This window comes from Paenibacillus sp. Marseille-Q7038 (assembly GCF_965111595.1).
Map to the genome: position 1 here is coordinate 1,037,601 of NZ_CBCOOM010000001.1, position 57,671 is coordinate 1,095,271.

Consider the following 57,671-nt stretch of genomic DNA (forward strand, 5'->3'; position numbering starts at 1 on the left):
GATGGAGTATCCATGAGTTATCATGGGGATTTTGCTGCAAGGTATCTTGGAGAAGCGTTATGCGCATGGATGAACGAAACCAAAGACTGGTCTTCTTCATTGTTATATCAATTTCTGATGAGCCTTACCATTCCCGCTTCGCGTGAGCTTAGCAACTATGCAGGTAGTCAGAATGCGAATATTCCAATGATGCTCCAGGAAGTGCTTGAAACGAAGAAAAAACTAGGAAGTCAGTCCATGTATATCTGCGGGAAAATAAAGCTGGGCTCTGGTAAAAAAGGAAGTCGTCTGCAGCTTGCTTGGCAGGGTGACTCTAGAATTCGGCTTTTTCGCAGCGGAAAAGAAACGGATCACCTCTTTGACAAAACAAGAAGGACATCAGAGCGGTGGTCAACAGCAGAAGGTCCCATTGGAGGAAGTCCTCATGTGTATGAACAAACGTTTCCGGTTGGAGAAGATGTTGTACTTCGTTTATACACAGATGGAATGGGAGAACTTGACCCGATCGGAATCCATTTACCCGATGAAGAAATCCAAGTGTTAATGGATGCGCCGCATACAGGTGGACTCGAAGATGATGCTGCTTTTATTGAATTGAATTGGAAATCATAAATATTTGTTAAAAATTCACTCCTTTGGGTAGGCTGTCTAAGAGAATTTCTATATATCTCTAGATAAGAGACCTCAAAGGAGTGATTTTATATGTCATCATCTTCGGGAAATGGATTGCGTTTTTCAGGGAAAACAGCGATTGTTACGGGGGCAGGCTCTGGGATCGGCAAAGCAGCAGCGTTAAAGCTGGCAAAGGAAGGGGCTAATATTGCTTTATTTGATCTAATCGATGAACGTACGGAAGAAACGAAAAAGTCGATTGAAAAGTTGAATTTAGGTCAAGTGGTCTCTTATGATGTAGATATATCCGATCCGAATCGTGTGGAGAGATCCGTGAATGAGACGATCGATACGTTTGGTGGAATTGATATTGTGTTTGCGAATGCCGGGATTAATGGTGTGGTCGCTCCCATTGAAGACATTGATATCGAGGATTGGCATAACACCATTAATACAAACTTAGGAGGCACATTTTTTACGGTAAAGTTCGTATTGCCTCATATGAAAAAAAGGAATGGCGGAAGTATTATCATTACTAGCTCCATTAATGGGAATTCCACGTTTTCGAATATAGGAATGTCAGCGTATAGTACCTCAAAGGCAGGTCAAGTCGCTTTTGCCAAAATGGCAGCCCTTGAACTCGCCAAATTCAAAATTCGGGTGAATGTGATTTGCCCAGGTGCCATTTCGACGCATATTGATCAGAGTACGGATACATCAGATGAGCTAAGTGAAATTTCCATCAAGATGGAATTTCCCGACGGAAGACAGCCTTTGTCTCATGGACCGGGAACACCCGATCAAGTTGCGGAACTGGTAGCTTTCTTAGCTTCCGATGCTGCTGAGCATATAACAGGGTCACAAATTGTGATTGATGGAGCGGAGTCTCTTCTAAGCTGATGCAAATGTATAGCATAGAACTTCGATATGCTTATTTTCATAGATCGTAACCGTTTCCCTTGCGGGAGGCGGTTTTTTTCGCTATTTTATATACATTACACCAGCATGAATCTCAAATTCGTGCAAAACGGGAAGATTGAATATTTATACCCAATCATGGAGACATGGAGAAAAGAGAATTGAAATGCTAAAAACAACATGGAATCAAGATTACGACCTTCCAATTTATCAAGTCATCCCTGAAATAAAAAGTAAACTTAAGCAAAAAACCTCGGCTGTTCTTGTTGCGGAACCCGGGGCAGGGAAAACAACCGTCGTTCCTCTAGCTTTATTAGAAGAAGAATGGATGAATAACAAAAAGATGATCATGCTTGAACCTCGAAGACTGGCTGCTAGGAATGCTGCAATGAGAATGGCAAAAAGTATAGGTGAACCTGTGGGGAAAACAGTAGGCTATCGAGTTCGAATGGACAGCAAGGTAAGCAGTGAAACTCGAATAGAAGTGGTTACCGAAGGAATCTTAACGCGAATGCTGCAGCATGATCAGGCGCTGGAGGACGTAGGGCTCCTCATTTTCGATGAATTTCATGAGCGGAATCTTCATGGTGACTTGGCTCTGGCCCTCGCATTAGAGTGTCAATCTGTACTCAGGGAAGACTTACGAATCTTGGTCATGTCCGCGACGCTTGAAGCTGAACCTGTCACTTCTCTGCTCGGTGATGCTGCGCTAATTACTTGTATGGGAAGAACTTATCCAGTAGAAACGAAGTATGTGCCAAAACTTCATAATATAGATATGGAGGCGCATATGGCACAGGTTATTCCCCTGGCATTACGTCAGCAAGAAGGGCATGTGCTGGCTTTTTTACCTGGTGCTAAAGAAATCCATCGCGTAATGAGAAAACTAGAAGAACAGAATTTAGGTCCGAACATTAAAGTATATCCGCTTTATGGTGCTTTATCGCAGCAAGAACAGGACCGTGCAATCTTAACTCCAGGCACAGTAGAGCGTAAAGTAATTCTTGCTACAACCATCGCGGAATCAAGTTTAACTATTGAAGGAATTGGAGCGGTAGTAGATAGTGGCTTAAGAAGAGATTCTGTCTTTTCTTCTCGTTCCGGAATGAGCCGATTAGTGACGATTCCAATCTCCAAAGCTTCCGCGGATCAGCGAAAGGGCCGGGCAGGAAGAACAGCGGAGGGGATATGTTACCGCTTATGGAGTGCATCAGAACAGGATGCAAAACCAGAGAAGAACCGACCCGAGATACTCACTGCGGATCTTGCTCCTGTAGCGCTTGAACTTGCGATGTGGGGCGTGCAGGACCCTGGCGATTTACGCTGGCTTGATCTGCCGCCTGCGGGTGCTTATGAGGCAGCAACTGCGCTACTGCAGCAGCTGGGCTGCCTCGATGACCGCGGCCAAGCAACGAGCCGCGGCAAACAAATAGCGGGGATGGGGACACATCCCCGCCTTGGACACATGCTGCTGCAAGCTGCGAAGCTCGGACTGGCTAGAGATGCCAGTCTGCTGGGCGCGCTATTGCAGCAAGGATCATCCCGCCTGCCGGGGGCGGGATGGGATCTTCGTCCGCAGCTTGAACATCTGCGGACACTCTCTGCTGCCGGCTTTGCTTCGGCAGCCTCCCAAGATGAGGCTTCGCTGCGCAGCCTCATACAAGAGAGCCGCCAGCTGTACAGAGAGGTAGAGTCACGCCAAATAGAAGGCGAGTCTCTACCCCCTGATGATAGCTGCGGCTTACTGCTTGCTTTTGCCTATCCGGATCGGATTGGGCAAAGAAGAGAAGATGGCCGCTATTTCCTTGCAAGCGGCCGGGGTGTGCGGACCTCTTCTGCGATGAGCGGCCTCACTTCTCCTTATATCGTGGTTGCAGAAGCGGATGACCAAGGGGTGGATGGACTTATTCGAACATGCGCTCCGCTCGGGCTTGCGGATATCTACTCTTATTTAAAAGAACTCATTACGACCCAAGAAAAAGTGTACTGGGATAAAAGCACACGTAGTGTGCGATCCTTGAAATGGCAGAAACGTGGAGAGATTATCCTGAAAGAAATGGCTTATCCGAGTCCGCCTGAAGAAGATATTTTGCTAGCATTACTTGCAGGAATAAGAGAAGAAGGGTTGTCCGTCTTTTCTATGAATAAAAGTACTCGTCAGTTAGTGGAGCGGATGCAATTTCTTCATAGAGTAAATCCTGCTTGGCCAGATCTTTCGGATTCCGCTCTTCTTGAATACCTGCTTAAGCATATCCCACCTTACTTGACAGGGGTGCGTTCAGCAGCTGGATTACAGCAGATATCCATTACATCGGTACTCTTAGACAGCTTATCCTGGGAAGAACGACAGACACTTGAGAAGGAAGCTCCTACCCATTACACCGTACCCAGCGGCTCTAAGATTCCTATAAGATATGATGGACAAGGGGCTCCATATATCGCTGTCAGGCTGCAGGAAATGTTTGGACTTACAGAAAGTCCGCGACTGGGAGAAGGGCGTGTCCCCTTAACGCTTCATTTACTATCTCCTGCGCAAAGACCTGTACAAGTTACATCGGATCTGAACAGTTTTTGGCGAGAAGGTTATTTCGAGGTGAAGAAGGATCTGAAAGGGCGGTATCCCAAACATTACTGGCCGGAAGATCCGCTACAGGCGGTAGCGACAAACCGTGTTAAACCGAAAGGGAAATAGCTTGGATCACCCCACAAGAAAGATTTTATATTTGGCGTTCATGGTTTCGACCTTGTAAAGAAGGGTAATTAACAAGCACAGATTACTTTTCGAAGAGGAGGAAATAATAATGAATAACAAAACTAAAAAAGTCGTAGGGGTATTTCAAACCGAACAAGAAGCTTCACGGGCAATTGAACAGTTACAAGACCGAGGATATCGCAATAGTGAAATTTCGGTGATTACACGTAGTAAAGACGATATGAGAGCAATTGAATCGGAGACGGGTACGAAAGCTCCGGAAGGTGTGGCAGCGGGTGCAGCTACGGGCGGTGTGCTTGGTGGTCTAGCTGGGTTATTCGCAGGAATTGGCGCTCTAGCGATTCCAGGAATCGGGCCGATTTTGGCAGCAGGGCCGATAGCAGCTACTTTAACAGGTGCAGCTGTGGGAGCTGGTGCAGGTGGTTTAGTCGGCGGATTAGTGGGTCTTGGTATTCCGGAAGATGAAGCTGAGGAATATGAAAGAAATGTAGATGAAGGTAACATCCTCGTACTCGTAGATCAAAAAAGTACAGATCGTGAAATCCACGGAATTTTTCGAGATAATCGGTCGCTGAATGCAGATCGTTACCGTGACTATGAACAGGAAGATCATCTTCCAGGTCCTAATCGCGTTGCACGAAGCCAGGCGGAAGAGGAAGCAATCAAAACCAATTTGGATCGTAACATGCGATAACAATGAATGAATTTCATAAAAAGCAGTAGATAGTAACCTCCCAAGCCTTCTGGCTTAGGAGGTTTTTATCTGTTATACCGTGAATGCTAGATTTCGTGTATTATTAATTCGTGACAAAGAAATCAAATAATAAATGTATTGAATTTATGGAGGTTATGTGTCAAGTAAACCAAGAATAACAGCGATCGAAACGTTACGAGGAATATCTTTCCTCGCCGTAGTTCTCCAGCACTCTATTGCTCATTATGCATATGTACCTGATGTTACCTATACAGATGGGGTTATGATGTCTATACTTCTTATGTTATCAAAATTTGCAGTACCTGCTTTTCTTTTTATTACTGGCATGGTGCTCTTCTATAACTATGAAGACCAATTTACAAGTGGTGCTTTTATAAAACGAAGAATTACCGATATCTTTCTTCCCTACATGATATGGTCCCTGATTTATATTTTTTTCTATGCGTGGAAGACAGCAGGACTGGCTGGATTTAGTTCACTGGAACTGGGGGAAATTCTAATGCAGCTGCTAACTGGAAAAAGCAGTTCTCACCTGTGGTATATCATTATGATTATGCGGCTATATTTACTGTTCCCTATCATCCGTTCAGGTGTATTGCTACTAAAAAATAAATATAGAGAAACGGTCTTACTTACCTTTTTGCTGATGATGGGTGTTATTTATTTGATTCTCATGTTCTATCGTGGAAAGATTGGAGTCTTGGCAGAAATCGCTGATATTCCATTCATCACTCCGTGGCTCACGGTATATGCGGATCGAAATGTCTTTTATTTTTTCTTATACTTTTTGCTCGGCGCTGCTGCGGGATTATATCCGAATTGGTGGCAGTCCATGGTAATGAGATCGAGAGTGCTAATAGTTCCTCTCTTTATGTTGTTTACGGGCTACTATGTATACGAACTTTCTCGTCAATTTCTTACCCCAGATGGACTGCATATACAATTTAACCGAGTCGCTTTACTGAAACCTGATATGGCGTTATATCTTGTTATATCCATATTTTTAGTTTATTTAATAGCAATGAGACTGCCTGAAGGGAAAGTATCCCGCATATTTGCTTCTATAGGAAATTTGTCATTTGGTGCTTACCTTATGCATGCGCTGATGCTAATAGGTACATATAAGATAGAAGCCGTCTTATACCCAAACTGGAACGTATCATGGAAAATGTTATTTACCTGGTTGATCGCTTCTTTATTATCCCTTGGTGCAACACGGCTAATAGCTTATCTGAAGATAGGAAAGTGGGCTGTGGGCATTCATATTCCAATAAGTAAAAATAACAGATGATGAAAAATTCATAATAGTAAAGAAAAGATCCTGAGTGCTCACATATATACGAGTACCCAGGATTTTTTAGTATATTGACGCAACGATATCTAGGTGATGAGAAGCAAATTCTCGAAAGGTCGATGGATTTTTGTTATCAATCTGTCCAGTAGCATGAATTTCTCCCCATCTGAGAATCAGGCTGTATAAGAAATGGATAGAGAGACGGGATGAGATGTCGTAAGGAGTGCTAGGAAGATCTGCGTTCTGAAGATAAGAAGACAGAAAGAAACGAGCTTTTTTTTGTTGTCCCTTCCATAGCAGCTGATTGGTGAATTTAACGACGTCTGCGAGTGGATCACCAAAATAAGCGGTCGTAAAATCAATAATACCACTTACTTCCCATTCACCTTCATTTTGCTGAATCAAGATATTTTCTGATTTGTAATCTCCCATAACAAACGAATACGTGTCTATATCATAAAAGGAGGACGCTGCTACACTTATTTTTTCACGAACCCAATTAATATCTGCGTCTTCAATAGGAGAATATTTTCGGGCGTCTTCGAGCCAATATAAGATCTGTTGTTCAAAAAAGGGGTAGAAACCCTGCTCGAAGGAGCGGATATCTTCCGTTTCAGGATCATATTCACCAGCGATCATTGTCTTCCATGTGTGAAGTTCATGAAGCGCAGCAGCAAGCTTAGACAGGATCAATTTATGTTTTGCTTCAGATAGAGTAAGTTTATCCAGATCATGATAATGAACTCCGGGCAGAAGAGGCATGATTACATACGAATAGCCAAAAAGGTCCTCCGCTGAGTCTATAACATAAGGCGTAGGAACGGGTGCTTTTGTGTGTTGTTTAAGCTGCTGAATCATAAACTGTTCTTCTTCCCATTGTCCTGGGTAAAGAGGATTCCCTTTAAATACATAATCTCCTGTTGATGTATGAATAAATAGAGTTTGCTTCATGACTCCGTGTTCTGTCGGCTTATAGGAGTGTAAAGTACCGAGGTCCCAGCGAGATAACATTTTTTGTATAGTGTTTTGCTGCATGTTCGTAATTCGCGGAGCAGAAAAATAAATGCGGGTCGTCAGAATAACCACTCCTTTTCCTTGATTTCCTTATTTTACAATAAACGATACAGAAAAAGAGGAATTAGAGAATAATTTATATGGATCTGTTGAACGTGAACTTACACTATTAAGTGTTTTCAATATATGAAAAATTCATAATAGAAATTCAAAAGATTTATCTAGCTACTTTTCATATAAAACTTCATATGATTCCGGCGTATTCACTATGTTATATTTCCTGTCACAAAATGGTTATATGGAAAAATAGAAGGATGTCAAGACATAAAAAGAGGTTTATAATGGAACAAAGATGGTTATTTGATTGTTATGAGAGGAGGACATCAGTTGGCTTTTATGATATCCCAGCGTGCATTTATTAAACTCTATTTAATTACCATGGTCGAGCAGCACAGAGGTTACGGCTATGAAATGCTGGAAGCCATGAAGGATGAATTCAAAGGGTTTGGTTATGTTCCCCCTCAGAGTGAAGTTTATCGAGCCTTACATGAATTGGTTCAGGAAGGCGTGTTCTATCGAACCAAGCGATTAAAGGGAAGCGACCCTCGCGTTGATTTCCAAGAGATCGTATTGTATCACTTTACGGATGGTGGAGAAGAAAAAGCATCTTTATATAAAAAGCAGGTAAAGGTCGATTTGGACAGGTGCCTTGGTATGCTGAATAAAGCAGAGCGAGATAACTTTTAGTATCTGCGTAAAGCGGTTCATCTGTAACAGAAAGGGAGAATAGCGATGAGTGAGCAGATCAGATGGGGAATTTTAAGTACTGCGAAGATTGGTATAAATGCAGTGATACCTGCTTTACAGCAATCGGAACGTGGTCAGGTCGTAGCTATTGCCAGCCGGGACGAGAGCCGGGCAGCAGCAATTGCGGCAGAATTAAATATTCCAAAAGCATATGGAAGCTATGATGCACTGCTTGCAGATGGAGAGATTGATGCTGTGTATATTCCTATGCCGAATCATCTGCATATGGAGTGGACGATTCGGGCAGCGGAAGCGGGTAAACACGTATTATGTGAGAAGCCAGCAGCACTGAACGAAGAACAGGTTACTCAAATGATCGATGCGTGTAAGGCAGCAAATGTTGTTTTTGCAGAAGCTTTCATGTATCGATATCATCCTAAACACCAACGCGTGAAAGAGATCATCGAGAGCGGGGAAATTGGCGAGGTTCGCGCCATTCATGCCAATTTCACCTACAATAATTGTGATGATAAAGAAAATGTCCGTTTTAAAAACGACATGGGCGGAGGTTCTCTTTACGATGTCGGCGTCTATCCTATTTCAGCAGCGCGTATGTTTCTTGAGGGTGAACCAGAGGCAGTTACTGTACACGCTTTATTCTCACCAGAACATGATGATGTTGATATGATGGCATCGGGACTTGTTGAATTCCCTAACAAAGTAGCACTGACGTTTGATTGCGGAATGTGGGCTTGTGCGAGAGCGGAATTCGAAATACTCGGGACGAAAGGAAGAATTGAACTTCCCAAAGTATTCGGTTGGGAGAACAGCGATATTCCTCCGCAGATTATTATTCATACCGATCATGTCACTCGGGAAGAACGAGTTTCTGTGTCTAATTCCTTTGTACTTCAAGCAGAGGCATTTGCAGATGCGGTTCTTGACGGCAAACCGCTCCCTTTCGGACCGGAAGATGCGGTTTACAATATAAGGGTCATTGAAGCCTGCCTAGAGTCTGCTCGTAAAAGGGAACGAGTAACCTTGCCAGCAATGGTTCCTGTATTTTAACATTCTTCTTTTTTACTATTGTTCCATAATATGATAGATATATTATAGAAAACGCCTCCGATAGGATGTATATCCATAAGAGGCGTTTTTGGTAGTTTTGACCCGTGCATCCGTACACTCTATAATAGTCATCAATCCTTATTAAAGGTGGGATCTTTCATGGATGTAAAAGTATTGTCTACTACGGAAGAGATTAAGATATATTCCGATCCTTATCGTTTGAGGATTCTACATGTATTTCGTCGGTTTGGTAAGCCGGCTACGGTGAAGGAAATTGCCGATGAACTCGGAGAACTTCCTGCCAAAGTACATTATCATGTTAAAAAATTAGAGAAGATTGGTCTTTTAACCTTGGTAAATACAAAAGAAATTAACGGGATTATTGCAAAGTATTACGCCGTTTTTTCGGGAGAAATAGAGATCGGACAGAAACATATAGAGAATGCGGAGATACAAGAAGTAGTTAAGGGAGAAAATGTTCAGCACCTAAATGACTTATTTGACCGTCATAAAATCAAATATGTAGAGCGGACATCCGAGGACGCTTCCTCCGTACAATTGTTTAATCGTACGCTCTATATGACAGAGTCAGAAGCAAAAGTCTTACAGCAAGAAATATTGCAATTATGCGAACCTTATTTCAGTAAGAGGAAAGAAAAAGAGAAAGAGAAAGCGGGCTATGATCTATTTGCTAGTTTTGTCCGTAAACATGATTAAAAACATAGAGAAGAACCTTTCCAAAGATGGAAAGGTTCTTCTCACATGGTGATCAAGGATTACATATCATCATAATTTGTAACATCTCTTTTTGTTGAAGTAGCCGGTGAGTCGGAGTTACCGAAGTCTTCTACCGTTTCCCAGGCACTCGCATTATCGAATTTGCCGGCATTTCGCTGACTAATTTCTCCTGCACCGCGTGGAGGTGGAGTCATAACTTGTTCCTCTACAGGCCGCTTCTCGTTAAGATCTCCTTCCTGTACTTTGGCGGCATCCTCTACACAGAGTGTTGTGTAGGGTAGCGCTTCAAGTCTTTCAAAGGGGATAGGATTACCACATATTTCACATTTGCCGTAAGTGCCAGCTTCTATTTGATCAAGTGCATGATTAATTTGGTCCAGTTCATTGTTTTGGTGCTCATCTACAGCCAGATCACGTGCGCGTTCAAAAGTTTCTGTACCTATGTCCGCAGGATGATTATCAACGGAAGATAATTCTCCTGTGGATTCCCTAAGGGAGGTAGGCTCATCGTCGGTGCTCTCTCGGTTGATATCAAAATGATGTTGAATGGATTCCTTCTCTGCAAGAAGTCGTTCTTGTAATGTTTTTAATTCTGTTTTTGTTAATGTTGCTGTCATAATTAACGTCTCCCTTCGAGATTTCGATTGTGTCATCTAATTACCCTGTTTTGCTGGATTACAACCAGGTCTATGAATGTTACTCTGTTGTTCTATGATATTTGGATAAGAAGTAAATTTATGGTGCATAAAACCAGGTTTTATACGGAATCGTTTTCTTAATCGCGCAAATTATGATATAAAATAGAAGGAACCCTTGTCTGAAGTCGGAAGGGTTTCCTTAGGAAAGATGTAATGGGGGTCGTTATGATGGATGAACATATGAAGCGTCGTTTAGATAAGCAAAAACAATTATTTAAACAGCTCGGCATTCAACTGGATGCTCTATCAATCCATGAAAAGCAATTTAATTATAAACTCAGAGGTTATGATCCAGATGAGGTTGATGAATTTTTGGACCTTGTTATTAAGGATTATGAGCGTTTCTATGCCCATATTTCGGATTTGATGGATAAATGGCAAGAGCAGCAGTATACGATTCGAAGTATGAAGAGTGCTCCAAAACCGGAAGCAGATCCTAATCTCATTGATCGCAGACAGCTTGAAGAAGTGGTGAAACAGCTCGAATACAGCATTCGTCAATTAAAAGGAAAATTGCCTCGACCGGAAACAAAAGATCCATATCTCGACTAAGTAAGTCGACTACTTAAGTCATAGTAACCATTCATTTTTAATGAAGGAGACACAAATATGATCAAAATAACTGTTCTATCCGATACACATATGCCTAGAATGTCCAAAGCACTGCCAGCTCCGCTGCTTCATGATATTCAAGATTCTGACCTTATCTTTCACGCTGGTGACTGGAGTGACATGTCCGTATATGAAGAACTCACATCTCTGGGCAAGGTACATGGGGTAACAGGGAATACGGACCTTATTATGTTAAGGGGTATTCTACCTGAGCAAACGATCGTAGAAGCAGGAGGAAAGCGTTTTGGGCTCGTACATGGACATCTTGGAAAAGGGAGTACCGAAGCGAATGCGCTAGCCGCATTTAGTGGTGAACAGTTGGATTGTATTATCTTTGGACATTCTCATATCCCTTTACTAAAACAGAATGGTAACTGTCTATTGTTTAATCCAGGTTCACCGACAGACAAACGAAGACAACAGCAATATTCACATGGCGTGATCACAATCGATAGCGACATTCATGCAGAACATGTATTTTATGATCATAAGTCTTAAAACGTATTTTTTTATAAATTCATTCAATAACGCAAATCCCTTTTCGTAGGACTAGGGGTTTGCGTTATTTTATTTGCATGAGAGTGTTCACCTTCCTTTATTCGTTATCTGAGGTTTTTCTGTTCCAAAAGTAGCGTATCTGTCTATTTAAAGTGATGCTACGATAGTACATGAATACGCTTTTATTTGAGAGGAGTGCTCAACATGAAGTTATCCGTATTTACCGTAGCAACTCCGGATATGACGCCAAAGGAATTGGTAAAGGCTGCATCTGTTGCCGGAATCGAAGGCGTTGAATGGAGATACAAAGGAATTCCTGAGCATGCAAAGGCGGAAACCCCTTCGTTTTGGGGAAGAAATCTCGCGTCGATTGATCCAGCGGGAACGAATGATGATATTTTGGATGTTCGAAACCTAACCACAGAGGCAGGACTTACCTCTATTGCGCTTGTACCTTATTTATCGGTAACAGATCTTGCTTCTACTGAGCAAGCATTTGAAGCGGCACGTGTTCTGGGAGCTTCTATGATGAGAGTAGGTGTTCCTTCTTATAACAGGACGGAAAACTATCATGAACTGTATAAACGGGCGGATGCTTACTTGTCCGAAGTTCAGGAAATGTCTCGAACCTATGGTGTAAAGGCCCTTGTCGAAACACATCATGGAACCATTGCCCCTAGTGCTTCGCTCGCTTATCGTCTAGTGTCCCGTTTTGATCCCGATCATGTGGGTGTTTTATATGATCCTGGCAACATGGTTCATGAAGGATTTGAGAATTACAGACTGGGTCTCGAAATGCTTGGTCCTTATCTAGCACATGTCCATGTCAAAAATGCGGTTTGGAAAGAGAAAGAAGGAACAAGTAGTGCTACTGGTTCTGTGGAGTCGGAGTATGAGTGTAACTGGTCACCATTGCTTGGTGGAATAGTAACCTGGAGTCAGGTGCTCCAAGACTTGGTATCTGTAGATTACAAAGGGTACTTAGGGATCGAAGATTTTAGTCAAAGTCTTTCTTCAGAGGAAATGCTGAAAAATTTCAGTCATCATATGAGAGCGCTTCTTGACGAGATACGGGCGGAGGTATAGCTATGGAATTCGTAAAGGTTGGCGTTATTGGGATTGGTAATATGGGCTCTTCACATGCGATGACGCTGGTGAAAGGGCAGATAGAAGGAGCAGTACTAAGCGCTGTATGTGATGCCAGAGATTCAGCTAGGGTATGGGCGGAACAAACACTGCCAGACGGTATCAAATTCTACAATGAACCTTCCGAGATGTTGCAATCGGGTATGATCGATGCTGTCATCGTAGCAACACCACATTATCATCATGCCGAGCAGGCGATCGCAGCATTTGAAAGCAAGCTTCATGTACTTATTGAGAAACCAGCCGGTGTTTATACCAAGCAAGTGCGTGAGATGAATGAAGCAGCAGCAAAAAGCGGAAACGTATTTTCCATCATGTATAATCAGCGTACGAATCCGCTCTATATCAAACTGAAAGAATTGATCTCATCTGGTGAACTGGGAGAGATTAGACGAACAAACTGGATTATTACGAACTGGTACCGCTCGCAGTGTTATTACAATTCAGGAGGCTGGCGTGCTACCTGGGCTGGTGAAGGCGGCGGGGTGCTGATTAACCAAGATCCTCATCAATTGGATCTATGGCAGTGGGCGACCGGTATGATGCCGAAGCGAGTTCGTGCATTTTGTTCCTTTGGTAAATACCGTGATATTGAAGTGGAAGATGACGTTACGGCTTATGTAGAGTACGAAAACGGGGCTACCGGTGTATTTGTTACGACCACTGGAGAAGCTCCGGGTACGAATCGTTTTGAGATTACAGGCGATCGCGGGAAGGTAGTAATCGAAGATGGAGAAATGACATTCTGGCAGCTGAGTGAACCGGAGAGTGAATTTAACAATCGAAACACGGATGCTTTTGGCAAACCTGAATATATACAAAAGAAAATTCCTACTCCGGGGATCGAGATAGGACATCCTGGAATTATTCAAAATTTTATCGATGCTATTTTAAAACAGAAACCGCTGATCGCTCCAGGAGAAGAAGGGATTAACGGACTTACCTTATCGAATGCAATGTATTTGTCGACTTGGACTGATGATTGGGTGGAACTTCCTATCGATGAAGAGTTATTTTATGAGCAGCTACAGGATCGAATCCGTAATTCAGAGGTTAGCAAGTCAGAAGGATATGAACAAACACAACCGGTTGATCTGAAAGGTACCTTCTAACTTGATGAAGCTGTTTTATAAAAACAATTTTAATTTGCTAATTCATTCACGAGTAATATCTAAAGTAGAATAGGAGGATTCTCATGAGTGCAAGGGACGGAATGTTATACTCCCCACAGAGTGCAGCGCAGAAAGCGGTATGTGGTCCTGGAGAATTTATATTTGCCGCAGCAGCTTTGGATCATGGACATATTTACGGGATGTGCTCCAGTTTAATTACAGCGGGGGCAGAACTTAAATGGGTGTACGACAAAGACCCTGAGAAAATAAAATCATTTATTGAGCGGTATCCTGGAGTCAAAGTTGCTAGATCGCTGGAGGAAATATGGCAAGATTCCGAAGTGAAGATGGTGGCAGCAGCGGCCATTCCTTCAGAACGGAGCGATCTCGGGCTTGCTGTAATGGATGCAGGAAAAGATTATTTCACCGACAAAACACCGTTTACCACACTGGATCAGCTGTCAGCAGCTCGTAGAAAGACAAAAGAAACAGGCAGAAAATATATGGTCTATTATAGTGAACGTCTTCATGTAGAGAGTGCCGTATATGCAGGGCAGCTTATTGACCAGGGAGCAATTGGACGCGTTATTCAGGTCATGGGAACAGGACCTCACAGGCTCAATGCAGCTAGTCGTCCAGATTGGTTTTTTCGTAAATCGCAATATGGAGGCATTCTTTGTGATATCGGCAGCCATCAGGTGGAGCAGTTCCTTAGTTTTACTTCCAATCAGGATGCAAAAGTGATGTACAGCAGGGCTGTTAATTTACATCATCCTGCCTATCCGGAGCTGGAGGACTTTGGAGAAACTTCTCTCGTTGGGAATAACGGAGCTTCCGGTTATTTTCGAGTGGACTGGTTCACGCCAGATGGTTTGTCTACTTGGGGAGATGGAAGAACTACCATTCTCGGTACAGATGGATATATTGAACTTAGAAAGTATACGGATATTGCGAGGGAACAAGAAGGCGATCAAGTATATCTTGTGAATCACGAGGGGGAATACCGTTTCGGAGTAAAAGGCAGGGTTGGATATCCTTTCTTTGGTCAACTGATACTTGATTGCTTAGAGCGGACGGAGAACGCGATGACACAAGATCATGCTTTTAAAGCAGCTGAATTATGTTTAATTGCTCAGCAGCAAGCAGAGCAGCTTACCATGGCTAAATAATGGTGAGGATTGCATGATAATGACTATAACAGCGGCAGACCGCATCATGTTACAATGGAGCCTAAGAACAGGGTAACGATTAAAGGAGTGACCTTACGATTGGCTAACACATTGCAGATGAAGGAGCCGCTTAATTTTAATCACCTAAATTGTGAACCTTTACATATCGAGGCGGGAGATGGATTTCATTCGCACCCTTACTATGAAATTTATTATTTTCACACGGGTAAATGCAACTATATTATTGGGGATCGAATTCATGTACTTGAACCAGGTGATTTGATCCTCATGCATGGAATGACCTTACATCAGCCACACCCCGAACCTGTTATACCGTATATCCGGACTACCCTTCATTTTTATCCTTCCGTAATTGAAGAATACGCACATCCCGAGAAAGCAAAATGGCTTCTTGAACCTTTTGAAAGATTAAACAATGAAGTGATTCATCTCTCTAAAGCACAGCAGACGGAAGTGGAAGACATTTTCACGCAGATGAATGAATTATTTCAGGGGCAGGAGGAACAAGATTGGACCTATGATCGTTTTGTATTTAAGTTATGCGATTTTCTCGTGATGACTGCATATTTCTCGGAAACGGCGATGAAGCATCGAAGGGTTTTATCAGATAAAGAAGAACATCTGCAGCGCATCATTACCTATCTTGAAGTACATTATATGGAAGAAATTAACCTCTCCGATATTGCGAGTGCACTTCATTTATCTAAACCATATATGGCTGCTCTATTTAAAGAACTAACCGGTACAACGATCATTAAGTATTTATATCAAAGACGGATTAATCAAGCCAAACTGTTATTTCGCCTTCAGCCTGATCTCAGCGTGACTGAAGTCAGCCGCAAAGCAGGTTTCAAACAGATCTCTCACTTTAGCCGTACTTTCAAGCAAGCGGCGGGCTGTACACCTGAAGCTTATCGAATAGAACAAGTATCTCGATTACGCTAGCTAAGTCCCTCATTCTAGCTCACGATTTTTTATACGATGATGACAGTCACGATTTGCCTTTCTTTCACGATAAGGAGTAAAGTGTTACTTGAAAGTGAATAAAGGATGTGAATGAAATCGTGAATGAAATGAACAATGAAATCATGAAAGAAATGATGAATGAAAAAGGAACCGAAACATTCATTGTAAGTTCTAGTCAAGCTGATATGGATTCAAAAATAAAATTATCCGCCTTGCTGGAACGATTGCAGGATGGTGCTGACCGGCATTTACAGCAGCTTGGAATCACCATTTCTGAAATGCTGCGAGATGGTTTCGGATGGATGCTAATGACCATGGATCTTACAATTACACAGCACCCTGTACTCGAGGAAAAGATGGAACTTGCCACTTGGTCTAAGGGGTACCGGGGAGTTGTCTGGTTAAGAGATTACGAATTAACAGGAGACTTAGGAGCGGCAGGATATGCTCGTTCGGCCTGGACGCTTGTTGATATTAACAAACGAAAAATTTTGCGTCCAACTGCGTTTCCATATGAGATCCCGATCGTAGAAGGTGAGGTTTCGGAGGGACCTCCCGATAAGGTAGCTGTCCCGCAAGAGTTGGAAATGAGAAAAGCTTATGAATTCATTGCTACATATAGTCTTATGGATAGTAATGGACATGTAAATAATGCCAAGTATGCAGATCTCTGTTACGATGCTTTAGGAGCAGGTGAAGTTCGGAATCTGCGTATGAATCGTTTTCGGATTACCTATCACCGAGAAGTGAAACTTGGGGAACTTGGAAGGATTGAACGAACCGATCTCATAGATCAATCCATCTGGTTCAAAGGTATAAATCAAGAAGGAAAAATCATTTTTGAAGCAGAAATTCAGTTTGAAGATTAATTATAAAAACACTGCAGAGTAGAATTCTGTAGTGTTTTTTATATCCTGAAATAAATCTTATGTTTGAAATTTACTAGCTTATGGTAATAAATAACAAGCATGACATATAACGGAAAGGGAGGGATTTGTCATGAGTCAAGTTCCGAAACGTAATCAACGAGAAGATCACGCAGATCAAGAACATGAAAAAAAGAATAACCACACCATGGACCACCCAGAGCAGTATAAGACGGAGGAAGAAAGTTTATTTGATCGTTTTGAGGATGAACTTCACGTCGACCCTATTCCAATGGAAGATCTTAAACTTGAACAGCAGGAAGAAAAAGATAAAGAAGCAACGAAAAGCAATTCTTCCACAGAAGAAAAGTATCGTGCTGATTATCGAAAGTAAAGTTCATTTTATATTGTTTTAAAAGTAGGTTATGTAGAGATCATGTAGGACATGGTCTCTTTTTTTTGTTGTTCGTTCTCCTACGTTTAAAATAAACCAAAATGTTTAAGGATAATGGAGATGATCATTTGGATAAATAGATATAAGCAGAAAGAAAGTAGGGATAGGATGGTACAAGATTGTATTATTGTAGGTGGAGGAATTGCTGGACTTCAAGCGGCTATACAGCTGGGACGTTACGCTGAGCATAAGGTGCTCGTTATTGATTACGGAGAGGGTAGATCAAGTTTATGCCGAAGCTATCATAATATATTAGGTTTTCCAGACGGAATATCAGGAGAAGAACTTCGGAAAAGAGGAAGACAGCAAGCAGAATCATATGGAATAGAGTTCATTCATGATCGTGTCATTAAGGCACATAAGGAAGAGGGGATTTTCACATTAACAGGAGAAAACGGCAGAGAATATAAAGCAAGAACACTACTGCTTGCAACAGGATTAACGGATCGTCATCCTGAACTTCCTGGTCTGAGAAATACGCTTGGCATTTCTGTATATGTGTGCCCTGATTGCGATGGTTATGAGATTAAAAATAAAAAAACAATCATTATGGGTTCGGGAACAGCCGGTGCGGGTATGGCTCGTATTCTCTCCAGTAAAACACCGGACTTAACATACATTAATCACGAGCAGGCGGATATCCCAAGTGAAATTCTTCAAAAACTAAAAGATAAGAAGATTGAGTATATAGAAGAACCAATTGAAAAAATAGAAGAACAAGAAGATGGGATGATTACCACTGTTATTTTGAAAAATGGGAGAAGAATTGAAGCTGAACGTGGTTTTATTGCGTTTGGGAATAACAAAGTTCATTCTGAGCTTGCTGAACAACTTGGAGCAGAAGTTGCGGACAATAAACATGTAGCAGCGGATGGAAGATCCCGTATGTCCACTGTGGAGAATTTATGGATTGCTGGAGATCTTGGTATTCATTCAGAGCAAGCCGCAGTTGCCATGGGTGACGGAGTCTTATGTGGAATCTGGATCAACAAAACCCTTCATCATATAAAAAAATAAAAAAATACCCCTCAAGTAGGAAAATCACATCCTAAAGAGGGGTATTTTTTATTTCTACGCATTTTCTAATGGTGTACCTTCATAAAAAGCTTCAGATGTAGTTAGTCATCATTTTGATACATACATATAAAGTAACGTCTATTTAGGAAGTGATTATATGCCGTTTATTGGTGGGATTGTTTTAGTCATCATTTTAGCTTTTGTCGTGTGGATGCTGTTAACTCCAGTCTTTACTAAAGTTGGAGAGAAAGTGACTAAGAAATATAAACAATTTACGAAAGAGGAGAATGCGAATGAAGAATCTAAAGACGTTTAAAATTGGTGGAATCGTGATTGGAGTAGTAATCATAATCGCTTTATTAGTGGTTAGTTTATTTGTAACACGGATTCCAAACGGTTATGTTGGCGTAGTTTATTCACCAAATGGGGGAGTTAAGGATAACACGTTAAGCCAAGGTTGGAAACTGGTAGGGGCTTTCGACAAGGTTACTAAATATCCAATTCGTATTCAAACAGTGGAATACAAGGACATTCAGATTGCAACTTCTGATGGTAAAAGTATCACCATTGATTTTGCTTACAACTATCAAGTAGAGCCAGATAAGGTATCATCGATTTTCAATAAGTTTGGTCCTATTAGTATCGAAGAAATTGAAGACACCTATTTGAAAACAAGATTCCGTGATGCAGCACGTAAGGGTATTTCTAAGTTTACTGTAATTGATGTTTATGGAGAAAAATCATCTGATGCAGCTGTCGATGTACAGCAACGTTTTTCTGATGACGTAGCAGAACTTGGTTTCATTGTTTCCAATGTAACAGTTGGGGTGCCGCAACCTGATGCCAAAACCCAAGAAGCTATTGATAAACGAGTAGAAGCTTCTCAAGAACTTGAACGTAAGACTACGGAGTTAGAAATAGCTAAGAAAGAAGCAGATAGAAAAAGAGTGGAAGCACAAGGGAATGCTGATAAATTGTTAATTGAAGCAGAAGGCCAAGCGAAAGCAAATGAAGTGCTGCTGCAATCATTAACGGATGAATTAGTACAATATGAAACCGTTAAGAAATGGGATGGGGTATTACCGTATGTAAGTGGATCTAACACTCCCGTAATCCAGCTGCCTACGCAGAAAACTGAAAACAAGTAAATAAGAATATGGGGGAGGAAACTCCCCTCATTCTTTACCTCACAAATAAAAAATAAATGGATTAAGGAATTTCAACTGCGTTTCCTGTTTCAAGTATCGAGGCGAGGTTAATAAAAAGTAAGACAAGTTATGGAAAAAAGTAGAATGTGAAATTGGAGTGATATCTGATGTCAGAAAAAACACATATGATTAATAAAGATAAAGAAATGAAGCTTGACCAAGTAGAGAATGTGATACAGCGTATGGATGTCGAGCAGAAGGAAGATATTTTAGAAAGTTTTGATGCGTTCAAACAGTATCTTAACAAACGCGTATCACTTGGTGAATCCCTTGGACTAAACGAAGAACAATTGTCAAAAGTTGCCCAAAAAGTAGCGGATATTCTAGCAGCGAAGGAAGAACCGCGTAATCGGGAAGAAAAATTGCTTCAGGAACTTTGGAATGTTGCCGATCCAGATGAGAAAGATACGCTGGCAAGAATACTTGTCCGGTTTGTTAAAAATTAATGTGGATCAGGGGCCCTTTAGGGGGCCCCAATAAACAGTAAAATGAAAATTTATTATATTTTTAATAACAACTTTGAAACTCTTTCATCATTTACAACGTCTATAATATAACTAGAGCTAATAAGTGCACAGAAATGAAAATTCACCATATTTTTGATGGATGTACAGTTTATTCGACTCTAGGAACTAGTCAGATGATTTGCAAGTAGAGGAATCATGCTGAATATGAGGAGAGATGCAAGATGAAAAAAACAATACTGGCAATGAGTTTATTAAGCGTAATTTTTATGGGTTCCTTTACATATGGAAATTTGAATTATGAGGCATCGACTGTCTTAGCGAAACCAACTGACCCTGAGGTTCAGACTGAAAATAAAGATACAATGGATACGACTAAAGAAACCATTTATATAACGAATATGAATAACATAGAAGGACAACTTGAAATTCAAGCAGATGATATCGAGTGGTTTGAGGGTAAGGTTGCTGATGAGGCTCTTGTGAAAAACGAACCGAATGCTGGCATCGATTATGCGCCAGATGGTTATTACATCGTTAATGACGAGCCTTCGACTTCCGAGTTAAAAATTGCTCCAGATGCGGAAGTATTGGTACAAATTTACGACCGTACAGGTAAGCCAGAAGATATTGATATCAACTGGAATGAAAAAATCAGTCTTGAAAAATTCATTGCTCTCTATAATGAGACAGATAACTTAGATATGAGTCAATTCCCTTATCATGTTACTGTTCAGGATGGAGAAGTAATTCAAATCGTTCAGCAGTATATTCCTTAAGTTATAAATACGTTTTATCATAAAAGGATAACAAAAGCCCCTTCCTATTAGGTAAGGGGCTTTTTGTTACAGACTGAACACAAACTAGCTTGCCAGCAGTCTTTTTTATTTTACAATAGTAGTAACTGTTTTTATTGAGGTGACCTAGATCAACTCGTGCCAGAAGATCATTAGGTTTGCAAAATCGAATCAGCGATCGACTTTTCTTTTATCTACGACTTGGTTCATGATTATTCGGAAGTTGGACATGCTCTCGGATTAGCTCATGCATCTACTGGTGTTCCATCAGTTATGCGTAATCAGTTACAGCGCCATGCAAACGTTTTATAAATCACAAACTGATGATATTAATGGTGTAAACAGTTTTTACACACATTAAATGAGATTCATAGGAGGGAATTATGAAGAATTTTATAAGTTTAACATTTAGCGTATTTTTGTGCCTTGCTTTGATAGCATGTTCAGGTGAGAATAATAATGCTCAAACTCCAGATGCACCAACAACCTCGGAAACATCAGAAACTACTAGCCAAGTAGATTACGGTCTAATGGACCTAGCTAATATTTATGAAGATTTAGGTGGAATAGTAGAAGATTCAGCACTTATTGTTGAAGTAGAAATCCCCGGTACAACAGATGAAATAACTTACGGTGGTGCCGATTTTGTATTATCTGATGCAAGAGTAGTTGATGTGATTTCAGGAGATACATCATATAGCAATGAAGAGATCGAGTTGTTTGAAGTGAAATCTTTTGATATTAATCGAACCTTAGAAGATGGTAATCGTTTTATATTGTTTCTAGAAAAATATGAAGGACCAGTCTATGAGGAGGAAGCTTTTGTAATTATAGGGGCTTATCAAGGGAAGTTTAACATCGATAAAAACAGCAATGTCGAATATAAAGCATCTGAATATAATGGAATCACTACTTTTCAATCCGAAATAACTCCAGTCTCTGTAGAACAATTCAAGCAAGAAATAAAAGATATAGTTAAGGAACAACAAAAAAATGAAGTTTTTAAAAACGAGATTGATGAATGAATAGCCGTCTTTTGACGGCGAAAAGCCACTTCCTAATAGGTAAGGGGCTTTTCGTTATTAAGGCAACGGATAAACATTGTTATGGAAGATTATTAAGGTGTGTCTGTCTCTGTAGTAGTATTTACTGCGCCGTTCTGTGCGGGTCCTCCGAATCCGTTGTGAACTTGTATAGATATCGCCTCCTTAGTTCCCGCTTCAAGAGTAATATCCACAATATCGTCAGCTTGTAGTTCGGTTGAAGGCGTAGTAGTAGTGTCTGTAATCGTAATTTCTATTGTTTCATCGGTAAAAAGTTGATCCATACTTGGCGGTGCAGATCCATCCTCTGGCATTTCAGGGGCCGTTCCTTGAAGAACTTCTCCTTGTTCTGGTAAGGTTCCTGTTCCTGAGCCAGCAGGAGCTTCGCCTTGAGGAATTCCATCTTGCGAAGCTTCGCCTTGTGGAGCCTCACCTGCAGGAGGCTCCCCTCCATTCCCTTCACCTGGCTGGATAGAAGAAGTATAGATCGTTAGTGTACTTCCTTCGATCGATTTAACCTTACCGAGTAACATGGTACCCTGTGTTTCTGAGCCATTTGCATTTGTAGAAGTGGAAGTAGTAGCTTCTGTTACTGCGGATGGATTCGACTGTGCATCGTCTGAAGTTGATCCGCAGCCTGATAACAAGGTGAGAAGTAACGCACTAGCTAGGCTCAGAGACGCAAGGATTGAACTTTTATTTCGTTTCATAATCAAATTCTTCTTCAATGTATGTAGTTTTTAAGATCTCATCAGTCCATATTACTGTGCTCATATGAACTGAGCATGTACGGAAACTTAAACCAAGCTGAAAAAGCATGAAATAACAATGAAATTTTAGAGGACGTAGAACGAATACCTACTGCATATAATGCCTAGTGAGATCGCGAGATAAAAGAGGTGTGAATATGTATGATTGTATTATTATCGGGGGAGGACCCGCAGGACTTAGTGCAGCGTTAGTACTTGGACGATCGATGCGGGAAGTCCTCCTGTTTGATCATGGAAAACCAAGACATGCACCTGCCCGTCATTCTCATGGTTTTATAACGAGGGATGGAGTAACACCATCGGAGTTCAGAAGACTCGCTTATAAGGATCTAAGTGCTTACCCTTCCATACAAAAGAAAGAGGAAGGAGTAGTAGATGTCCGTCATCACACTCGCGGAGGTTTTGAAGTGCTGTCTTCCAACGGAACGCGTGAAACAGCCAGAACGATACTTTTAAGCAGCGGGATTCAGGAAAAATTACCTCAAATCAGAGGCCTAGATTCTTTTTATGGTCAGAGTTTGTTTAGTTGTCCTTACTGTGATGGATATGAAGTAAGAGGGAAGAAGCTTGTCCTCATCACGGAATCTAAGAATGCTTTTGCAACAGCACAAATCATTCAACATTGGAGTAAAGCTTTAGTGTTATGTACGAATGGACGCTCTATATTGACACCAGATCAATATCGAATGCTGCAAGTCCGAGGAATTCAAGTAACAGACCAACCGATACAACAGTTGCTTGGTAAAGATGGCCAATTAGCAGGTATTGTATTTACGAATGGAGATAAGCTTCCCTGCGAAGCTGGGTTTGTTACTCCACAGCTGTCACAATCAGGTCATTTTAGCTACAAATTTCGTTGTCAAATGAATGACAAAGGAGCCATTCAGACAGATGGTTATGGTCGCACCTCAGTTCGCGGAATCTATGCTGCTGGAGATAACTCCGTTATCACACCGACCCAGTTACTTATTGCCGCAGGAGAAGGAAGCAGGGCAGCAATTGGGATCAACATGGATTTGATTCATGCTGATTTTTGAGAAAAAGAAAAGAAGACTCCCTTATTCATGAAGGGGTCTTCTTTAAGATTCTCATCTGCTTAGTAACTGGAAAATGCACTGGAGATAATAACAAGAAGGATAAAGAGTACTAAAATTGCACCAATAGACTTTCCTCCGTCAAATCCAGAATCACCACAACCACAATCATACCCACCATTACGTTGATCATTGCTCATATGAACTGACCTCCCCTCATGAACCTTTTGCATCTTATGTATGGAGGTCGGCAGAAGATTGGGCTGCTTGGTAATCTGCCCTTAATTTGGGCGGGGCTTAACTTTAGGTTGTCATATGAAGCGGAATACGTTATGCTAATGGATAAAATTTCAAGGAGAAATGAATAATGTATAGCACATTTTATTTGAACAGTAACAAACGACAGAGAATGATGAGAAAAGGAGGAGATCATGATGAATAAAGTAAATGCAGGGCATCCGGTGTAACGTAATATAGCCATATGCCCTCTACATAGAGAGGGATGTAACCATGAATTTATATACATTTAAAAAGAGACATGCTCACTTTTTGCTCACAAGTATAGGAATTTCTCATATTGGCGATTGGATCTATCTGATTGCTATTAATTTAATGATTCTTCATATGACCGAATCCCCAGCAGCGGTAGGGCTATTATATATTCTTAGGCCCATTGCTACGATGTTTACTGCTGGATTTGCCGGAAGTTTGGTAGACCGGTGGAATACACGAAATATGATGATTTGGCTTGATCTATTTCGGGCCGCTTTGATCCTCGCTGTTCCTTTTTTACCTTCTTTACCTCTAATTTATATCTTCGTATTTCTCATCAGTATGGCTAGTTCTTTGTTTGAACCGGCTTCACTCGCCTTCACCGTTTCTTTAATTCCTACTGCCTTACGTAAGAAATACAATGCATGGGTTTCCTTAACTCAGTCAGGAGCTTACATTATAGGTCCTGCTGCAGCAGGTGGTTTATTTGCCATTTCAAGCAGTAAAACAGCGATCATTGTGAATGGAATCTCATTTCTCTTGTCAGCACTTCTTCTTACAGGTTTACCTAAATTGGGGTCTGCTTCTACGCATGTTGAGGAAGAGGGAGAGCAAGGTCACGGTCATATAAGTAAAAAGTGGAGGATACTAAAAAAAGACTGGTCAATCGTATGGCGCTTTAGTAAAACACATGTAAAAGTAATCATGGTCTATGGACTATTTCATGGGATTATGATCATGGCTGCTGCTTTGGATTCGCTGGAAGTTTCTTTTATAACACAAGTCATTCACAGCAATGATTCACAGTACAGCATGCTCTTAAGCATTACCGGGATTAGTTTTTTACTAGGTTCATTTATTCAGACTCGTATGGTAGATAGACTGCATACCATGTCACTGCTGGGGTATGGTGCGCTACTATTCTCAACAGGTTATGTTGTCTACAGCTTTTCGCATCACTTGGTTGTAGCAGGTATAGGATTTGTAATTTTGTCATTCTTCCAGGCCTTTATGAATACAGGCTATTATACATACATTCAGAATGAAATTCCCGCTTCTATGATCGGTAGAGTTACAAGTGTGTACAGCTTCATTCAGTCCCTTCTAGAGATGATTATGATCTGGCTTGTTAGTAGGTTTGCTGAATTTCAAGATGTGAAATCAGCAGTAGTCTCCGCATCCTTAATCCAATGGGGAGTCGCTTTAATTCTGCTCGGATATTGTATCTACTTGATGATACTTGAACCAAGAAAAAGAGATTCAACTCCGAGAGTTATCCAGTAATTGTTGCAAGTGTAACCAGTCTTTAATGGCTTGGAGAAACCGATGAGCAGCCGGGGAAAGCTCTGACAAAGAAGGAGCGGCAATCCCGATAAGTCGGAATGGTTCTTCTGCAATTGGAATAACACGGACAGTATCAGGAAGTCTGGAAAGTACCATTTCAGGCAAAATACTGATACCAAGTCCATGTTGAACCATTCCAATAATCGCCTGCTCTTCCGCAATCTCATACCTAATATTCAGCTTTGTTTGATGCTCTTTGATCATGGTCTCAATCTCATCGTCACCTCCCCATTTCGGCATAATAAAAGGTTCATTATTTAATTCAGTAAGAGAGACAGAAGAGGCTTCAGCTAACGGATGTTCCGAAGAGACAATACATACCATACGGTCTTTCCTTAAAGGAATGGTATCTAGCTGGGATTGTCCTTGCAGTGTAATAAAGCCAAAATCAACGGCTCCAGAAGTAATCCAGTTTCTGATTTCACCATAGTCTCCTTCTCTCAGTTTAATTTGAATGGCTGGAAATTCATGATGAAAAGATTTAATGACACCGGGAAGCCACTGAGATGAAACGCTGGTAAAGGTGCCTATACGTACTGTACCTGTCTGGACTCCATGAAGTAAATTAATTTCTTGTTGCATCATTTCCTGCCATTTTAGGATTTCTCTCATGTAATGGTAGATTCGTTCTCCATTTGTAGTGAGTTGAATTCCCGATTTGGCTCGGATAAGAATGGTGAATCCAAAGTCTTTTTCCAAGCTCAAAATGGCATGACTAACAGCGGATTGCGTTAAATTGAGGATAGCGGCTGCTTTCGTTAAAGTGCCGACTTCAATAACAGTGCATAAAACAGCATACTTGGTTAGGCTCACATCTATTTCTCCTTACATGAAAATATTTCATGCTATGTATTATAAACATTCATTTTTCTAATGGAAAGACTTGTTATATACTTTGTCTTGCTGTTTATGAGAGCAGCTTGTTTATCATACATACTGAAAGTATAAGGGAGAAGAAGAAAGACATGTTTTGGGGAATGGATACAAAAAAACAAGCGGATTTGCAAATGCTGTTAGTCACTCTTTTATGGGGGTCATCCTATTTGTTTATGAAAGAAGGACTAGGCAGTATTCAAGAAATTAACCTGATTGCCCTGCGGTTTGGTTTTGCGTTTCTGCTGCTCGGTATTTTGTTTTATAAAAAATGGTCTTACGTGAATGTTAGGCTTGTGGGCCAAGGTTTTATATTAGGTGCAGTTCTGTTTATGGCCTTTGTATTTATAACTTATGGCGTCAAACGGACAAGCACTTCTCAGGCAGGTTTTCTAATCAGTTTGTCTGTAGTTTTTGTACCACTGCTTACCGCATTGTGGAGACGAAAGCTGCCAAGCAAGAAAATGGCAGGTTGCATTATGTTGGCTGTGATTGGGATATCCTTATTAACACTAGACCAAAGCTTGAGTATTGGATCAGGAGATATTTTATGTATTCTTGGGGCAATGATGTACGCTGTATATATTATTGTCTCTGGAATTATGGTCCGAAAAGGCGATGCGATCGTACTTAGTATTTTGCAACTTGGTTTCGCCGGCGGAATTGCATTCATCTTTTCATTCCTATTTGAACAGCCAAAACTGCCGAATTCAAGCGGTGCATGGATTGCAGTTATGGGGCTGAGTGTGCTTTGTAGTGCAGTAGCGTATACACTTCAAATACTGGCACAGCGGCATATGACGTCAACCAGAGCAGGATTGATATTTTCTTTAGAGCCTGTATTTGCAGCAGGTTTTGCTTTTGTTTTTTACGGAGAAAGCTTGCCTTGGAATGGGTTCGTGGGCGCTTGTTTAATCTTATCTGGAGTGCTGTTTACCGAGATTACCCCGCGTTTACCTCAGCGATTTAGAAAACAAAAACACACAGAAATAAGAAGTGTTGAAATAAATCTTAGTGAAGGATCGTCGACATAGACGATCTTTTTTATTTTCTTAAACATTATAACGTTATATTTACCTAACGAAAAAACTGTGATACTCTAATTTCATAAACAAATAGAAAATATAGGAATAAGGAGGAATGATATGGGTAAAACAATCCTTCGCTCCGTACGAACCGCAGATCATCCAGAACGTTTTGATTTAATAATTAAAGATGGCTTAATTGCAGAAAAATCAGCAACGGGTACAGCATGTGGAGATGAAATCTTGGATTGCAGTCATTTGTTCGTGTCCAGCGGCTGGATTGATATGCATGTCCATGCAATGGAAAGTTATCGACCATATGGAGATGAAATAGATGAGATTGGCGTACGGCAAGGTGTTACTACCATCGTTGATGCTGGCAGCTGTGGAGCTGATGATATCGGGAAACTGGCTGAGCTTAGTAAACAAGCGGCTACGAGGGTACTCGCGTTTCTTAACATTTCGCGCATCGGGCTGGGAGAACGGCAAGATGAGCTAAGCTTTTCCGGATGGATTGATGAGTGTGAGATAGAAGCGTCTATACGTGAGCTAGGTTCCTTTATCGTTGGACTCAAAGCCCGAATGAGCCAAAGTGTAGTCAAGGATGAAGGCATTCGTCCGCTTCATACTGCAAGATCTTTGTCAGAAAAAACAGGATTGCCTCTTATGGTACATATCGGGGCAGGACCGCCGGAAATTGATGAAGTGCTGAACTTACTTCAGAGAAAAGATATCATTACTCACTATTTGAATGGTAAGAAAAATAATGTGCTAGATGAAAAAGGGGGATTGTTACCTACTTTTCTAGCTGCTATAAAACGAGGAGTGCATTTAGATGTAGGTCATGGTACCGCAAGCTTCTCATACCAGGTGGCAGAAAGAGTGAAAAAAACGGGCATTCATCCGGGTACCATCAGCTCCGATATCTACCGCGGTAATCGATTGAATGGGCCTGTACATAACTTAGCTGAGGTCATGAGCAAATTCTTACTGCTTGGCTACTCTTTAACGGATATAGTGAATGCGGTTACAGTCCAAGCTGCAACTTGGCTGAAACGGCCTGAACTAGGACGAATTCAAGTAGGGGATAAAGCGAACCTTACTTTATTTACACTTGTTCAAGGACAATATTCACTTACCGATTCCATGGGAGAGACTCGCACCGCACAGACCATAATTGAAACGAAGGGAGCAATCATTGGTGACAAGTTCTATTCTTAAGCAATACGGATTAAAACGCGTAATTAATGCAAGTGGAAGAATGAGCATTCTCGGTGTATCGGCACCAACAGACACCGTCATGGAGGCAATGAAACAAGGGGGACAGCAGTACGTAGAAATTGCCGAACTGACGAACAAGGCTGGAGATCACATCGCAGGTGTATTAGGCTCGGAGTCAGCAGTTGTAGTGAACTCTGCATCCAGCGGGATCGCTCTTTCGGTTGCTGCCATGGTTACACAAGGGAATAAGCGAAAAAGTGAAAAACTGCATCAGGAACCCATTCATAAGAATGAAATCGTAATGCTGAAAGGCCATAATGTGCAGTATGGTGCCCCAGTTGAAACGATGGTTTATCTTGGCGGGGGCACACTTTTGGAAGTTGGCTATGCGAACGAAGGGAAAAAGGAACATATGGAAGAGGCGATTAATGAGCGAACTGCCGCTATTTTATATGTCCAATCACATCATTGTGTCCAGAAAAATATGATAACTGCAGAGGAAGCCTATGAAGTAGCGCGGATGCACCAAATTCCTCTCATTATTGATGCAGCAGCAGAAGAAGATTTGACGAGCTATATCCGGATATCGGATCTAGTCATTTTTAGCGGATCAAAAGCGATTGAAGGTCCTACTTCGGGCATTGTAGCAGGAAAAAAGCAGTATATAGATTGGTTGAAAGTACAGCTGTCTGGTATTGGACGGAGTATGAAAGTAGGGAAAGAAACAACGTTTGGACTGCTGAAAGCATTAGACGAATACGGTAAGAAAACAGATAAAAGTGAGAAGGAGAAAAAAGAATTGCAACAGCTTGTACCTCTTTCCAATCTAAAAGGGGTAGAGATATCAATCGTACAAGACGAGGCAGGAAGACATATATATCGTGGTCGTATTCGGATTCAGGAACAAGTAACAGGCATTAGCGCTGCTGAGGTTGCAGAGCAGCTTCGTACCGGAGATATTGCTATCTACACCCGTGATTACGGCGTAAGACAAGGCTATTTTGATATCGATGCAAGATCACTAAAAGAAGATGATATAAATATCATTTGCTCGCGCATTCATCAAATTATATCGGGGGAATAGAACTTCATGATGACTATGGCTAAACGTTTGTACAAAGGCAGAGCGGCCCTGAATGTACTGGCTGGCAGTGTGCAGAATGCCAAAGAAATTTTTGATGCAGCAGAAGGTCATGTGGTTGTAGGGGTTTTATCTAAAAACTATCCAGATGTATGTTCTGCAGTGGAAGCAATGAGAACTTATGGCGAAGTATGTGAAGATGCAGTATCGATTGGACTTGGTGCAGGAGATCCGAAACAGTCCGAGGTTGTAGCTGAAATTGCAGGAGAATATGCGGGTACGCATATCAATCAAGTATTCACGGGAGTAGGCGCAACTCGTGCGAATCTGAATGAAAAATCAAGCTGGATTAACAGCCTTGTTTCTCCATGCGGAAAACCAGGATATGTGAATATTTCAACAGGTCCACTAAGTTCTTCTGTTACGGAGAAGGCAATTGTACCTGTGGAGGCAGCCATAGCTCTGGTGTCTGATATGGGCGGGAATGCACTAAAGTATTTTCCAATGAACGGACTGGATACAAAAGAAGAATATATTGCCGTTGCAAGTGCTTGTGCCAAAGCGGGGTTTGCACTTGAACCAACCGGCGGAATAGATAAAGAGAACTTCCGTGAACTTCTTAAGATTGCACTAGAAGCCGGTGTTCCTGCAGTAATCCCCCACGTATATTCCTCCATTATTGATAAAAGGACAGGTCTGACGATCATTCAGGATGTTCAAGAATTAACGAATATTCTAAAATTCGAGGTGGATGCTTATGATAACGGGTAACTCTAAGCAGATTACATCTTTTGGTGAGGTCATGATGAGGCTAGAGGTTCCCTCCCATCTGACTCTGAGTCAAAGCCGCTCGCTGAATTATTCCTTTACAGGAACTGGAGTAAATGTAGTATCAGCCCTTATAAAGCTTGGACATAAAGGCGCCATTATAACAACGTTGCCTGTCAATTCACTAGGGGATGCTGCAGAGGCAGCTCTTCGAGGACTCGGTTTTGATATGAAATATGTGCGAAGGGAGGGACTACTGCTTGGATCTTATTTTCTGGAAACAGGATACGGGCCTAGAAAAAGTAAAGTAACCTATGCAAGCCGCGTTAATAGTGCGTTCAACACAACTTCTCATCATGCTTATACAGATTTGTCTTTTGCTGAAGATAGTCATTATTTTCATCTATGCGGTATTGGACTCGCGATGAATGAAGAGATAAGATACGCAATGAAAACACTGGCAAGCATGGTAAAATCAAATGGCGGATCCGTCATCTTTGATTGTAACTTCCGGGCTTCCCTATGGTCAGAGGAAGATAAGAAGCAGGCGAAGACTCATTATGAAGATATGCTGCATCTTGCCGATATTGTGATGATGAACGAACGCGATGCTATCTCTTTGCTAGGGTATAAATCATCATCTGTTGACCGAATAGAGCAAATCAAGGAACTTATTCCTCAGATAGCGAAAGATTATGATATTCGTATCATTTCGGGAACGCAGAGAACGATGGAAGCAGACAGCCATTATATCCAAGGTTTTTTATATCACAAAGATAAAGGGCTTACGTTCGGAAAACCGATGAAGGTACAAGTCCTTGACCGAATTGGTGCAGGGGATGCATATACTGCGGGTGTAATTCATGGGGAGATTTGTGGATATGAACCAGAGTATACTGTTAGGTACGCAACGGCTGCTTCCATCCTTGCTCATACCATTGTCGGAGATACGGCTCAGTCCTCAGAAGAGGATATTCTTCATGTTATGAATGAGCAAGTGCAAGATATTGAAAGGTAGTGATTACGTGACCCTGTCGAGAAAAAAAGGGCCGCTTTATTTACAGCTGAAAAAAACGATCCGCGACCGCATTGTTCATGGCAGATATCCTGTAGGTTCACTTATTCCTTCAGAGCCGCAGCTTGAACATGAATTTAAAGTGAGTAAAATGACGGTACGAAACGCAATTCAGGAATTGCAGCAAGAGGGGTATGTGCAGAAACAGAGCGGAGTCGGTACGACTGTACTTCGAAATAGCGCTTCTCCTCCTTTGTCAAAAGGGAAGAGATTCACAGAAATATTGGTGGAGCAAGGAGACCGAATTGATAAGAAATTAATTGATAAAAAGGTGGAACAGAATCAATCAGATAGCCAGGCTTACAACGTATTTGGACCCTCTTGTCTTTGTATAAAGCGACTTTATTATTTGAATGAAGAACCCTATATTTTTTATGAGCACCGATTTTCATCGGATTTAGCAGGCCGTTTAGACTGGATTCAAGGTGCTGATTTTTCTTTGTATGAGTGGCTGGAGGAGCAAAATCTCGTCGCAGAACGTTATCAGGATCAATTCACGATTGGTCCGCTGTCTGCAGCGATTGCTAGTGAACTTCAGATGCAAGAAGGAGAAATGGTACTCCAAAGACATCGGTATACGTATGATGAGATGAAACATACCATAGAGTGGAGCATTGGCTACTATAACACAAAACTCAAGCCGTACATTGTAGATTATCAGACATAAAGTAGGCTTCTTACTTTGGAATATGATAAGATGTCGCTATATGTGAACATTTTGACCATAGAAAACAGGTGAGAAGATGCGAAAAAAAGTGACAATGCAACAAATCGCTGATACGGTTGGTGTGTCTAAATTCGCTGTATCAAGAGCACTCACAGGCAAATCTGGAGTTAGCGAACAAACAAGAGATAAGATTATTCGTACTGCGGGACAGCTGGGTTATTTTAAGAATGGATTTGGCGGTGCTTCAAGAGCTGTTGCGTTAGAGCAGGAAAAGGAGAAAGAGCTAACCACCGATTGGCGAAAACAAACGGGTACAGTCTTGGTCCTTTTTCCAAATATAAGGTATCAAAATAAAGATTCTTTATATTGGGGACCTATGTTCGAAGGTATATCTGCAAGACTCAATGAAAAGGGATTTGATATTCTGACCCTCACTGAACCGTCTTCGGATAAAGTGTTCTCGTTACTAAATCCCGATGCGATTCAAGGAGTTATTACGGTGGGTGCTGTATCTTCTGCGCTATTGCTTGAATTTCAAAGAATGCAGATCCCTGTAGTTATGTTGGATCATTCCGATTCGGCATTTCACTGCGACACCGTTTTTAGTGACAATATAAGTCTCATGAGAGAGATGATGAATCAACTAATTGCAACCGGTTATCGCAAGTTTCAGTTTGTAGGGAATATTTATGATGCACCCAGCTTTTTAGAACGGTGGACAGCATTTCGAATGACTCTTGATGAGCATAACATTCCGTTGGAACAGAACACGAATTTGTTTCATGAAGAAACAGAGGGTCTTAAGCAAGCAGTGGGCGAGATTCCAAAAAGCCAACTTCCTGAAGTATTCGTATGTGTGAATGATTCAACAGCATTGTTTGTTCTTGAAGAGTTATCCAATCAAGATGTGTCTGTACCAGAAGACTGCGCTGTAACGGGTTTTGATAATGTGGAAACAGCTCTTCCGCTATTGGCTACAGTTGATGTGAATAAGTCATTACTTGGGAGAAGGGCAGTGGATCAATTGTTATGGAGAGTAGCTCATCCGTCTTTACCGGTGGAACGACTTCTTATCCATGCAGATCTCATATTTAGGGATACATATATGACAGCAAAAAGAGAATAGTTATTAAAAAGAAGGACCATTAATTTTGGGTAACTAAATCCAAAGTTAATGGTTTTTTATTTCCTGTTTTCTTTTTTGACCATAACAAAAATAGTTTATAATCAATTTTGTTATTCAAAAATTGTGAACAAGTAAAGACAGTGAGGAAGTAATTTAGAATTGGAAATTGTTTTGTATTATGAACTGGAAATTAGGGTAACAGATTAACCTAGAGTCCTATAAATTATAGGGAAGTAACCGGTAAAGCCTATTTCAATGATCTATTTTAAAAAATAAAGAAGGGCTAACCGAATGCCAGTTACATACTTTAAAAATAACAAAATGTTATTTATGTAAAAAATCATTTGACTAACATTGAAAGGTGGTGTTATTGTTGTTTTGTAAAATGATTCCACTTATTTTACAGGTGCAATCATTTTTAGATAACAGACAGCTATACTGTAACAAGGTGTCATCATTACAAAGGGGGCTATGTACTTTGAGAAACATGAAAGCGCTTTTAATTTTGTTGTTGGTGTCGTGTTTTGTGATTGTAGCCGGATGTAGCGGAGGAAAAACAGCAGAAAATCCAGCTCCGCCAAAAGAAGTGGAAGAAAAAACTCCAGAGAAGACAGAAGAACCACAAGCACCGGCTGTCGATCTTGGAGGTAGAACAATCAAGCTGTCAGCGTGGTGGGATCTTACACCTACCGATGCAGATGCTACAGGGCAAGCTTTGGTTGAGCAACAGAAAAAAGTAGAAGAAAAGTATAATGTGAAAATCGAATACGTTAACGTACCCTATGAAGAATATATGGATAAGTTTACTACATCCGTTCTTGCAGGGGAACCATTCTCCGATATTACCTACCTTGAATACAAAAGTGCTGTACCTACAATTCTGAAAGGACAGCTTCTCAAGATTTCTGAATTCACCACTGCAAATTCTAGTATTAACAAAGATCAACAGCTAGCTAATCCAGGGCCTGCTCTTCTTGGAGAACAATACGCTTTCTATGGCGGAGTTAAAGGAAATGGCGGGCTTGGAATTCACTATAACCGTGACCTATTCGAAAAACTTGGACTTCCTGACCTTCAGCAATTGTATGACAATGGCGAGTGGACCTGGAGTAAATTCCTAGAAATAGCGAAACAAGCAACCAAAGATACAAATAATGACGGCAAAATGGATACGTACGGATTCTCCGGCTGGGCAGGTTTAGTCGGACGTAACCTTATTGCAGCGAATGGGGGAAATACCGTTCTTGACCCAGAATCTGGCGAATCCAATGCAAAAGAAGGGATCACGGATCCAAAGGCAATTGAAGCTATTGAATTTTTAGCATCCTTATACAGCAACAATGTAGTAAAAGTGAAGACAGGAGACAAAGTGAATTGGGAAGAAGGCGACACCTTTAAAGACGGAGACGTAGCGATGTTCCATGGAACACAGTGGATGATCGGAGATCTGAACTTTGAAGTTGGAGTTGTCCCTTATCCAATCGGACCTCAAGGAAGCCCCGAAGTTACTTTTGCGGATACGGCTGTGAATGCTTACTTCATTCCTAAAGGCGTAAAAGATCCAGAAGCGGTATATCAAGTTTTTGAAGAACTATTTGATGTTCCTCAGTTGGAAGAGTACCCAACGCAAAACTATTTGGAGAGCTTATACTCCACGGAAGATGACACACGTATTATTCGCGAACATATTACAGGTACAGGACTTGTAGCACTGGATGAAGCATATCCAGAGTATCCATACAATGATTTTATTGCTGATGTTATTGTAAATAATGCTTCTGTTGCATCTGCAGCGGAGAAATTCAAACAACAGGCGCAAGCTTCGATCGACAAGCTGGGAGCAGCCAAATAAGTACAAAGTTCAGCGATCTACGAGAATATGGGAGCGTTTGCATATTAAAGCTCCCTTTCCGTAGATTCATCTGCCTAAGATAGCAGAGGGGGGAGTTACTATTGAAGGGCCAGAGAAGAGTCCGCTTATGGATCATGAAAAGTATCATTATTACGGGTTGTGTATCGCTTGTAATTGCCGGAGGCAACAGTCAATTGGCCTTTGCTACTTCAGTAAACACGGATAATGTAGAATCGGAAAAGGTTGATTTGTCATCTTCGCCTACTTCCATGAACGAAGGTAATAGCTATCAACTCTCTAGTACTGAACTGTACAGTGAATATATAGAAAAGCACAAAGATAAACCTCTTCCTACAAGCGAAATCGTATTAGGTGCGGATATGGTAAGCGATTTAACTGGGGAAGACAGTGGAATCATTACTGATTTTGAAGGGAAAACCGGAAATTCGGTAAAAACTGGAGAAAAAAGCAGTGTCACATGGACTTTTGAAGTAGCAGATCCAGGTTTGTATCAGCTGGAAACGAGCTACTATCCAATCGAAGGGAAAAGTTCTGCCATAGAACGAAGTGTCCTCATCGATGGTAAACTTCCTTTTCAAGAAGCAGCTTTCATTCAGATGGACAGAGTATGGGGCAATGTAAAGGATGAGCCTCAGCAGGATAACCGAGGCAATGACCTTAGACCTCAACAGCAGGAAAAACCAGTATGGCAAACGACTTTGTTTAAAGATTCCAATGGATATTATGAAGAGCCATTCACTTTTTATTTTAGCAAAGGAAAACACACTTTAACGCTAACATCTCAACGTGAGCCAGTGGTTATTAGTGAAATCAGACTCTTACATGAGGAGCTTCCGCCCGAATATACTACATATGCTGCAGAGTATAAGGATCAGGTACAGCGTACGCCTGACGATGTGTTCATTGAACTTCAAGCTGAAAAAGCGACAGCTAAATCCTCACCTACACTGTATCCGTTAATGGATCGTTCCTCGCCGGCAGTGCAGCCTTATAGCCCGTCCGTATCTAAAATCAATACGGTAGGGGGATATAACTGGCGAATCCCCGGTCAGTGGATTGAATGGAACGTAGAAGTGCCTGAGGAAGGCATGTACGAGCTCGCTTTTAAAGCAAAGCAAAACTTCTCACGAGGAGTCTATTCTACCCGAAAAATCATGATTAACGGAGAAATTCCTTTTCAAGAAATGAATAGAGTATCCTTCCGTTACAAGAGCAGCTATGCGATGCAAGTTATGGGGGATGAAACTCCCTATTTGTATCATTTAAACAAGGGAACCAACGTCATTCGAATGGAAGTAAGCCTCGGAGAATTTGCATCACTAATTAGAGAGGTACAAGAAAGTCTGACTGAACTAAATGCGATGTACCGAAAAATATTGATGATTACAGGTACAGCTCCAGATGAAGTTCGAGATTACAGACTTAGTGAACGCGTGCCTAATATCTTGGATGTTTTTGCAAAGGAAAGTGAGCGATTAAAAGCAGTAGGAAAACGTTTACGTGAGTTATCTGACGAAGAAGGGGATCAAGATGCCCTGCTCAAAACGATGGCTCTGCAGCTCGATGAAATGATGGAAGATCCAGATACGATACCAAGAAGATTATCTGCTTATAAAACCAATACAGGCGGACTTGGAACTTGGTTGCAGCAAACAAGGGAACAACCACTCGAAATTGATGCCATCTATGTTACTTCTCCTGGGAAAAAAGTTCCGGAAAAAGGGATGGGATGGTTTGCGCGCACTTGGCATGAAATCGTAACCTTCTTCTATTCTTTCTTTATTGATTATGACCAGATTGGTAATGCTGCAACGGGAAATACAGATAAAACGATCACCGTATGGATTGGAAGCGGACGTGATCAGGCCAATACCATTAAAGCGATGATTGATGAAACATTTACGCCGGAATCTGGGATACAAGTCAATCTTAAGCTTGTGCCGATGAATTCATTACTTCCTGCCACTCTTTCGGGGGAAGGCCCTGATGTAGCAATGCAGATGGGTAATGATGTTCCTGTGAATTATGCCATGAGAAAAGCGGCGGCTGATTTGTCTCAGTTTGATGATTTTAATGAAGTAAAGCAGCAGTTTAGAGAGAGTGCGATGGTTCCTTACACTTTTGAAAACGGAGTGTATGCTTTACCTGAAACGCAGACATTTAATATGTTATTTTACCGAAAAGACGTACTAGAAGAGCTTGGACTTCAAACACCGCAAACTTGGGAAGAAGTAGGAAGCCTCTTGACTGTACTTGATAAAAATCATATGGACTTTGGTTTACCGCTTGTAACGCAGCCACAATTTCCTGGTGAAAACGTTCCGCCGAATTCCGTATATTCCATGCTATTATTCCAAGGCGGCGGTGAGTTCTACAGAAATGGAAGCAAGGAATCCAATCTAGACTCAAAAATCGGAATGGAAGCGTTTAAACAGTGGACTGAATTTTATACGGACTACAAACTGGAACGGGAATACGACTTTGCGAACCGATTCAGAACAGGCGAGATGCCGATTGGTATCGCAGATTATACTACCTATAACCAGCTGACTGTGTTTGCTCCAGAAATTCGAGGAATGTGGGGATTCACGATGATTCCTGGTACCGTTCAAGCAGACGGATCTACTGATCATACAGTTGCCAGCGGTGGAAGCGGGGTACTGATGCTCGAAGATGCAACAGATAAACAAGCGGCTTGGGAATATATGAAGTGGTGGACTAGTGAAGAGACGCAAGTCAAATTCGGAAGAGAAATGGAAGGGCTTATGGGTGCAGCAGCCAGATATCCAACTGCGAATATCGCCGCACTGGAGAAACTTCCTTGGCCAGTCGAAGATTATGAGAATCTGCAAAAACAGATGGAATGGGTCAGAGGAATACCGGAAGTGCCAGGTGGATATTTTACCGGGCGCCATCTCATTAATGCATTCTATCGATCCGTTGATGCCAAGATCGAACCAAGAGAAGCACTCATGGACTATGTTCAATATATCCAAGATGAGATTCGTGTAAAACGTAATGAATTCGGTCTGCCGGAGTAAAGGAGGGTGAGACGTCATGTCAGATTTACAACTTAAAAATAAAGTGGGGGGCGTCCCTCCAGAGGAACGTTCGCTTCGGCGCCGTGAGCGGCGGCAACAAAAGCTTCATCAGATCAAAATTAATAAACATTTGTATATCCTGATGGCACCTTACATGATTTTATTTTTAATGTTTACCGTATTGCCCGTTCTTTTATCCATTGTAATCAGCTTTACCTATTTTAATATGCTCGAAATGCCTAAATTTGTCGGATGGCAGAACTACACCCGATTGTTTCTAGAAGATGATATTTTTCTGATTGCTTTGAAAAATACATTTTTATTCGGCGCGATTACAGGTCCTGTCAGTTACTTAGCTTGTTTTATATTTGCATGGATTATTAATGAACTTAGCCCGAAATTACGGGCGCTCATGACCCTGATTTTCTACGCTCCTTCCATTTCAGGTAACGTATTTTTCATTTGGCTCCTGATCTTTTCGGGAGATCGTTACGGGATCATCAACGGTCTGCTCATTAAGCTGGGCATTCTGCTAGAACCAATTCAGTGGCTCAAAACAGAAGCGTACATCATGCCTATTATCATACTTGTGCAGCTATGGCTAAGCCTTGGGACCGGTTTCTTAGCATTTATTGCTGGACTGCAAACGGTAGATAAAACATTGTATGAAGCAGGTGCGGTGGATGGAATAAAAAATCGCTGGCAAGAGCTTTGGTATATTACGCTGCCTTCGATGAAACCACAGCTGATGTTTGGTGCTGTTATCCAAATTACTTCTTCGTTTGCAGTAGCCGATGTATCCATTCAGTTGGCAGGTTTTCCGAGCGTCAACTATGCCGCAGAAACGATTGTTACTCACTTAATGGATTTCGGTACCATTCGATTCGAGATGGGTTTTGCATCCGCGATCGCTACCGTTCTATTTATGTTAATGGTGGGTTCTAACATGATCGTTCAAAAATTGCTCAGGAAAGTAGGTGAGTAAAGCGATGAATTTTACGCTTAGCATGTTCCGTAATAAAAGAGTGAATCGCTCTTTCTGGGGCAGCTTCTTCCTCTTTCTGCTCCTGGCTGTGATCGGTGCTTTTATGGTGTTGCCATTGGTGTATGCGATCAATGCTGCTTTTAAACCGTTGGATGAAATCTTTATTTTCCCTCCAACTTTATTCGTGAGAAATCCTACCTTAGATAACTTTGCAGACTTAATCAATCTGCTGGGTGCCTCATGGGTTCCTTTTACAAGGTATATCTTTAATACGGTATTTATCACGGGTGTAGGGATTGTTGGGCACGTGTTATTAGCATCAGCAGCTGCTTACCCGCTTGCAAAACATCGTTTCCCAGGTAGTAATCTCACGTTTAAGCTCATTGTGTTGTCACTGATGTTTACTCCTGCAGTTACTGCAATTCCTACGTACATGATCATGTCCTGGTTAGGATGGGTTGATACTTACTGGGCGGTTATTATTCCCGCTTTCTCATACCCGCTGGGGCTGTACCTCATGAAGCAGTTCATGGAGCAGATTCCTGATGCGCTCATCGAAGCAGCGAAAATCGATGGGGCAACAGAATATCGGATTTTCTGGACGATTGTTATGCCTAACGTAAAGCCGGCTTGGCTGACTTTAATTATTTTACTATTTCAAATCTTATGGGGAACGGATGGCAATGGCTTTATTTATAGTGAGCAGCTCAAGACGCTGACTTCGGCAACCACCAATATCGTACAAGGCGGGATCGCAAGAGCTGGGGTTGGAGCTGCGGTTGCATTGATGATGATGAGTGTACCGATTACGATTTTTGTCTTCTCACAAAGCCGGATTATTGAAACAATGGCCACATCCGGAATGAAGGAATGAGGAGGGTGGATACCAATGAAGCAAGCATATAGACGTCTTCTCAGCCGCACGATTCTGGGTGTTGCTGTTTGTTCCATGACACTTGCTTCCCATGGCACCGCAGTACTGGCAATGGCTCCTTATGAGAGTTACACCTACGATTATTATGAGGAAGCGGTACCTGCTCCAGATGCATATTTGCCGGAGAAAAGTATATCAGGGCAAGATCTCGGCATCGGCAGTTTTTCTACCCCTCAAGATCTCTTTGTGTCAAATGAGGGGGAGATTTACATTGCAGATACGGGAAATAACCGAATTGTGATTTTGACGGATGACTGGAAGGTGGTAAAAGTGATCACCTCCTTCCAGCATGATTCAAAAGAAGATACTTTTCTAGCCCCGAGCGGGGTAGTGGTAAGCGAAGATGGGAATTTGTATGTAGCAGATACGGAGAATAAACGAGTTGTTGTTCTGTCCCCAGAAGGGGAACTCGTTCATATCATTGAAAATCCTCAGTCCGATTTACTGGGAGCTTCCTTTTCCTTTGTCCCACTTAAGTTGTCAGTAGACGCTGGCGGACGGGTTTTTGTCATCGCAAGAGGGGCATATGAAGGAATGCTGCAATTTGATAATAATGGTGAATTCATCGGATACTCTGGAACCAACAAAGTTCGGCGTGATTTTACAGACTACATATGGAGGCTCCTTGCAAGTGATGCACAAAAGAAACAGATGCAATTATATATACCAACCGAGTTCTCGAATCTTGATATCGGCAGCAAAGGATTTTTGTACGCGACGAACGTAGATCCAGGATCAACGGAACCTGTAAAAAGATTAAATCCTTCCGGTGAAGATGTACTAAAACGTTATGGCTATTTTGATGTCAAAGGAGATCTTGAGTATCGCCTAAGAGGTGCATCGGGTGGACCTTCTAGACTCGTTGATATCAAGTACTGGGGCAACGGGATGTACAGTGTACTTGATGCACTGCGCGGCCGGGTGTTCACCTATAACGACGAAGGTAATCTTCTATTCATCTTTGGAGGGATCGGTACGCAGGTCGGTACGTTCCGTACACCGGTAGCATTAGACCGACTGGGAAATAAGCAACTGATTTTGGATCAAGGAAAAGAAACGATTACCATTTTCAAACCGACGGAATATGGAGCTGCCATTCAAGAAGCTGTTGCACACCATTATGCCGGTGATGACCAAAAGGCAGTAGAGAAATGGCGAGAGGTTCTGCGTCTGAATGCAAACTACGATATCGCTTATATCGGAATTGGAAAATCACTTTTGTACGATAAGCAGAATAAAGCAGCAATGGAGTATTTTAAGCTTGGAATGGACCGTAAAAATTACTCGGTTGCCTTTAAACGCCATCGGAAAGAAGTGCTACAGGAACATTTTGGGACCTTTTTGACGGTAGCTTCCGGCGGAGTTGTACTGATTATTGCTTTACGGGCAGTTCGATCACGGAGCAGAAGGAGGGGAGAGCGAAATGAAGCAGGACTTTTTTAAGTTCCCAATGCATCTGATCGTACATCCATTCGACGGTTTCTGGGATTTGAAATATGAAGGAAAAGGAAAAGTGAAAGTTGCTCTTATTATTGTATTCGTTCTTTTTCTTACATTTGTCCTTCAGCGGCAATTCGCCGGTTTTCTAGTTAACTATAATGATCCAAGAACGCTGAATAGTTTAGCTGAACTTCAATATGTAATTCTTCCTTTCTTTCTATGGTGCATAGCAGGTTGGTCGATTACGACTCTTATGGAGGGAGAGGGGAAATTTCGAGAAATCGTGATGGCCACTGCTTACTCTCTTGTGCCTATCATTTTGATCTATTTACCGATGACCCTCATTAGCCGATTTTTAACCGTAGAAGAAAGCTCTTTTTATTATCTGTTTAATACCTTTGCAATCATCTGGTTCTTATATCTGCTCTTTGTAGGGACAATGACAGTTCATCAGTATACCCCAGCGAAGACGATCCTTACCATGCTGCTAACCGTAGTGACGATGGGAATTATGGTTTTTCTAGGTACACTGGTCTTTAGTCTCATTCAGCAAATGATTGAATTTGTAGTTAATATCTACCGGGAACTGGTATTCCGAATATAAAGGAGGCGTAAGTCTAGTGAACATGAAAAAAAGTACTTATATCATACTGGCTTGCGTCCTTTTGCTTGCGAGTTCTGTATTTTTTCTGCTCGGAAGCGGGCGTATTACCAGTATTGAACCCCAAAGTTATATTCAGTCGGTGACTTCAGAAAAGGGAGAACATGAACCATTTCGGGCGATGAGTGATCAGAGTGCAGGGATTCCAGGGATGACGCTGGCTGCCGCGAATGATGCCTTGAGTCTTTATATTGATCCGAAGACTACAGTAATTGCAGTTCAAGACGCAAAATCAGGGGATATATGGTACTCCAATCCTGAAGAACGTGCGGAAGATTCAATCGCGGCGGCTTTTGAAAAAGATGTCATGTCATCGCAGTTGTCTATATCGTTCCGTAACACACTTGGAGTGCTGGATACGTATACAAATCATAAACTCAGTATCGAAAAAGAGCAGTTCGAATTGTTCAGCATTCAGGACGGGGTCCGTATTGAATATACGATCGGAGATACGGAACTTGGCATTGATGCTCTGCCAAAATTGATTAGCAAACAGCGTCTGCAAGAGAAAGTGCTTGATCAACTAAGTCCAGCAACTGCGAAATACGTGGAGACCAGATACCTGGTGTCGGAAGCAAACCCGGAAATACTAGAGCGGGCTGATACTCAAGTTAGTCGTCCACTTGTACTCCGAAAAATGACAGCTGCTTTTGAAGAAGCAGGATATACAACGGAAGATCTTGCTGTGGATAACGAAGAGAATGGAATGGCTGCGTCCGGTGGTCAAGGAAAGGCGAAATTTAAAATTCCGCTTGAATATCGCCTTGAAGGCGAGACACTTACGGCAACCATTCCGCTAAGTCAGTTGGAGGAAAGTGAAGGACAACGCATTCAAAGTATTGATTTACTTGCTTATTTTGGCGCAGCTAAAGCAGGCGAAAAAGGTTATATGCTCGTTCCAGATGGTACGGGAAGCCTGATCTATTTAGATAACGGCAAGACCAAGGAAGAGCAGTACGTACAGCCGCTTTATGGTGCAGATGCAAATGATAACAGTCGGTCAAGAGGTCAGGTCGCTGAAAAAGCACGTATGCCCGTTTATGGTCTGGTAAGCGGTGATCGCGCATTTTTTGCAGTCATCGAAAAAGGCGATGGGAATGCTAGTGTTGCTGCTGATATCAGTGGAAAACAAAATTCCTACAATCATGTGTACAGCCGATTTATCGTCAGAGGTGAAGATGAGCTTGAACTTTATACAGGCAGCAAAATTCAAGAGATTCAGCTCCTATCCGATGATAAATATACAGGCGATGTACAGGTGAAATACGCCTTCTTATCCGGCGATGAAGCGAACTATTCTGGCATGGCAAAAACATATCAGGAAATGCTGGTTAAGGAAGGGAAATTGACGCAGACAACAGAAGAGGGAGATCTTCCTTTCTATGTTGATGTGCTAGGTGCTGTCGATAAAAGAGAGTCATTCCTGGGTGTACCTTACAACGCAACTGCATCTATGACCACTTTTGAAGAAGCGGCGCAAATAACAGAAGCGCTTCAGAAGGAAGGTATCTCAAGTATACAAATGCGTTATCTTGGATGGTTTGGCGAAGGGATTGAGCATAAGGTTCCTGCTCAGCTTCGTTCTGCGGGGCTAGGGAGTACGAAAGAGTTGAAGGCACTTCATGACTTGCTTCAAAAAAATGGCGGCGGTCTTTATCCCGATGTTGCTTTCTTACATGTCTATCAAAAGGGAAATGGATTCAGTACATCAAGGGACGCTTCCCGTTTTATTACAAAAGAAGAAGCGTTGTTATCTCCTTATGATAGAGCACTGAATCGGATGTCAACTAGACTGGATAGTTATTATCTATTGTCTCCATCCAAGGTGCCAGATGTTATTTCTAAGTTTATGGAGAAATACGAAAGTAGAGGGATCGAAGGACTTTCCCTTCGCGATCTAGGAGATACGCTGCATTCAGATTATCGAAATAAACGCATTATTTTTAAAGAAACAGCAAGACAAATATCCGAAGAACAAACAGCACTCCTGGCGGAAAAATATCCGAATCTGATGGTATCTGGAGGAAATGTATACACCCTTGGCTCAGCCAAACATATTATTAATACGCCTTCTGGTTCAAGTAATTTTCAACTTACTGACGAAACCGTACCTTTTTATCAAATGGTGATTCATGGTTATAAAGATTATGCTGGTGAACCTATGAATCTAGCGGCAGATACGGATGTTAAGTCACAGCTCTTGCAAAGTTTGGAACAGGGAAGAGCACCTCATTTTCTATGGAGCGCAGAACCTGCTTCAGAACTCAAATTTACTCGTCACGACAGGATGTACTCAACTCATTATGAGGCATGGATGGATGAAGCGACGAAGATGTATCAGGAAGTAAACGAAATTCTAGCTCCTCTTCGTACCGTTCATATGGATGAACGTGTAGTTCATCAGCCGGGAGTGATTGAAATGCAGTACAGTAATGGAACTAACTTATGGATTAATTATAACGATAAGCCTGTTGTCATAGGTAAGGTTTCTATCCCAGCGCAGCATTATTTTGTAGGCGGTGATGAATCATGAAAGGGATGGGACTCACACTAACCAGGAAAAGATCCCTACTCGGGTTACTTTTCATATCGCCTTGGCTGATCGGATTTATCTTTCTGTTCTTAATGCCGATGATACAATCCATTCGATTCAGCATGAGTGATCTAAGTGTCGTTCCCGGAGGATACGAACTGAAATTCACAGCTTGGAATAATTTCCGAGAAGCACTGTTTATTGATGCGAATTATAATCGGATCTTAACTGAATCCGTGTTACAAATGATTGTAAATGTACCGCTGATTTTATTCTTCAGCCTCTTCTCTGCTGTGCTGCTGAATCAGAAGTTCAGAGGACGTTCTCTTGCAAGAGCCATTTTCTTTTTGCCTGTTATTCTAGCATCAGGAGCCGTTGCTTCCGCTGAAGCAGCAGGCCTGATTAATCTGATTGGAAACGCTACGGCTGCTGAGGAAGCAGGACTATCGTCTTCTCAGTTTAATACCATGGCAATGGTGAATTTGCTCGCAGAAGCAGGTATGCCGCTGGTGATGACCGATTATATCGTCGATGCCGTTATGCGCATATATGATATCATCCGCAGCTCAGGCGTACAGATCCTTATTTTTCTTGCCGCACTCCAATCTGTACCTACTACGATGTATGAAGTAGCCAAAATGGAGGGCGCAACAGGGTATGAGTCTTTTTGGAAGATCACGTTTCCAATGGTAAGCCCATTGATTTTAACAAATGTCATCTATACGGTGATCGATTCGTTTACAACAAGTCCGATCACGCAAACGATCTATACGACGGCATTCCAAACACAAAACTTTGGGCTGAGTGCTTCTATGTCCTGGCTTTATACGATTGTCGTAGGCATACTGCTTCTCATCATCGGGTTCCTAATTTCGAAAAAAGTCCATTATAACTGAGTTCACGTTAGATAACGAATGAGGAGGTGGAGGCTCATGGAAACGGCAACAAAACAGGGTAGAAGTGATGCTGTTGTATTTAAGATGCAACGAACGAAAAATAAATTGCTCGATGCCCTGTGGTCTATTTTTCGCTATGTGCTCATCATTGGTATATCATTTGTCATCTTGTACCCGATTCTTATGAAAATCTCGACAGCCTTTAAAGATAAGGCAGATATTTATAATCCCACCATCTACATGATTCCTGTCCATTTTACACTGGATAATATCAAACTTGCGTCCGAGGTGTTGAACTACTTCCCATTGCTTGGTAATACGCTCTTATATGTCTTTGTGATGATGATTCTTACAACGGCATCTACGGCTCTTGCAGGATACGGGTTTGCTAGATTTGAATTTCCGGGAAGCAAAATCTTATTCGGAATGGTGATTCTCACCATTCTTGTACCTTCTAGTACACTCATGGTGCCGATGTATTTACACTTTCGAAGTTTTGATATTCTGGGTATGATCTCCCTTTTCACTGGAAAAGAAGGAGTTAATCTACTTAACACCTACTGGCCATCGATGATTACAGCAGGTACGGCGACCGGATTGAAAGCAGGACTTTTCATCTATATTTTCCGTCAGTTTTTCAAAGGCATGCCGAAAGAAATCGAAGAAGCCGCTCTGATTGATGGTGCAGGAGGGATAAAGACATTCATACGAATTATGCTTCCTAATGCGGTTCCACCGATGATCACTGTTATGCTGTTCTCTTTTGTGTGGACGTACAATGACACCTTTTACCCATCGCTGTTTATGAGCGAGACGAATTTGATGTCATTAAAAGTTTCATCACTTCCTTCGCAGATTAACCTGATTATTCCGCAGTTACTCGGGTTGTCTGGAACGGACATTAAAGCAGACCCGAACCATGTAGCGATGCTCGTTGATACGGGAATACTGCTAGCGATTGCACCTCTCATTTTATTGTATCTATTTGTACAACGATATTTCGTCGAAAGTGTGGAGAGAACGGGAGTAGTAGGTTAATGATCAGAAAACAAAACACAGTTTTTTCGAATGTTATTCAAAAACCTAAAATTAGGATAACAAAATAATTGAAACGTTTTCGATAACATGAGACAATGAGCAGAGGATGATATCATCTGTGTCAAAGAAGCGAAGAAAGTTGGATCTTTACAGGGTCCAATTTTCAAATCTTCTTTGGTTAAGCTTCACATGAAACGCTTCAAGGAAATTTAACACAATTGGAGGATTTCAAATCATGCAGGAAACAAAGGTAGTCTTAAACAAAGCTTGGACTTTTAAGGCATGTGATGAGCAGGAGTGGAAGAACGCAGAAGTTCCCGGTTTTGTTCATACAGACTTGCTTAAAAATGAACTGATTCAAGATCCTTTTTATGGAACTAATGAAAAGCTCGTTCAGTGGGTTGATAAGAAAGATTGGGAATACAAAACTACGTTTCAAGTTACAGATGAAATCCTAACTAAGGAACATGTAGATCTCATATTTCATGGACTAGATACATATGCGGATGTCTATTTAAACGGTGTACATATCCTATCTGCTGACAATATGTTTCGTGTATGGGAAGTGAATGTGAAATCGAATTTGAAAGCGATTAACAATGAACTTCGTATTATATTTCGTTCACCTATTCAAGAAGATTTACCGAAACTAGAAGCACTCGGATATCAGCTGCCAGCAGCGAATGATCAATCTGAAGTAGGTGAATTAGGCAAGAAGAGAGTGAGTATTTTCGCAAGAAAAGCACCTTATCATTATGGTTGGGACTGGGGTCCAAGATTCGTAACGAGTGGGATATGGCGCGACATAGAGTTAAGAGCTTGGTCTGAAGATTTCATCGCGGATGTCTATATTCATCAGAATAAGGTGAACAAAAGTACCGCAGCACTTACAGCAGTGTTAGAAGTTAATGTTGATCAGGCAGGTCCGAGAGTAGTTCATATCGAAACGGATGGCGGAGAATGGACAAAAGAAGTTGATTTCCCTGCCGGGGAATCGAAAGTGAATGTCGACTTTGAACTTGAGTCGCCGAAGCTGTGGTGGTCTCGAGGTCTCGGTGATCCTCACATGTATACTTTTAAAGTTGAAATATTAGATGCTAAAGGAAGCCATACAAAAGCAGAGCGCTATATTAAAACAGGGATTCGCAATATCCGCCTTGTACAAGAAGCAGATGAATATGGTACATCGTTCTACTTTGAACTAAATGGGGTTCCTGTATTTGCTAAAGGGGCCAACCATATTCCAAATGACAGCTTTGTAACAGAGGTAACTTACGAAAGATATCGTCATGAGATTGAGTCAGCTGCTCTGGCGAACATGAATATGCTCCGCGTTTGGGGCGGAGGGATATACGAACAAGATGTTTTTTATGATCTGTGCGATGATTATGGAATTTTGGTGTGGCAGGACTTCATGTTTGCATGCAGTATGTATCCAGGAGATAAGGCATTCCTAGACAATGTTCGACATGAAGCGAAAGATAATATTAAACGCCTGCGGAATCACCCGAGTATTGCTCTTTGGTGTGGTAATAATGAGATGGACTCAGCTTGGGCGCATTTTAACGAAAATGGCGGCTGGGGTTGGAAGAAAGAATTTACACTAGAACAACGCGATAAAATCTGGGCAGACTATGAAGCTATTTTTCATAACCTGCTTCCTGAAGTTATCGAGGAGCTTGTACCGGGTGCGGACTACTGGCCATCATCTCCAATTGTATCGATTTCAAATGACATTAATCAACATGCAACAACGAGTTCAGTAACAGGAGATGTACATTATTGGGGTGTGTGGCATAACGCAGAGCCTTTTGAGAATTACAACCTTCATCTTGGAAGATTTATGAGTGAATATGGCTTCCAATCCTTCCCTGAGCATAAATCGGTACTAAAATATGCAGAACCTTCGGATCTAGAACTGACTTCAGAAGTGATGATGGCTCACCAGAAGAATGGCGATGGGAACCGTTTGATTAAAAAATATATGGATATGTATATGACAGAGCCAAAGGATTTTCCTTCCTTTTTGTATATGAGTCAAGTCCTGCAGGCAGATGCTATGAAAATGGCAATTGAAGCACACCGCAGAAATCGTCCTTTTGTGATGGGTACATTGTATTGGCAGATGAATGACACTTGGCCGGTAGCTTCCTGGGCAGGTATGGATTACTACGGTAACTGGAAAGCGCTGCATTACTACGCAAAACGCAGCTTTGCTGATGAAATGATTTCTATTGATGATACCAAGCCGGGAAAAGTGGATATCTACCTGCTATCCGATGTACTTCAGCCGCTGGAAGGAAATATCAGTATTCGTGTTGCTGATTTTGACGGTACACTGCATGAAACTCAGACACATATGGTGAGTATAGCGGGAAATACAACGGGACTGGTTCTTTCTTTAGATCGAGAACAACTTTTGAATGGAAAAGACCAGCAAAGTACGGTCTTGATTATAGAACTTGTTCGTAAAGGCGAGTTGATCGATAGTCAGAAACATTACTTTGTGCCTTTTAAGGATCTGAAATTAACAGAACCGCAAATCGAAATTACAGAAGTAGAGGGTTCCGAAGGAACCAAATTCCACTTGAAAACCTCTGTTTTAGCAAAACAAGTGTGGCTTGATAGTAATGAAGAAGGGATCTTCAGCGATAATTTCTTTGACCTCATTCCTGGCGAGACAAAAGAAATTTCGTTCCATGCCCGTAAGGGCGGGGAGCAAGCATTTGAACCTGTAAATCCAGGAGAACTGAAGGTACGTTCCATGGCTGATTTTATTAAGGAAACACAAGTACAGAATCAGTAATTATAGTAGTGGTTGAACCATTCCCGGCTGTGATATTTACAGCCGGGAATGGTTATAACTGATTTTCCGAAGGGAGAAAATATAATGAACGAGATGAAATGTGCAATAGCGATGAATCAGATTGGGTTTTCGCTAAATGGGCAGAAAACGGCTGTTTTCAATGAGAAATCATCTGAATTTTATATTGAAGAAGAAGGAACGAAAAGAATAGTGTACCGCGGAAAAACCTCTCAGCCTACTTTCGATCGATCTTCAGGGAGAAAAGTGAGAAAAGCTGATTTTACCGAACTGGATAAGCCAGGTACTTATGTTGTAGTGGATGATGAAGGAAATCGCTCTACTCCTTTTGTCGTGGAAGAAAGACCTTATGGTGAATTACATAACGGATTAATGAAAGCGTTTTACTATTTGCGGTGTGGAGAAACACTAGATGAGAAGTATGCAGGGGAATGGGGACATGAATCTTGTCATACAAAGTTAGGGGCCGTTCATGGGGAAGGAGGGGTATATCTTGACGGGAATGGAGGATGGCATGATGCAGGAGATTATGGAAAATATGTTGTTGCTGGGGCTAAAGCGGTGGCTGATTTACTGTTAGCCTATGAAATGTACCCGAAGGCTTTCGTTACGTCTATTCCTCTCCCGGAATCGGATCAAGTCATGCCGGATGTGCTACATGAATGTAAGGTGGAGCTTGATTTTTTATTCAAAATGCAAGACAAAAGAAGTGGGGGAGTGTATCACAAACTAACAACCAGGCACTTCCCTGGCTTATCTGTAATGCCTGAAGATGACCTGGATGAATTAGTCTTTTCACCCATATCAGCTGCTGCGACAGCAAGTTATGCAGCAATCATGGCATACGCATCCCGTATTTACCGTGCACATGATTCTTCGTATGCAGATCAATGTCTACGTTCTGCTGAGTATGCATGGGAGTGGCTGATGAAGCACCCAGAAGCAGGAGGTTTTAAAAATCCAGTAGATATTACAACCGGTGAGTATGGCGATGATTGCCTATTTGACGAAAAATACTGGGCTGCTGCCGAACTTTATCATACAACCAATCAAGAAGAATACCATTCCGCTTTTCAGGAATACAGTACCGAGACTTTTCCTAAATGTGAGCTAGGCTGGGCAGATGTGGGGGGTTACGGTACAATTAGTTACTTACGTAAAGGGAAAACAGAGGAGAATCAGGCTCTTTATGTCTCACTACAGCAAGAACTGATTTCGGAGGCCGAACGTCTTTTAAGTATTTGTGAAAAAGATGGATACGGTATCTCACTTGAAGAAAATGATTATATGTGGGGCAGCAATATGGTTGTTATGAACCGAGCGATGTTACTGTTAATCGCAAGGGAGTGGTCTTCTAAACCGGAGTATGAAAAAGCAGCTGCTCAACATTTGCATTATTTGTTAGGGCAAAATACACTTCACTTATCGTATGTTACAGGTTTTGGCCCACATTCCGTGATGAACCCACATCATCGTCCATCGGTAGGTGATCATGTGGATGCGCCGGTTCCAGGAATGGTAGCAGGAGGACCGAATCGAAATCTGAATGATGAAATTATGGCCCGTACTTTAAAAGGGAAACCGGCTGCAGCAAGTTACATTGATCATGAAGATAGTTATGCAGGAAATGAGATTACGATCTATTGGAATTCGCCTGCTGTATTTGTCGTTTCCCACTATAATCAATAAAAATAAGCAATATTATAATGCTAAAACCACCCTACTCTTCTGGAGAACTGAAGTGATCCCTAAATGTTAGACACGGTTATTTCATTAGGCAGCTTGGGTAAAACGAGTTCGGTACTGTACCGGACTCGTTTTTAATTTTGCCTTCAATCGTTTTGTGTTGTAGTAGTTCATATATTTTTCTAGTTCTAATTTAAAATGTTCTACACTCTCAAATTCCTTTAAGTAAAGGAGTTCCGACTTTATAATCCCAAAGAAATTCTCCATTACTGAGTTATCATAGCAGTTACCTTTACGCGACATACTTTGTGTGATCCCTCTCTTTCGAAGAACTTCGCGATATGATTTCATTTGATAATGCCAGCCTTGATCTGAATGCATCATTAACTTGTGATCCTCTGGTAAACATTCTAATGCTTTTTCTAGCATCTCAGAAACGAGTGAATACGTTGGTCTAGAGCCAATTGTGTAGGAAATGATTTCACCGTTAAACAAGTCTAATACAGGTGATAAATAAAGCTTCTCACCAAATAATTTAAATTCTGTAATATCTGTAACCCACTTTTCGTTCGGAGCTTCTGCCGTAAAGTTACGGTTTAGAATATTTGGTGCAATTTTGCCCACTGTTCCTTTGTACGACTTATATTTTTTCATGCGAACTACGCTTTTTAACCCTAATTCTTTCATGATACGTTGCACTTTCTTATGATTCACTTTTTGCCCACGATTGGCTAGTTCATCTCGAATGCGACGATAGCCATATCGACCTTCATGTTCCTCGTAAATCGCTTTGATTTCAGCCTTTAAATCAGCATCTGGATCTGGACGATCTAGCTTCTTCACTACATCGTAATACGTGCTTCGTGGAATAGCAGCGAATGCCACAAGCGCCTTCACCGAGTATTTATGCCTTAATTCATAGATGACCTTTACTTTGTCTTCCTTGGTGATTTTTTCTTGTTTTGAACTAAGGCATTTAACTTTTTTAAATACTCATTTTCCATTCGTAAACGTTCCACTTCTGCCTGTAAGGCCTCTACAGACCCTTCTACTAACGGTTGATTCTTTTGTTTGATCGATTCTTTTTTCACGGGTGTACGCCCCTTTTTCTTTGGTCTTAGGGCGTCTATTCCATGTAATTCTAAGCTCTCTTGCCAGCTTAAAATGGTACTATGACTCGCAATATTAAATATTGCTGCCGTTTCTCTAGCAGACGTCCCGAATTCGTTCATATAATTAAGTACGTCTAGTTTATCCTGTAAGGAATACGGTGTATAGCGCTTTTTAAAAACCTCTTCACCATGGTGCTCATATTGTTTAATCCAATTTAATAAAACGGAATGATGGATCCCTATAGATCTCGCAATCGATTTTATACCTTCCGATCCATTTTGATAGCGCATAACTGCTTGTAATTTTTCATCTGAACTAAACTTAGCCATATAAAAACTGCACCTCCAATGTTAGTTGATGTCTAACATTTGGGGTGCAGTTCAAATAGGGTGGTTTTAGTGTTTCTAGCGAATAAATCAGCTAATATTGGGTGTGGATTCTCTTATGATCGGTTTGGTATAAATATGGGATACCTGATGAGGTTGTGTAGGATTTTTAATTCGGGACAGAAGCATTTCTGCTGCCTTAACACCCATTTCATTCCTATAGATATGAACGGTAGTCAGTTGAGGCTCCACAATTCTTGATTCTAGAGCATTATCAAAACCGCAAATAACGATGTCATCAGGAACAGATCGTGTATTTTTGATTGACTTCATAAAGGTGACGGCGATGTGATCGTTAGCACAGACAAAAGCAGAAGGAAATTCTTTGATTTGCTTCAGTCTATCATCTGCCCACTCTGGGCTTGAGAAGAATAAGCGATCTTCATCAAGAATGCACTGTGAAAGATCAAGCTGAACACCTGATTCCGTCAGGGCACGATTAAATCCAATCCACCGCTCATTAAAACTTCTACAGTGGTTATAATCTCCGATAAAGCCCAATGTTTTGTAACCGCCATCTATTAACTTTTTGGTGAGTTGATAAGTGCTATGTTCATTCTCCATTAGTAGTATATCTGCTTGAAATTCAGAGTAACAGATATGTGCAGAGCAGTCGATGAAAATCGTCGGTATATCAAGACTTGTAATCAGCTTGCTATATTCCAGATTGAATAACTCAATACAAATAATTCCGTCGACATTGGAGACATCAAAATTATTGGGAAGAGACAAGGATTTTTGATCAATGTCTCTTACAATATGAATCGATAAGTTATATCCCTCTGCGCTAATTCGCTTTTCAAGACCGCTGATCAGTGCTGACCCAAAGTGGGACGTATTAGGTAAGTTTTCTGTTAATAAAGCGATGTTACCGGAGTTTTTAGATAAAATGCTTTCTATCTCCATAAAAGCGAACTGTTTGTATTTTAGCTCTATCGCTTTTTTTATTACTTTGTTTCTGGTTTCATCAGGTATATTGCTGGAACCGTTCAAGGCTTTAGAAGCTGTGTTTCTGGAGATCCCCAGAGCATCAGCGATATCTTGTATGGTTACTTTTTCCCTAGTCATGTATGTAAATTCACCTCTATATTCATGTTCTTAATCGTTACTATAAGCGGCGTACTTTTTGTCATGTTCTGAACTCTAATAAATGTATAATAGTTTGTTTGAAATAGCAACATAATGTTTACAAATGCACAATCGAGTTTACAAAAATAATCGAAATGTATAATGATATTCATATTTTTGATTTCTTGTACTGTGTATCTGTAAAGTTGAATCTATTGATATAATCTTAAAATTCAATGCAGAAATGTGAAAATACCTGAAATACTGATATTTTTGTAAATAAATAAAACAAATCAGAGCGATTATGACTGAAATTTGTTGTCAAATGCACAAATAAAATTTTTACAAACATGTTGACGTATAATTCCGTATTTGGTAAATTGTAAATGTAAAAGAGTGGAAGTGGACATAATGATACTTCGACACTTTGCAAATGTAAAATACGAAATGATATGAACGGAGGTAAGGCATTGCATAACTCATTAGAAGTCAAACGAAGCCCCGTGGTGTCCAGACGAAAGGGCTCATTGCTTGAATATATAAAGAAACATTACTTTCTTTATATATTGCTCGCACCAGCTGTGATTCTGACCCTTATTTTTAAATATGGTCCTATGTACGTTGCAATCATCGCCTTTAAAGACTTCAGCCCAATCAAAGGGATAATGGGAAGTGAATGGGTGGGACTTTATAATTTCGAGAAATTTCTTTCTTCTCCCAATTTCGAATTGATTTTTATGAATACGCTTAAATTAAGTTTTTTCGGTTTGATTCTAAGTTTTCCTATACCGATCTTACTTGCTCTGATGTTGAATCAGATTCGCCGAGCAGGAATCAAAAAAAACATTCAATTGTTCTTATACGCCCCTAACTTTATATCCGTCGTCGTCGTGGTCGGGATGTTATTTATTTTCTTGTCTCCAACCGGGCCGATTAATCAACTCTTTAGCTGGATTACCGGTGAACCCATTATGTTCATGTCTCGTCCTGAGTACTTCCGCTGGATCTATATACTTTCGGATATTTGGACCGGAGCGGGTTGGGCTTCCATTATATATGTAGCAGCTCTCGCTAATGTCGATCCCGAGTTACATAATGCAGCCAATCTTGATGGTGCTAATCTTCTTCAAAGAATACGTCATATCGATCTGCCGACGATTCGCCCGATAATGGCAATTGTGTTCATCCTTGCAGCCGGTGGCATCATGTCTATTGGATTCGAGAAAGCCTATTTGATGCAGACAGCAATGAACTTGCCAACATCTGAGATCATACCAACTTATGTTTACAAAATCGGTTTGCAATCCGGTGACTATGCTTACTCAGCTGCTGTAGGATTGTTTAACTCACTCATTAATGTCATCTTGCTCATTACGGTTAACTTTATCGTAAAGAAACTTAATGATGGTGATGGTCTTTACTAAGAAAGGAGCAACAAATTATGGCTATTAAACATTCCGGACTCGATCGCTTTATTCTTGTACTGAATGCCATATTTCTAACGTTTTCCGTACTTATCATTATTCTTCCTTTGGTCTATGTTGTAGTCGCTTCTTTTATGGATCCCTCGGTGTTGCTTAGTCAAGGTTTATCCTTCAAATTCTCTGACTGGTCTATAGAAGGGTATCAGAAAATTCTTTCTAATCCAGCCATGATTCGCGGTTTTGGAAACGCTGTTTTATACTCCGTTTCATTCGCCTTCCTTACCGTTCTTGTCTCGATTTGCGCAGGGTACGCCTTGTCCGATGACAAGTTGAAAGGGAAAGGGTTTTTCATGACATTATTCATCATTACTATGTTTTTTGGCGGAGGCTTGATACCAACTTATCTTCTCGTTAAGAACCTAGGATTGCTTGATACAGTTTGGGCAGTCATTATTCCGGGGGCAGTGAGTGTATGGAACATTATTCTCTCCAGAACATTCTTCAAAGGTGTGCCAAATGAATTGAAGGAAGCTGCGAATGTGGATGGAGCGTCAGAGATGCGAATATTCTTCAGTATTGTACTGCCGCTTTCTAAACCAATTATTTTTGTGCTTGCCCTATATGCCTTTGTTGGACAGTGGAATTCCTACTTTGACGCAATGATCTATTTGGATAATCCGAAACTACAACCCCTGCAACTCGTACTGCGTTCCATTTTAATTCAGAATCAAGTAGATCCGGGTATGATCAGTGATCAACTTGCTATGGCAGAAATGAAACGATTATCTGAAATTATTAAGTATGCTGCCATTGTAGTTTCTAGTTTGCCGCTTATCATTATGTACCCCTTCTTTCAGAAGTACTTTGAAAAAGGTGTTATGGTTGGTTCCCTTAAATAGGTAGCAGTCTTAATGGATGGATAAAGATAAGTCATTCATACCCAAATTTGTGGAGGTCATATCCGATGAAAAAAAATAAAAAATCAAGAGTTTCAACAAAAGTAGCTTCCGCTTCTGTTCTTGCTTCTCTAATGTTCCTGACTGCCTGTGGTGGTGGAGGAGGAAGCGCAGCGAGTGAAGAGCAGGACCCCAATGGTAAAGTGACTCTTAACTTTATTACGCAAAGCTCCGCAATCGCGCCAGCTGATCCGAACGAGAAACTGCTCAATAAACGTCTCGAAGAAAAGACGAATGTTCATATTAATTGGAAGAATTTCACGACTGATGTATTTGTTGAAAAAAGAAACTTGGCTGTAGCCAGTGGTGATCTTCCTGATGCTATTTTCAATGCAGATTACAGTGATTATGAGTTGCTCAAACTTGCAAAAGACGGTGCCATCATTCCGCTAAATGATCTGATCGAGAACAATATGCCAAACTTTAAAAAAGTGCTGGAAGAGGCACCTGAATACAAGAGTATGATTACGGCTCCAGACGGCAACATCTATTCATTCCCTTGGATTGAAGAGTTGGGTAACGGTAAAGAAAGAATTCAGGCTGTAGACAGTATGCCTTGGATCAATGTGGAGTGGCTTAATAAGCTAGGCCTTGATATGCCTAAAACTACAGAAGAATTAAAAGAAGTGTTGATAGCATTCAAGACTAAAGATCCGAATGGCAATGGTAAAGCAGATGAAATTCCTTTGTCCTTTATTAACAAGCCAGGACCCGAAGATTTGGTATTCCTCTTTGCCTCTTTCGGACTCGGGGAGAATCCTGACCATGCAGTTGTTAGTGATGATGGCAAAGTGATATTTACAGCGGCACAAGAAGATTATAAAGAAGCGGTTTCATTTATTAATGAACTATATAAAGAAGGACTTATCGATATCGAAGCATACACGCAAGACTGGAGTACTTACCTTGCAAAAGGGAAGGATCAGAGATATGGATTGTACTTCTCTTGGGATAAGGCTAACATTACGGGAGCAAACGATACTTACGATGTCATGCCACCACTTGCGGGACCTGACGGGGAAGTTAACGTAACTAGAACAAATGCTCTTGGTCTCGGCAGAGGTAAAATGGTTATTACTAGTGCCAATAAAAACTTGGAAACGACAGCGAAATGGGTTGATCAGCTATATGACCCGTTGCAATCCGTACAGAATAACTGGGGCACTTTTGGAGATGACTCAGGGCAGAATATCTTTGAATTTGATGAAACAAAGGGTATGCTGAAGCACTTACCACTAGATGGCGCAGCTCCTGTTGAACTGCGTGAGAAAACAAGTATTGGTGGACCACTTGCCGTACTTGATTCCTATTATGGTAAATACACAACCATGCCAGATGATGCGAAAGGCAGAATGGATATGATCAAGAACGTCATGGCACCAAATATGAAAGCAGAGAATGTAATGCCAAGTGTATTTAATTCCATTGAAGAGCTTGATCGTCTTTC

52 protein-coding genes (2 of these 52 cut by a window edge) are annotated in these 57,671 nt (G+C 41.3%); 45 read left to right on the forward strand and 7 right to left on the reverse strand.

Going from position 1 to position 57,671, the window contains the following annotated elements; translation table 11 throughout:
• The 5 genes from ACWPWY_RS05075 to ACWPWY_RS05095 form a co-directional block, all read left to right on the forward strand.
• Positions 1-612: the 3' portion of a hypothetical protein gene (locus ACWPWY_RS05075; protein ID WP_454190669.1), read on the forward strand. The gene continues 231 nt to the left of window position 1, outside the view; 612 of the gene's 843 nt are visible here — the last part of the coding sequence; its start codon lies off the left edge, out of view; its stop codon occupies positions 610-612.
• Positions 613-702: 90 nt separating this feature from the next.
• Complete coding sequence (locus ACWPWY_RS05080) at positions 703-1,512, forward strand: SDR family oxidoreductase (protein ID WP_454190670.1); 810 nt, start codon at positions 703-705, stop codon at positions 1,510-1,512.
• Positions 1,513-1,696: 184 nt separating this feature from the next.
• On the forward strand, positions 1,697-4,222 hold the full coding sequence (hrpB, locus tag ACWPWY_RS05085; RefSeq protein WP_454190671.1) for an ATP-dependent helicase HrpB: 2,526 nt from the start codon (positions 1,697-1,699) through the stop codon (positions 4,220-4,222).
• Between the two features lie 109 nt (positions 4,223-4,331).
• Positions 4,332-4,937: a general stress protein gene (locus ACWPWY_RS05090; RefSeq protein ID WP_454190672.1), complete on the forward strand. Its 606-nt coding sequence runs from the start codon at positions 4,332-4,334 to the stop codon at positions 4,935-4,937.
• Positions 4,938-5,094: 157 nt separating this feature from the next.
• Positions 5,095-6,249: an acyltransferase gene (locus ACWPWY_RS05095; RefSeq protein ID WP_454190673.1), complete on the forward strand. Its 1,155-nt coding sequence runs from the start codon at positions 5,095-5,097 to the stop codon at positions 6,247-6,249.
• 66 nt (positions 6,250-6,315) lie between these two features.
• Here ACWPWY_RS05095 and ACWPWY_RS05100 read toward each other — a convergent pair whose 3' ends face one another.
• A complete protein-coding gene (locus tag ACWPWY_RS05100; RefSeq protein WP_454192801.1) occupies positions 6,316-7,287 on the reverse strand; it encodes a phosphotransferase family protein in 972 nt (323 codons plus the stop codon).
• 366 nt (positions 7,288-7,653) lie between these two features.
• On the opposite strand from ACWPWY_RS05100, the gene ACWPWY_RS05105 reads away from it, so the two are divergent.
• The 3 genes from ACWPWY_RS05105 (at position 7,654) to ACWPWY_RS05115 (ending at position 9,798) form a co-directional block, all read left to right on the forward strand.
• Positions 7,654-8,013: a helix-turn-helix transcriptional regulator gene (locus ACWPWY_RS05105; RefSeq protein ID WP_191798537.1), complete on the forward strand. Its 360-nt coding sequence runs from the start codon at positions 7,654-7,656 to the stop codon at positions 8,011-8,013.
• Positions 8,014-8,058: 45 nt separating this feature from the next.
• Positions 8,059-9,081, forward strand: a complete 1,023-nt coding sequence (locus tag ACWPWY_RS05110) for a Gfo/Idh/MocA family protein (RefSeq protein ID WP_454190674.1) — start codon at positions 8,059-8,061, stop codon at positions 9,079-9,081.
• A gap of 159 nt (positions 9,082-9,240) precedes the next feature.
• Entirely contained in the window at positions 9,241-9,798 is a 558-nt protein-coding gene (locus ACWPWY_RS05115) for an ArsR/SmtB family transcription factor (protein WP_454190675.1), read from the forward strand.
• 59 nt (positions 9,799-9,857) lie between these two features.
• Here the strand turns inward: ACWPWY_RS05115 and ACWPWY_RS05120 are convergent, their stop codons facing one another.
• The gene (locus ACWPWY_RS05120) at positions 9,858-10,436 is read right to left on the reverse strand and encodes a TraR/DksA C4-type zinc finger protein (RefSeq protein ID WP_454190676.1); all 579 of its coding nucleotides are present in this window, start codon (positions 10,434-10,436) and stop codon (positions 9,858-9,860) included.
• A gap of 249 nt (positions 10,437-10,685) precedes the next feature.
• Here ACWPWY_RS05120 and ACWPWY_RS05125 point away from each other — a divergent pair, with 249 nt between their 5' ends.
• The 14 genes from ACWPWY_RS05125 to ACWPWY_RS05190 all read left to right on the forward strand — a co-directional run bounded on the left by ACWPWY_RS05125 (position 10,686) and on the right by ACWPWY_RS05190 (position 21,872).
• Positions 10,686-11,069 carry a DivIVA domain-containing protein gene (locus tag ACWPWY_RS05125; protein ID WP_454192802.1) on the forward strand — a complete coding sequence of 128 codons (384 nt, stop codon included), beginning with the start codon at positions 10,686-10,688 and terminating at the stop codon, positions 11,067-11,069.
• A 60-nt stretch (positions 11,070-11,129) separates the two neighbouring features.
• On the forward strand, positions 11,130-11,627 hold the full coding sequence (locus ACWPWY_RS05130; RefSeq protein ID WP_454192803.1) for a metallophosphoesterase family protein: 498 nt from the start codon (positions 11,130-11,132) through the stop codon (positions 11,625-11,627).
• A 204-nt stretch (positions 11,628-11,831) separates the two neighbouring features.
• Positions 11,832-12,713 carry a sugar phosphate isomerase/epimerase family protein gene (locus ACWPWY_RS05135; RefSeq protein ID WP_454190677.1) on the forward strand — a complete coding sequence of 294 codons (882 nt, stop codon included), beginning with the start codon at positions 11,832-11,834 and terminating at the stop codon, positions 12,711-12,713.
• A gap of 2 nt (positions 12,714-12,715) precedes the next feature.
• Positions 12,716-13,885, forward strand: coding sequence for a Gfo/Idh/MocA family protein (locus ACWPWY_RS05140; RefSeq protein WP_454190678.1), 1,170 nt, complete (start codon positions 12,716-12,718; stop codon positions 13,883-13,885).
• 83 nt (positions 13,886-13,968) lie between these two features.
• Entirely contained in the window at positions 13,969-15,054 is a 1,086-nt protein-coding gene (locus ACWPWY_RS05145; RefSeq protein ID WP_454190679.1) for a Gfo/Idh/MocA family protein, read from the forward strand.
• 99 nt (positions 15,055-15,153) lie between these two features.
• Positions 15,154-16,020, forward strand: a complete 867-nt coding sequence (locus ACWPWY_RS05150; RefSeq protein WP_454190680.1) for an AraC family transcriptional regulator — start codon at positions 15,154-15,156, stop codon at positions 16,018-16,020.
• A 128-nt stretch (positions 16,021-16,148) separates the two neighbouring features.
• Positions 16,149-16,910, forward strand: a complete 762-nt coding sequence (locus tag ACWPWY_RS05155) for an acyl-[acyl-carrier-protein] thioesterase (RefSeq protein WP_454192804.1) — start codon at positions 16,149-16,151, stop codon at positions 16,908-16,910.
• A 205-nt stretch (positions 16,911-17,115) separates the two neighbouring features.
• Positions 17,116-17,301, forward strand: a complete 186-nt coding sequence (locus tag ACWPWY_RS05160) for a hypothetical protein (protein ID WP_454192805.1) — start codon at positions 17,116-17,118, stop codon at positions 17,299-17,301.
• Positions 17,302-17,469: 168 nt separating this feature from the next.
• Positions 17,470-18,378 carry an NAD(P)/FAD-dependent oxidoreductase gene (locus ACWPWY_RS05165; protein ID WP_454190681.1) on the forward strand — a complete coding sequence of 303 codons (909 nt, stop codon included), beginning with the start codon at positions 17,470-17,472 and terminating at the stop codon, positions 18,376-18,378.
• Positions 18,379-18,535: 157 nt separating this feature from the next.
• Positions 18,536-18,694, forward strand: a complete 159-nt coding sequence (locus ACWPWY_RS05170; protein WP_454190682.1) for a hypothetical protein — start codon at positions 18,536-18,538, stop codon at positions 18,692-18,694.
• Positions 18,672-19,526 (forward strand): SPFH domain-containing protein, encoded by an 855-nt coding sequence (locus ACWPWY_RS05175; RefSeq protein WP_454190683.1) that lies wholly within the window; start codon positions 18,672-18,674, stop codon positions 19,524-19,526. Before ACWPWY_RS05170 ends, ACWPWY_RS05175 begins: the two co-directional genes overlap by 23 nt.
• Positions 19,527-19,693: 167 nt before the next feature.
• The gene (locus tag ACWPWY_RS05180; RefSeq protein ID WP_454190684.1) at positions 19,694-20,032 is read left to right on the forward strand and encodes a DUF3243 family protein; all 339 of its coding nucleotides are present in this window, start codon (positions 19,694-19,696) and stop codon (positions 20,030-20,032) included.
• Between the two features lie 242 nt (positions 20,033-20,274).
• The gene (locus tag ACWPWY_RS05185) at positions 20,275-20,829 is read left to right on the forward strand and encodes a hypothetical protein (protein ID WP_454190685.1); all 555 of its coding nucleotides are present in this window, start codon (positions 20,275-20,277) and stop codon (positions 20,827-20,829) included.
• Positions 20,830-21,230: 401 nt separating this feature from the next.
• Complete coding sequence (locus ACWPWY_RS05190; protein ID WP_454190686.1) at positions 21,231-21,872, forward strand: hypothetical protein; 642 nt, start codon at positions 21,231-21,233, stop codon at positions 21,870-21,872.
• Positions 21,873-21,964: 92 nt separating this feature from the next.
• On the opposite strand, the gene ACWPWY_RS05195 is transcribed toward ACWPWY_RS05190, so the two are convergent.
• Positions 21,965-22,600 (reverse strand): hypothetical protein, encoded by a 636-nt coding sequence (locus ACWPWY_RS05195; protein ID WP_454190687.1) that lies wholly within the window; start codon positions 22,598-22,600, stop codon positions 21,965-21,967.
• A gap of 197 nt (positions 22,601-22,797) precedes the next feature.
• On the opposite strand from ACWPWY_RS05195, the gene ACWPWY_RS05200 reads away from it, so the two are divergent.
• Positions 22,798-23,697: an NAD(P)/FAD-dependent oxidoreductase gene (locus tag ACWPWY_RS05200; RefSeq protein WP_454190688.1), complete on the forward strand. Its 900-nt coding sequence runs from the start codon at positions 22,798-22,800 to the stop codon at positions 23,695-23,697.
• A 59-nt stretch (positions 23,698-23,756) separates the two neighbouring features.
• Here ACWPWY_RS05200 and ACWPWY_RS05205 read toward each other — a convergent pair whose 3' ends face one another.
• Positions 23,757-23,894: a YjcZ family sporulation protein gene (locus ACWPWY_RS05205; RefSeq protein WP_454190689.1), complete on the reverse strand. Its 138-nt coding sequence runs from the start codon at positions 23,892-23,894 to the stop codon at positions 23,757-23,759.
• A gap of 310 nt (positions 23,895-24,204) precedes the next feature.
• Here ACWPWY_RS05205 and ACWPWY_RS05210 point away from each other — a divergent pair, with 310 nt between their 5' ends.
• Positions 24,205-25,470 (forward strand): MFS transporter, encoded by a 1,266-nt coding sequence (locus ACWPWY_RS05210; protein ID WP_454190690.1) that lies wholly within the window; start codon positions 24,205-24,207, stop codon positions 25,468-25,470.
• Here ACWPWY_RS05210 and ACWPWY_RS05215 read toward each other — a convergent pair.
• On the reverse strand, positions 25,447-26,343 hold the full coding sequence (locus tag ACWPWY_RS05215) for a LysR family transcriptional regulator (protein WP_454190691.1): 897 nt from the start codon (positions 26,341-26,343) through the stop codon (positions 25,447-25,449). The two genes, ACWPWY_RS05210 and ACWPWY_RS05215, sit on opposite strands and share 24 nt — an antisense overlap.
• A 152-nt stretch (positions 26,344-26,495) precedes the next feature.
• Between ACWPWY_RS05215 and ACWPWY_RS05220 the strand changes: the two genes are divergently transcribed.
• The 18 genes from ACWPWY_RS05220 (at position 26,496) to ACWPWY_RS05305 (ending at position 51,280) form a co-directional block, all read left to right on the forward strand.
• The gene (locus tag ACWPWY_RS05220) at positions 26,496-27,437 is read left to right on the forward strand and encodes a DMT family transporter (RefSeq protein WP_454190692.1); all 942 of its coding nucleotides are present in this window, start codon (positions 26,496-26,498) and stop codon (positions 27,435-27,437) included.
• A gap of 111 nt (positions 27,438-27,548) precedes the next feature.
• Positions 27,549-28,649 (forward strand): amidohydrolase/deacetylase family metallohydrolase, encoded by a 1,101-nt coding sequence (locus tag ACWPWY_RS05225; RefSeq protein ID WP_454190693.1) that lies wholly within the window; start codon positions 27,549-27,551, stop codon positions 28,647-28,649.
• Positions 28,630-29,733 (forward strand): DgaE family pyridoxal phosphate-dependent ammonia lyase, encoded by a 1,104-nt coding sequence (locus ACWPWY_RS05230; protein ID WP_454190694.1) that lies wholly within the window; start codon positions 28,630-28,632, stop codon positions 29,731-29,733. Before ACWPWY_RS05225 ends, ACWPWY_RS05230 begins: the two co-directional genes overlap by 20 nt.
• Before the next feature lie 6 nt (positions 29,734-29,739).
• Complete coding sequence (gene dagF, locus ACWPWY_RS05235) at positions 29,740-30,501, forward strand: 2-dehydro-3-deoxy-phosphogluconate aldolase (RefSeq protein ID WP_454190695.1); 762 nt, start codon at positions 29,740-29,742, stop codon at positions 30,499-30,501.
• Positions 30,488-31,516 carry a sugar kinase gene (locus ACWPWY_RS05240; protein WP_454190696.1) on the forward strand — a complete coding sequence of 343 codons (1,029 nt, stop codon included), beginning with the start codon at positions 30,488-30,490 and terminating at the stop codon, positions 31,514-31,516. The genes dagF and ACWPWY_RS05240 overlap by 14 nt, the downstream gene beginning before the upstream one ends.
• Positions 31,488-32,240, forward strand: coding sequence for a GntR family transcriptional regulator (locus tag ACWPWY_RS05245; protein WP_454190697.1), 753 nt, complete (start codon positions 31,488-31,490; stop codon positions 32,238-32,240). Before ACWPWY_RS05240 ends, ACWPWY_RS05245 begins: the two co-directional genes overlap by 29 nt.
• Before the next feature lie 76 nt (positions 32,241-32,316).
• On the forward strand, positions 32,317-33,366 hold the full coding sequence (locus tag ACWPWY_RS05250) for a LacI family DNA-binding transcriptional regulator (RefSeq protein ID WP_454190698.1): 1,050 nt from the start codon (positions 32,317-32,319) through the stop codon (positions 33,364-33,366).
• Positions 33,367-33,853: 487 nt separating this feature from the next.
• Positions 33,854-35,218: an ABC transporter substrate-binding protein gene (locus ACWPWY_RS05255; RefSeq protein WP_454192806.1), complete on the forward strand. Its 1,365-nt coding sequence runs from the start codon at positions 33,854-33,856 to the stop codon at positions 35,216-35,218.
• 101 nt (positions 35,219-35,319) lie between these two features.
• Positions 35,320-38,280 (forward strand): extracellular solute-binding protein, encoded by a 2,961-nt coding sequence (locus ACWPWY_RS05260; protein WP_454190699.1) that lies wholly within the window; start codon positions 35,320-35,322, stop codon positions 38,278-38,280.
• Between the two features lie 16 nt (positions 38,281-38,296).
• Entirely contained in the window at positions 38,297-39,265 is a 969-nt protein-coding gene (locus ACWPWY_RS05265) for a carbohydrate ABC transporter permease (RefSeq protein ID WP_454190700.1), read from the forward strand.
• A gap of 4 nt (positions 39,266-39,269) precedes the next feature.
• Positions 39,270-40,139 carry a carbohydrate ABC transporter permease gene (locus ACWPWY_RS05270; RefSeq protein WP_191798559.1) on the forward strand — a complete coding sequence of 290 codons (870 nt, stop codon included), beginning with the start codon at positions 39,270-39,272 and terminating at the stop codon, positions 40,137-40,139.
• 15 nt (positions 40,140-40,154) lie between these two features.
• Positions 40,155-41,642, forward strand: a complete 1,488-nt coding sequence (locus ACWPWY_RS05275; protein WP_454190701.1) for a gluconolactonase — start codon at positions 40,155-40,157, stop codon at positions 41,640-41,642.
• Complete coding sequence (locus ACWPWY_RS05280) at positions 41,623-42,243, forward strand: Yip1 family protein (protein ID WP_454190702.1); 621 nt, start codon at positions 41,623-41,625, stop codon at positions 42,241-42,243. The genes ACWPWY_RS05275 and ACWPWY_RS05280 overlap by 20 nt, the downstream gene beginning before the upstream one ends.
• Before the next feature lie 22 nt (positions 42,244-42,265).
• Positions 42,266-44,833 carry a DUF5696 domain-containing protein gene (locus tag ACWPWY_RS05285; RefSeq protein ID WP_454192807.1) on the forward strand — a complete coding sequence of 856 codons (2,568 nt, stop codon included), beginning with the start codon at positions 42,266-42,268 and terminating at the stop codon, positions 44,831-44,833.
• Positions 44,830-45,729: a carbohydrate ABC transporter permease gene (locus ACWPWY_RS05290; protein ID WP_454190703.1), complete on the forward strand. Its 900-nt coding sequence runs from the start codon at positions 44,830-44,832 to the stop codon at positions 45,727-45,729. The genes ACWPWY_RS05285 and ACWPWY_RS05290 overlap by 4 nt, the downstream gene beginning before the upstream one ends.
• A gap of 36 nt (positions 45,730-45,765) precedes the next feature.
• Entirely contained in the window at positions 45,766-46,767 is a 1,002-nt protein-coding gene (locus ACWPWY_RS05295; RefSeq protein WP_454190704.1) for a carbohydrate ABC transporter permease, read from the forward strand.
• Positions 46,768-47,002: 235 nt separating this feature from the next.
• A complete protein-coding gene (locus ACWPWY_RS05300; protein WP_454190705.1) occupies positions 47,003-49,573 on the forward strand; it encodes a beta-mannosidase in 2,571 nt (856 codons plus the stop codon).
• Between the two features lie 84 nt (positions 49,574-49,657).
• A complete protein-coding gene (locus ACWPWY_RS05305; RefSeq protein ID WP_454190706.1) occupies positions 49,658-51,280 on the forward strand; it encodes a glycoside hydrolase family 9 protein in 1,623 nt (540 codons plus the stop codon).
• Between the two features lie 84 nt (positions 51,281-51,364).
• Here the strand turns inward: ACWPWY_RS05305 and ACWPWY_RS05310 are convergent.
• A protein-coding gene (locus tag ACWPWY_RS05310) for an IS3 family transposase (RefSeq protein ID WP_454190505.1) occupies positions 51,365-52,719 on the reverse strand; the annotation gives its coding sequence in 2 pieces (ribosomal slippage) (positions 51,365-52,266 and positions 52,266-52,719; 1,356 coding nt in all).
• 87 nt (positions 52,720-52,806) lie between these two features.
• Complete coding sequence (locus ACWPWY_RS05315; RefSeq protein ID WP_454190707.1) at positions 52,807-53,844, reverse strand: LacI family DNA-binding transcriptional regulator; 1,038 nt, start codon at positions 53,842-53,844, stop codon at positions 52,807-52,809.
• 470 nt (positions 53,845-54,314) lie between these two features.
• Here ACWPWY_RS05315 and ACWPWY_RS05320 point away from each other — a divergent pair, with 470 nt between their 5' ends.
• The 3 genes from ACWPWY_RS05320 to ACWPWY_RS05330 all read left to right on the forward strand — a co-directional run.
• Entirely contained in the window at positions 54,315-55,268 is a 954-nt protein-coding gene (locus tag ACWPWY_RS05320; RefSeq protein WP_454190708.1) for an ABC transporter permease, read from the forward strand.
• A 17-nt stretch (positions 55,269-55,285) separates the two neighbouring features.
• Complete coding sequence (locus tag ACWPWY_RS05325) at positions 55,286-56,167, forward strand: carbohydrate ABC transporter permease (RefSeq protein WP_454190709.1); 882 nt, start codon at positions 55,286-55,288, stop codon at positions 56,165-56,167.
• Positions 56,168-56,232: 65 nt separating this feature from the next.
• Positions 56,233-57,671, forward strand: partial view of an ABC transporter substrate-binding protein gene (locus tag ACWPWY_RS05330; protein ID WP_454190710.1) — the 5' portion only. It continues 169 nt past the right edge of the window; 1,439 of the gene's 1,608 nt are visible here — the first part of the coding sequence; its start codon is at positions 56,233-56,235; its stop codon lies beyond the right edge, outside the window.

What these genes read in the sequence shown, in the direction of transcription:
- ACWPWY_RS05080 (WP_454190670.1), top strand. Translation starts at nt 703, where the DNA reads ATGTCATCATCTTCGGGAAATGGATTGCGTTTTTCAGGGAAAACAGCG.
- hrpB (WP_454190671.1), top strand. Translation starts at nt 1,697, where the DNA reads ATGCTAAAAACAACATGGAATCAAGATTACGACCTTCCAATTTATCAA.
- ACWPWY_RS05090 (WP_454190672.1), top strand. Translation starts at nt 4,332, where the DNA reads ATGAATAACAAAACTAAAAAAGTCGTAGGGGTATTTCAAACCGAACAA.
- ACWPWY_RS05100 (WP_454192801.1), bottom strand. Translation starts at nt 7,287, where the DNA reads ATGCAGCAAAACACTATACAAAAAATGTTATCTCGCTGGGACCTCGGT.
- ACWPWY_RS05110 (WP_454190674.1), top strand. Translation starts at nt 8,059, where the DNA reads ATGAGTGAGCAGATCAGATGGGGAATTTTAAGTACTGCGAAGATTGGT.
- ACWPWY_RS05115 (WP_454190675.1), top strand. Translation starts at nt 9,241, where the DNA reads ATGGATGTAAAAGTATTGTCTACTACGGAAGAGATTAAGATATATTCC.
- ACWPWY_RS05120 (WP_454190676.1), bottom strand. Translation starts at nt 10,436, where the DNA reads ATGACAGCAACATTAACAAAAACAGAATTAAAAACATTACAAGAACGA.
- ACWPWY_RS05125 (WP_454192802.1), top strand. Translation starts at nt 10,686, where the DNA reads ATGGATGAACATATGAAGCGTCGTTTAGATAAGCAAAAACAATTATTT.
- ACWPWY_RS05135 (WP_454190677.1), top strand. Translation starts at nt 11,832, where the DNA reads ATGAAGTTATCCGTATTTACCGTAGCAACTCCGGATATGACGCCAAAG.
- ACWPWY_RS05140 (WP_454190678.1), top strand. Translation starts at nt 12,716, where the DNA reads ATGGAATTCGTAAAGGTTGGCGTTATTGGGATTGGTAATATGGGCTCT.
- ACWPWY_RS05145 (WP_454190679.1), top strand. Translation starts at nt 13,969, where the DNA reads ATGAGTGCAAGGGACGGAATGTTATACTCCCCACAGAGTGCAGCGCAG.
- ACWPWY_RS05155 (WP_454192804.1), top strand. Translation starts at nt 16,149, where the DNA reads ATGAACAATGAAATCATGAAAGAAATGATGAATGAAAAAGGAACCGAA.
- ACWPWY_RS05160 (WP_454192805.1), top strand. Translation starts at nt 17,116, where the DNA reads ATGGACCACCCAGAGCAGTATAAGACGGAGGAAGAAAGTTTATTTGAT.
- ACWPWY_RS05165 (WP_454190681.1), top strand. Translation starts at nt 17,470, where the DNA reads ATGGTACAAGATTGTATTATTGTAGGTGGAGGAATTGCTGGACTTCAA.
- ACWPWY_RS05170 (WP_454190682.1), top strand. Translation starts at nt 18,536, where the DNA reads ATGCCGTTTATTGGTGGGATTGTTTTAGTCATCATTTTAGCTTTTGTC.
- ACWPWY_RS05175 (WP_454190683.1), top strand. Translation starts at nt 18,672, where the DNA reads ATGAAGAATCTAAAGACGTTTAAAATTGGTGGAATCGTGATTGGAGTA.
- ACWPWY_RS05180 (WP_454190684.1), top strand. Translation starts at nt 19,694, where the DNA reads ATGTCAGAAAAAACACATATGATTAATAAAGATAAAGAAATGAAGCTT.
- ACWPWY_RS05185 (WP_454190685.1), top strand. Translation starts at nt 20,275, where the DNA reads ATGAAAAAAACAATACTGGCAATGAGTTTATTAAGCGTAATTTTTATG.
- ACWPWY_RS05190 (WP_454190686.1), top strand. Translation starts at nt 21,231, where the DNA reads ATGAAGAATTTTATAAGTTTAACATTTAGCGTATTTTTGTGCCTTGCT.
- ACWPWY_RS05195 (WP_454190687.1), bottom strand. Translation starts at nt 22,600, where the DNA reads ATGAAACGAAATAAAAGTTCAATCCTTGCGTCTCTGAGCCTAGCTAGT.
- ACWPWY_RS05200 (WP_454190688.1), top strand. Translation starts at nt 22,798, where the DNA reads ATGTATGATTGTATTATTATCGGGGGAGGACCCGCAGGACTTAGTGCA.
- ACWPWY_RS05205 (WP_454190689.1), bottom strand. Translation starts at nt 23,894, where the DNA reads ATGAGCAATGATCAACGTAATGGTGGGTATGATTGTGGTTGTGGTGAT.
- ACWPWY_RS05210 (WP_454190690.1), top strand. Translation starts at nt 24,205, where the DNA reads ATGAATTTATATACATTTAAAAAGAGACATGCTCACTTTTTGCTCACA.
- ACWPWY_RS05220 (WP_454190692.1), top strand. Translation starts at nt 26,496, where the DNA reads ATGTTTTGGGGAATGGATACAAAAAAACAAGCGGATTTGCAAATGCTG.
- ACWPWY_RS05225 (WP_454190693.1), top strand. Translation starts at nt 27,549, where the DNA reads ATGGGTAAAACAATCCTTCGCTCCGTACGAACCGCAGATCATCCAGAA.
- dagF (WP_454190695.1), top strand. Translation starts at nt 29,740, where the DNA reads ATGATGACTATGGCTAAACGTTTGTACAAAGGCAGAGCGGCCCTGAAT.
- ACWPWY_RS05240 (WP_454190696.1), top strand. Translation starts at nt 30,488, where the DNA reads ATGATAACGGGTAACTCTAAGCAGATTACATCTTTTGGTGAGGTCATG.
- ACWPWY_RS05245 (WP_454190697.1), top strand. Translation starts at nt 31,488, where the DNA reads ATGAGCAAGTGCAAGATATTGAAAGGTAGTGATTACGTGACCCTGTCG.
- ACWPWY_RS05250 (WP_454190698.1), top strand. Translation starts at nt 32,317, where the DNA reads ATGCGAAAAAAAGTGACAATGCAACAAATCGCTGATACGGTTGGTGTG.
- ACWPWY_RS05255 (WP_454192806.1), top strand. Translation starts at nt 33,854, where the DNA reads ATGAAAGCGCTTTTAATTTTGTTGTTGGTGTCGTGTTTTGTGATTGTA.
- ACWPWY_RS05265 (WP_454190700.1), top strand. Translation starts at nt 38,297, where the DNA reads ATGTCAGATTTACAACTTAAAAATAAAGTGGGGGGCGTCCCTCCAGAG.
- ACWPWY_RS05270 (WP_191798559.1), top strand. Translation starts at nt 39,270, where the DNA reads ATGAATTTTACGCTTAGCATGTTCCGTAATAAAAGAGTGAATCGCTCT.
- ACWPWY_RS05275 (WP_454190701.1), top strand. Translation starts at nt 40,155, where the DNA reads ATGAAGCAAGCATATAGACGTCTTCTCAGCCGCACGATTCTGGGTGTT.
- ACWPWY_RS05280 (WP_454190702.1), top strand. Translation starts at nt 41,623, where the DNA reads ATGAAGCAGGACTTTTTTAAGTTCCCAATGCATCTGATCGTACATCCA.
- ACWPWY_RS05285 (WP_454192807.1), top strand. Translation starts at nt 42,266, where the DNA reads ATGAAAAAAAGTACTTATATCATACTGGCTTGCGTCCTTTTGCTTGCG.
- ACWPWY_RS05290 (WP_454190703.1), top strand. Translation starts at nt 44,830, where the DNA reads ATGAAAGGGATGGGACTCACACTAACCAGGAAAAGATCCCTACTCGGG.
- ACWPWY_RS05295 (WP_454190704.1), top strand. Translation starts at nt 45,766, where the DNA reads ATGGAAACGGCAACAAAACAGGGTAGAAGTGATGCTGTTGTATTTAAG.
- ACWPWY_RS05300 (WP_454190705.1), top strand. Translation starts at nt 47,003, where the DNA reads ATGCAGGAAACAAAGGTAGTCTTAAACAAAGCTTGGACTTTTAAGGCA.
- ACWPWY_RS05305 (WP_454190706.1), top strand. Translation starts at nt 49,658, where the DNA reads ATGAACGAGATGAAATGTGCAATAGCGATGAATCAGATTGGGTTTTCG.
- ACWPWY_RS05315 (WP_454190707.1), bottom strand. Translation starts at nt 53,844, where the DNA reads ATGACTAGGGAAAAAGTAACCATACAAGATATCGCTGATGCTCTGGGG.
- ACWPWY_RS05325 (WP_454190709.1), top strand. Translation starts at nt 55,286, where the DNA reads ATGGCTATTAAACATTCCGGACTCGATCGCTTTATTCTTGTACTGAAT.